Annotated in this window: 55 protein-coding genes, 1 tRNA gene and 1 riboswitch (1 of these 57 only partly in view); of the genes, 29 read left to right on the forward strand and 27 right to left on the reverse strand. The window is 71.6% G+C overall.

Annotated elements, in window-relative coordinates; all coding sequences use genetic code 11:
* Together ABT034_RS24685 and ABT034_RS24690 are read left to right on the forward strand one after the other, a co-directional pair.
* The coding region (locus ABT034_RS24685; protein ID WP_502973042.1) for a tetratricopeptide repeat protein at nucleotides 1-1176 on the forward strand (1176 nt) is incomplete at its 5' end.
* Nucleotides 1177-1246: 70 nt separating this feature from the next.
* Nucleotides 1247-1320 (forward strand) — tRNA-Met (locus ABT034_RS24690).
* Between the two features lie 107 nt (nucleotides 1321-1427).
* Here the strand turns inward: ABT034_RS24690 and ABT034_RS24695 are convergent.
* Nucleotides 1428-1847 (reverse strand): Fur family transcriptional regulator, encoded by a 420-nt coding sequence (locus ABT034_RS24695; protein ID WP_351218719.1) that lies wholly within the window; start codon nucleotides 1845-1847, stop codon nucleotides 1428-1430.
* Between the two features lie 165 nt (nucleotides 1848-2012).
* Between ABT034_RS24695 and ABT034_RS24700 the strand changes: the two genes are divergently transcribed.
* Complete coding sequence (locus ABT034_RS24700) at nucleotides 2013-3464, forward strand: catalase (protein WP_351218721.1); 1452 nt, start codon at nucleotides 2013-2015, stop codon at nucleotides 3462-3464.
* Between the two features lie 75 nt (nucleotides 3465-3539).
* Here the strand turns inward: ABT034_RS24700 and ABT034_RS24705 are convergent, their stop codons facing one another.
* Nucleotides 3540-3929 (reverse strand): CBS domain-containing protein, encoded by a 390-nt coding sequence (locus tag ABT034_RS24705; protein WP_351218723.1) that lies wholly within the window; start codon nucleotides 3927-3929, stop codon nucleotides 3540-3542.
* A gap of 139 nt (nucleotides 3930-4068) precedes the next feature.
* On the reverse strand, nucleotides 4069-4878 hold the full coding sequence (hisN, locus tag ABT034_RS24710; protein ID WP_351218725.1) for a histidinol-phosphatase: 810 nt from the start codon (nucleotides 4876-4878) through the stop codon (nucleotides 4069-4071).
* Nucleotides 4879-4994: 116 nt separating this feature from the next.
* Here hisN and ABT034_RS24715 point away from each other — a divergent pair, with 116 nt between their 5' ends.
* Nucleotides 4995-5648 (forward strand): TetR/AcrR family transcriptional regulator, encoded by a 654-nt coding sequence (locus ABT034_RS24715; RefSeq protein WP_351218727.1) that lies wholly within the window; start codon nucleotides 4995-4997, stop codon nucleotides 5646-5648.
* On the opposite strand, the gene ABT034_RS24720 is transcribed toward ABT034_RS24715, so the two are convergent.
* From ABT034_RS24720 to ABT034_RS24735, 4 genes are all read right to left on the reverse strand, one after another.
* Nucleotides 5540-5863, reverse strand: a complete 324-nt coding sequence (locus ABT034_RS24720; RefSeq protein ID WP_351218729.1) for a DMT family transporter — start codon at nucleotides 5861-5863, stop codon at nucleotides 5540-5542. The two genes, ABT034_RS24715 and ABT034_RS24720, sit on opposite strands and share 109 nt — an antisense overlap.
* Nucleotides 5864-5955: 92 nt before the next feature.
* Nucleotides 5956-6969, reverse strand: coding sequence for a ribosome small subunit-dependent GTPase A (rsgA, locus tag ABT034_RS24725; protein WP_351218731.1), 1014 nt, complete (start codon nucleotides 6967-6969; stop codon nucleotides 5956-5958).
* 3 nt (nucleotides 6970-6972) lie between these two features.
* Nucleotides 6973-8328, reverse strand: a complete 1356-nt coding sequence (gene aroA / locus ABT034_RS24730; protein WP_351218733.1) for a 3-phosphoshikimate 1-carboxyvinyltransferase — start codon at nucleotides 8326-8328, stop codon at nucleotides 6973-6975.
* 21 nt (nucleotides 8329-8349) lie between these two features.
* Nucleotides 8350-9033 (reverse strand): M50 family metallopeptidase, encoded by a 684-nt coding sequence (locus ABT034_RS24735; RefSeq protein ID WP_351218735.1) that lies wholly within the window; start codon nucleotides 9031-9033, stop codon nucleotides 8350-8352.
* A gap of 49 nt (nucleotides 9034-9082) precedes the next feature.
* Here ABT034_RS24735 and ABT034_RS24740 point away from each other — a divergent pair, with 49 nt between their 5' ends.
* From ABT034_RS24740 to def, 8 genes are all read left to right on the forward strand, one after another.
* The gene (locus tag ABT034_RS24740; RefSeq protein ID WP_351218737.1) at nucleotides 9083-9898 is read left to right on the forward strand and encodes an SOS response-associated peptidase; all 816 of its coding nucleotides are present in this window, start codon (nucleotides 9083-9085) and stop codon (nucleotides 9896-9898) included.
* 54 nt (nucleotides 9899-9952) lie between these two features.
* On the forward strand, nucleotides 9953-10600 hold the full coding sequence (locus ABT034_RS24745) for an alpha/beta hydrolase family protein (protein WP_502973046.1): 648 nt from the start codon (nucleotides 9953-9955) through the stop codon (nucleotides 10598-10600).
* Between the two features lie 237 nt (nucleotides 10601-10837).
* Nucleotides 10838-11494 (forward strand): sigma-70 family RNA polymerase sigma factor, encoded by a 657-nt coding sequence (locus tag ABT034_RS24750; RefSeq protein ID WP_030207302.1) that lies wholly within the window; start codon nucleotides 10838-10840, stop codon nucleotides 11492-11494.
* Nucleotides 11491-11808 carry a mycothiol system anti-sigma-R factor gene (gene rsrA, locus ABT034_RS24755; protein ID WP_351218741.1) on the forward strand — a complete coding sequence of 106 codons (318 nt, stop codon included), beginning with the start codon at nucleotides 11491-11493 and terminating at the stop codon, nucleotides 11806-11808. Before ABT034_RS24750 ends, rsrA begins: the two co-directional genes overlap by 4 nt.
* Before the next feature lie 148 nt (nucleotides 11809-11956).
* Entirely contained in the window at nucleotides 11957-13339 is a 1383-nt protein-coding gene (locus tag ABT034_RS24760; protein ID WP_351218909.1) for an HD-GYP domain-containing protein, read from the forward strand.
* On the forward strand, nucleotides 13336-14595 hold the full coding sequence (locus ABT034_RS24765; RefSeq protein WP_351218743.1) for an HD-GYP domain-containing protein: 1260 nt from the start codon (nucleotides 13336-13338) through the stop codon (nucleotides 14593-14595). The genes ABT034_RS24760 and ABT034_RS24765 overlap by 4 nt, the downstream gene beginning before the upstream one ends.
* Before the next feature lie 79 nt (nucleotides 14596-14674).
* On the forward strand, nucleotides 14675-15655 hold the full coding sequence (locus ABT034_RS24770; RefSeq protein WP_351218745.1) for a tetratricopeptide repeat protein: 981 nt from the start codon (nucleotides 14675-14677) through the stop codon (nucleotides 15653-15655).
* A 67-nt stretch (nucleotides 15656-15722) separates the two neighbouring features.
* Nucleotides 15723-16358: a peptide deformylase gene (gene def / locus ABT034_RS24775; RefSeq protein WP_351218747.1), complete on the forward strand. Its 636-nt coding sequence runs from the start codon at nucleotides 15723-15725 to the stop codon at nucleotides 16356-16358.
* A gap of 67 nt (nucleotides 16359-16425) precedes the next feature.
* Here def and ABT034_RS24780 read toward each other — a convergent pair whose 3' ends face one another.
* The 6 genes from ABT034_RS24780 to ABT034_RS24805 all read right to left on the reverse strand — a co-directional run bounded on the left by ABT034_RS24780 (nucleotide 16426) and on the right by ABT034_RS24805 (nucleotide 23812).
* Nucleotides 16426-17382, reverse strand: a complete 957-nt coding sequence (locus ABT034_RS24780; protein WP_502973047.1) for a ribonucleotide-diphosphate reductase subunit beta — start codon at nucleotides 17380-17382, stop codon at nucleotides 16426-16428.
* Between the two features lie 113 nt (nucleotides 17383-17495).
* Nucleotides 17496-19877, reverse strand: a complete 2382-nt coding sequence (locus ABT034_RS24785; protein ID WP_351218751.1) for a ribonucleoside-diphosphate reductase subunit alpha — start codon at nucleotides 19875-19877, stop codon at nucleotides 17496-17498.
* 133 nt (nucleotides 19878-20010) lie between these two features.
* A riboswitch (cobalamin riboswitch) is annotated at nucleotides 20011-20142 on the reverse strand.
* 55 nt (nucleotides 20143-20197) lie between these two features.
* A complete protein-coding gene (locus ABT034_RS24790) occupies nucleotides 20198-20698 on the reverse strand; it encodes a GNAT family N-acetyltransferase (protein ID WP_351218753.1) in 501 nt (166 codons plus the stop codon).
* Between the two features lie 114 nt (nucleotides 20699-20812).
* Nucleotides 20813-22444, reverse strand: coding sequence for a monocarboxylate uptake permease MctP (gene mctP, locus ABT034_RS24795; RefSeq protein ID WP_351218755.1), 1632 nt, complete (start codon nucleotides 22442-22444; stop codon nucleotides 20813-20815).
* Nucleotides 22441-22704 (reverse strand): DUF3311 domain-containing protein, encoded by a 264-nt coding sequence (locus ABT034_RS24800; RefSeq protein WP_351218911.1) that lies wholly within the window; start codon nucleotides 22702-22704, stop codon nucleotides 22441-22443. The genes mctP and ABT034_RS24800 overlap by 4 nt, the downstream gene beginning before the upstream one ends.
* Before the next feature lie 124 nt (nucleotides 22705-22828).
* Nucleotides 22829-23812 (reverse strand): LuxR C-terminal-related transcriptional regulator, encoded by a 984-nt coding sequence (locus tag ABT034_RS24805; RefSeq protein ID WP_351218757.1) that lies wholly within the window; start codon nucleotides 23810-23812, stop codon nucleotides 22829-22831.
* Nucleotides 23813-24036: 224 nt separating this feature from the next.
* On the opposite strand from ABT034_RS24805, the gene ABT034_RS24810 reads away from it, so the two are divergent.
* Nucleotides 24037-24969, forward strand: a complete 933-nt coding sequence (locus ABT034_RS24810; protein WP_351218759.1) for an aldo/keto reductase — start codon at nucleotides 24037-24039, stop codon at nucleotides 24967-24969.
* 88 nt (nucleotides 24970-25057) lie between these two features.
* Here ABT034_RS24810 and ABT034_RS24815 read toward each other — a convergent pair whose 3' ends face one another.
* Complete coding sequence (locus tag ABT034_RS24815; protein WP_351218761.1) at nucleotides 25058-26164, reverse strand: endonuclease/exonuclease/phosphatase family protein; 1107 nt, start codon at nucleotides 26162-26164, stop codon at nucleotides 25058-25060.
* A 123-nt stretch (nucleotides 26165-26287) separates the two neighbouring features.
* On the opposite strand from ABT034_RS24815, the gene ABT034_RS24820 reads away from it, so the two are divergent.
* The 7 genes from ABT034_RS24820 to ABT034_RS24850 are packed head-to-tail and all read left to right on the forward strand — an operon-like array spanning nucleotide 26288 to nucleotide 34143.
* The gene (locus ABT034_RS24820; RefSeq protein WP_351218763.1) at nucleotides 26288-27400 is read left to right on the forward strand and encodes a glycosyltransferase family 2 protein; all 1113 of its coding nucleotides are present in this window, start codon (nucleotides 26288-26290) and stop codon (nucleotides 27398-27400) included.
* The gene (locus tag ABT034_RS24825; protein WP_351218765.1) at nucleotides 27397-28521 is read left to right on the forward strand and encodes a lysylphosphatidylglycerol synthase domain-containing protein; all 1125 of its coding nucleotides are present in this window, start codon (nucleotides 27397-27399) and stop codon (nucleotides 28519-28521) included. The genes ABT034_RS24820 and ABT034_RS24825 overlap by 4 nt, the downstream gene beginning before the upstream one ends.
* Nucleotides 28508-29908, forward strand: coding sequence for an aspartate aminotransferase family protein (locus ABT034_RS24830; protein WP_351218767.1), 1401 nt, complete (start codon nucleotides 28508-28510; stop codon nucleotides 29906-29908). Before ABT034_RS24825 ends, ABT034_RS24830 begins: the two co-directional genes overlap by 14 nt.
* A complete protein-coding gene (locus ABT034_RS24835) occupies nucleotides 29902-30924 on the forward strand; it encodes an NAD-dependent epimerase/dehydratase family protein (protein ID WP_351218769.1) in 1023 nt (340 codons plus the stop codon). Before ABT034_RS24830 ends, ABT034_RS24835 begins: the two co-directional genes overlap by 7 nt.
* Nucleotides 30925-30935: 11 nt before the next feature.
* Nucleotides 30936-31832, forward strand: coding sequence for a UbiA prenyltransferase family protein (locus ABT034_RS24840; RefSeq protein ID WP_351218771.1), 897 nt, complete (start codon nucleotides 30936-30938; stop codon nucleotides 31830-31832).
* A gap of 32 nt (nucleotides 31833-31864) precedes the next feature.
* Nucleotides 31865-32872, forward strand: coding sequence for a glycosyltransferase (locus ABT034_RS24845; protein WP_351218773.1), 1008 nt, complete (start codon nucleotides 31865-31867; stop codon nucleotides 32870-32872).
* Nucleotides 32869-34143, forward strand: a complete 1275-nt coding sequence (locus ABT034_RS24850) for an endonuclease/exonuclease/phosphatase family protein (protein ID WP_351218775.1) — start codon at nucleotides 32869-32871, stop codon at nucleotides 34141-34143. The genes ABT034_RS24845 and ABT034_RS24850 overlap by 4 nt, the downstream gene beginning before the upstream one ends.
* Before the next feature lie 20 nt (nucleotides 34144-34163).
* Here ABT034_RS24850 and ABT034_RS24855 read toward each other — a convergent pair whose 3' ends face one another.
* From ABT034_RS24855 to ABT034_RS24870, 4 genes are all read right to left on the reverse strand, one after another.
* Nucleotides 34164-34913 carry an AfsR/SARP family transcriptional regulator gene (locus ABT034_RS24855; protein WP_351218777.1) on the reverse strand — a complete coding sequence of 250 codons (750 nt, stop codon included), beginning with the start codon at nucleotides 34911-34913 and terminating at the stop codon, nucleotides 34164-34166.
* A gap of 25 nt (nucleotides 34914-34938) precedes the next feature.
* Complete coding sequence (locus ABT034_RS24860) at nucleotides 34939-35199, reverse strand: hypothetical protein (RefSeq protein WP_351218779.1); 261 nt, start codon at nucleotides 35197-35199, stop codon at nucleotides 34939-34941.
* 73 nt (nucleotides 35200-35272) lie between these two features.
* The gene (locus ABT034_RS24865; RefSeq protein WP_351218781.1) at nucleotides 35273-35500 is read right to left on the reverse strand and encodes a hypothetical protein; all 228 of its coding nucleotides are present in this window, start codon (nucleotides 35498-35500) and stop codon (nucleotides 35273-35275) included.
* A 324-nt stretch (nucleotides 35501-35824) separates the two neighbouring features.
* Nucleotides 35825-36589, reverse strand: a complete 765-nt coding sequence (locus ABT034_RS24870) for a GntR family transcriptional regulator (protein ID WP_351218913.1) — start codon at nucleotides 36587-36589, stop codon at nucleotides 35825-35827.
* Between the two features lie 284 nt (nucleotides 36590-36873).
* On the opposite strand from ABT034_RS24870, the gene ABT034_RS24875 reads away from it, so the two are divergent.
* The 4 genes from ABT034_RS24875 to ABT034_RS24890 all read left to right on the forward strand — a co-directional run bounded on the left by ABT034_RS24875 (nucleotide 36874) and on the right by ABT034_RS24890 (nucleotide 41724).
* A complete protein-coding gene (locus ABT034_RS24875; protein ID WP_351218783.1) occupies nucleotides 36874-38169 on the forward strand; it encodes an extracellular solute-binding protein in 1296 nt (431 codons plus the stop codon).
* 138 nt (nucleotides 38170-38307) lie between these two features.
* On the forward strand, nucleotides 38308-39330 hold the full coding sequence (locus ABT034_RS24880) for a carbohydrate ABC transporter permease (protein WP_351218785.1): 1023 nt from the start codon (nucleotides 38308-38310) through the stop codon (nucleotides 39328-39330).
* Nucleotides 39327-40193: a carbohydrate ABC transporter permease gene (locus ABT034_RS24885; protein ID WP_502973043.1), complete on the forward strand. Its 867-nt coding sequence runs from the start codon at nucleotides 39327-39329 to the stop codon at nucleotides 40191-40193. Before ABT034_RS24880 ends, ABT034_RS24885 begins: the two co-directional genes overlap by 4 nt.
* Nucleotides 40194-40200: 7 nt before the next feature.
* Nucleotides 40201-41724 carry a glycoside hydrolase family 3 protein gene (locus tag ABT034_RS24890; protein ID WP_351218787.1) on the forward strand — a complete coding sequence of 508 codons (1524 nt, stop codon included), beginning with the start codon at nucleotides 40201-40203 and terminating at the stop codon, nucleotides 41722-41724.
* A gap of 115 nt (nucleotides 41725-41839) precedes the next feature.
* Here the strand turns inward: ABT034_RS24890 and nagB are convergent, their stop codons facing one another.
* The gene (nagB, locus tag ABT034_RS24895) at nucleotides 41840-42625 is read right to left on the reverse strand and encodes a glucosamine-6-phosphate deaminase (protein WP_351218789.1); all 786 of its coding nucleotides are present in this window, start codon (nucleotides 42623-42625) and stop codon (nucleotides 41840-41842) included.
* A gap of 229 nt (nucleotides 42626-42854) precedes the next feature.
* A complete protein-coding gene (locus ABT034_RS24900; RefSeq protein WP_351218791.1) occupies nucleotides 42855-43643 on the reverse strand; it encodes an SDR family oxidoreductase in 789 nt (262 codons plus the stop codon).
* A gap of 83 nt (nucleotides 43644-43726) precedes the next feature.
* Between ABT034_RS24900 and ABT034_RS24905 the strand changes: the two genes are divergently transcribed.
* The gene (locus ABT034_RS24905; RefSeq protein WP_351218793.1) at nucleotides 43727-44353 is read left to right on the forward strand and encodes a TetR/AcrR family transcriptional regulator; all 627 of its coding nucleotides are present in this window, start codon (nucleotides 43727-43729) and stop codon (nucleotides 44351-44353) included.
* A 367-nt stretch (nucleotides 44354-44720) separates the two neighbouring features.
* Nucleotides 44721-46187 (forward strand): sensor histidine kinase, encoded by a 1467-nt coding sequence (locus ABT034_RS24910; protein WP_351218795.1) that lies wholly within the window; start codon nucleotides 44721-44723, stop codon nucleotides 46185-46187.
* A gap of 204 nt (nucleotides 46188-46391) precedes the next feature.
* Here the strand turns inward: ABT034_RS24910 and ABT034_RS24915 are convergent, their stop codons facing one another.
* Nucleotides 46392-46649 (reverse strand): WhiB family transcriptional regulator, encoded by a 258-nt coding sequence (locus ABT034_RS24915; protein WP_003953983.1) that lies wholly within the window; start codon nucleotides 46647-46649, stop codon nucleotides 46392-46394.
* A 318-nt stretch (nucleotides 46650-46967) separates the two neighbouring features.
* Nucleotides 46968-47936 carry a diacylglycerol/lipid kinase family protein gene (locus tag ABT034_RS24920; protein WP_351218797.1) on the reverse strand — a complete coding sequence of 323 codons (969 nt, stop codon included), beginning with the start codon at nucleotides 47934-47936 and terminating at the stop codon, nucleotides 46968-46970.
* A gap of 234 nt (nucleotides 47937-48170) precedes the next feature.
* Between ABT034_RS24920 and ABT034_RS24925 the strand changes: the two genes are divergently transcribed.
* Nucleotides 48171-48587 carry a hypothetical protein gene (locus ABT034_RS24925; protein WP_351218799.1) on the forward strand — a complete coding sequence of 139 codons (417 nt, stop codon included), beginning with the start codon at nucleotides 48171-48173 and terminating at the stop codon, nucleotides 48585-48587.
* A gap of 4 nt (nucleotides 48588-48591) precedes the next feature.
* Here the strand turns inward: ABT034_RS24925 and ABT034_RS24930 are convergent, their stop codons facing one another.
* From ABT034_RS24930 to ABT034_RS24940, 3 genes are all read right to left on the reverse strand, one after another.
* Nucleotides 48592-49746: an RNA polymerase sigma factor SigF gene (locus ABT034_RS24930; RefSeq protein ID WP_351218801.1), complete on the reverse strand. Its 1155-nt coding sequence runs from the start codon at nucleotides 49744-49746 to the stop codon at nucleotides 48592-48594.
* A complete protein-coding gene (locus ABT034_RS24935) occupies nucleotides 49743-50156 on the reverse strand; it encodes an ATP-binding protein (protein WP_015036094.1) in 414 nt (137 codons plus the stop codon). Before ABT034_RS24935 ends, ABT034_RS24930 begins: the two co-directional genes overlap by 4 nt.
* Nucleotides 50157-50513: 357 nt before the next feature.
* Nucleotides 50514-50774, reverse strand: a complete 261-nt coding sequence (locus tag ABT034_RS24940) for a UBP-type zinc finger domain-containing protein (protein ID WP_351218803.1) — start codon at nucleotides 50772-50774, stop codon at nucleotides 50514-50516.
* 39 nt (nucleotides 50775-50813) lie between these two features.
* Between ABT034_RS24940 and ABT034_RS24945 the strand changes: the two genes are divergently transcribed.
* Nucleotides 50814-52412 (forward strand): Na+/H+ antiporter, encoded by a 1599-nt coding sequence (locus ABT034_RS24945; protein WP_351218805.1) that lies wholly within the window; start codon nucleotides 50814-50816, stop codon nucleotides 52410-52412.
* Here ABT034_RS24945 and ABT034_RS24950 read toward each other — a convergent pair.
* Both ABT034_RS24950 and ABT034_RS24955 read right to left on the reverse strand, forming a co-directional pair.
* Complete coding sequence (locus ABT034_RS24950; RefSeq protein ID WP_351218807.1) at nucleotides 52388-53332, reverse strand: 1-aminocyclopropane-1-carboxylate deaminase/D-cysteine desulfhydrase; 945 nt, start codon at nucleotides 53330-53332, stop codon at nucleotides 52388-52390. The two genes, ABT034_RS24945 and ABT034_RS24950, sit on opposite strands and share 25 nt — an antisense overlap.
* Nucleotides 53333-53361: 29 nt before the next feature.
* Complete coding sequence (locus ABT034_RS24955; RefSeq protein WP_351218809.1) at nucleotides 53362-53952, reverse strand: N-acetylmuramoyl-L-alanine amidase; 591 nt, start codon at nucleotides 53950-53952, stop codon at nucleotides 53362-53364.
* Between the two features lie 254 nt (nucleotides 53953-54206).
* On the opposite strand from ABT034_RS24955, the gene ABT034_RS24960 reads away from it, so the two are divergent.
* Nucleotides 54207-55443 carry the 5' portion of a family 2B encapsulin nanocompartment shell protein gene (locus ABT034_RS24960; RefSeq protein ID WP_351218811.1) on the forward strand. It continues 179 nt past the right edge of the window, so 1237 of the gene's 1416 nt are visible here — the first part of the coding sequence; the start codon lies at nucleotides 54207-54209; the stop codon falls past the right edge of the window.

Consider the following 55443-nt stretch of genomic DNA (forward strand, 5'->3'; position numbering starts at 1 on the left):
GACGTTCGACAGCGCCGACCGCATCACCGACGCGGGCTACGTCTACGACGCGTTCGGCCGCACCACCTCCCTGCCGGGCGGCGTGAGCGTCGGCTCTCCGCCAAGGAAGGCGAGGCCAAGGCCGCCTGCGCGCTCGGCTTCCTGCTCCGCGACGCGGGCGACGAGGAGAGCGCCGCCGTGTGGTGGCTGCGGGCCGCCCAGGACGGCGACGGCAACGCCGCCAACGCCCTCGGCGCGCTGCACGCGGCCCGGGGCGAGCAGCAGACCGCCGAGCGCTGGTACCGGGCCGCCATGGACGCGGGCGACGTGAACGGGGCGTACAACCTCGGGCTGCTCTGCGCCGCCCAGGACCGCATCCCGCAGGCCGAGCAGTGGTACCGGCGGGCCGCCTACGCGGGTCACCGCGAGGCCGCGAACGCGCTCGCCGTGCTGCTCCTCCAGGCCGGCGACGCCAACGGCGCGGAGCCCTGGTTCTCCAAGGCGGCCGAGGCGGGCAGCGTGGACGCCGCCTTTAACCTGGGCATCCTCCACGCGGGCCGTGACGACGACCGTACGGCCCTCGTCTGGTACGAGCGGGCCGCGGCCGCCGGGCACACCGAGGCGGCCCTCCAGGTCGGCATCGCGGCCCTCCGCGACGGTGACGAGCGGACCGCCGAGCGGCACCTGCGCTGTGCGGCCGGCGGCGGCAGCGCCGAGGCCGCCTTCCGGCTCGCCTCGGTACTCGACGCGCGTCGCCCCGACCCGGGCCCCGCCGTCCTCGGTGCGTCCCGGGAGGAGAAGACCGAGTGCGAGGAGTGGTACGAGCGGGCCGCCCAGCAGGGGCACCGGCGCGCCCAGGTCCGGGTCGGCATGCTCGCCGCCGGGCGGGGCGACCTGGCGGAGGCCGACCGCTGGTACCGCGAGGCGGCGGAGGCGGGCAGCCGCAACGGCGCCTTCAACCTCGGGCTGCTCCTCGCCCGCGAGGGAAGCGAGCGCGAGGCCGCCCTCTGGTGGACCCGGGCCGCCCGGGCAGGGCACGGCCGCGCCGCGCTCCGGCTCGCGCTGCTCGCGGCGCGGCGCGGGGAGCTCACGGAGGGGCGCCGCTGGTGCGCCCGCGCGGTGGAGCTGGGCCCTGCGGAGGTCGCCGAGAGGGCGGCCCGGCTGAGCGAGGCGCTGCACCAGGAGCTCACCGCGTGACGGCCGGCCGGCCACCGCGTTAACGGATTTGCGCTGGTCGGGGGCCGTCCCGTAGAGTCAGGTTTACCGACGCGGGGTGGAGCAGCTCGGTAGCTCGCTGGGCTCATAACCCAGAGGTCGCAGGTTCAAATCCTGTCCCCGCTACTCAGTAGCAACGAAGGCCCGGATCCGGTTTCGATCGGATCCGGGCCTTCGTCGTACACCGCGACAAAAGCCCCCGCCGGAGCGGGGGCTTTCTCTGTGCGGTCGTCTCAGGCCGTCGTCGCGCAGCTCGGGCAGATGCCCCGGTACGTGACCTCGACGTTCGAGATCGTGAAGCCGAAGCGCTCGGTGTCCGGCAGGTCCGCCATCGGGTCGCCGCCCGGGTGGACGTCGCGGATCGCGCCGCAGCGGCCGCAGACCAGGTGCTGGTGCGGCCGGTGGGCGTTGGGGTCGTAGCGCTTGGCTCGTCCGTCGGTCGCCACCTCGATGACCTCACCGAGGACGACCATCTCGCCCAGCGTGTTGTAGACGGTCGCGCGCGAGATCTCGGGGAGGCGCGTCACCGCGCGCGCGTGGACCTCGTCGGCGGTCAGGTGTACGTGATCTCCGTCGAGGACCTCGGCCACGACACGCCGCTGCGCGGTCATCCGCCAGCCGCGTCCGCGCAGTCGTTCCAACAGGTCACTCATGAGGGCCAGCCTAACAGTCACGGGACCGGATCCCGAACGGGTGTGACTTTGGAAGTTCACTTGACTTAGACAATGTCTATCGTAGGATCTGAACCGGCATCGGCCAAGGGGCTCACCCGGCCCGGCCGAAGGACAGGACTCGCAGTAATGACGCAGGAGGCGCACGTGACGCAGGGACCGCTCACCACGGAGGCCGGCGCGCCGGTCGCCGACAACCAGAACAGCGAAACGGCGGGCGTCGGCGGTCCGGTCCTCGTGCAGGACCAGCTCCTCCTGGAGAAGCTCGCCCACTTCAACCGCGAGCGCATCCCGGAGCGCGTCGTCCACGCGCGCGGTGCGGGTGCCTACGGCACCTTCACGCTCACCCGTGACGTCTCGCAGTGGACGCGTGCCGCGTTCCTCTCCGAGGTCGGCAAGGAGACCGAGACCTTCCTGCGCTTCTCCACCGTCGCGGGCAACCTCGGCGCGGCCGACGCGGTCCGCGACCCCCGCGGCTGGGCGCTGAAGTTCTACACCGAAGAGGGCAACTACGACCTCGTCGGCAACAACACCCCGGTGTTCTTCATCAAGGACGCCATCAAGTTCCCCGACTTCATCCACACCCAGAAGCGCGACCCGTACACGGGCTCGCAAGAGGCGGACAACGTCTGGGACTTCTGGGGCCTCTCCCCGGAGTCGACCCACCAGGTGACCTGGCTCTTCGGCGACCGGGGCATCCCCGCCTCGTACCGCCACATGGACGGCTTCGGCTCGCACACGTTCCAGTGGAACAACGAGGCCGGCGAGGTCTTCTGGGTCAAGTACCACTTCAAGACCGACCAGGGCATCAAGAACCTCACCCAGGACGAGGCCAACCGCCTCGCGGGCGAGGACCCCGACTCGCACCAGCGCGACCTGCGCGAGGCCATCGAGCGCGGTGACTTCCCGACCTGGACCGTGCAGGTCCAGATCATGCCGGCGGCCGAGGCGGCGAACTACCGCTTCAACCCGTTCGACCTCACCAAGGTGTGGCCGCACGCGGACTACCCGCCGATCGAGATCGGCAAGCTGGAGCTCAACCGCAACCCGGAGAACGTCTTCGCCGAGGTCGAGCAGTCCATCTTCAGCCCGGCGCACTTCGTGCCCGGCATCGGTCCGTCCCCGGACAAGATGCTCCAGGGCCGTCTCTTCGCCTACGGCGACGCCCACCGCTACCGCGTCGGCATCAACGCCGACCACCTGCCGGTGAACCGCCCGCACGCCACCGAGGCACGCACCCACTCCCGTGACGGCTTCCTCTACGACGGCCGCCACAAGGGCGCGAAGAACTACGAGCCGAACAGCTTCGGCGGCCCGCACCAGACCGACCGCCCGCTGTGGCAGCCGGTCCCGGTCAGCGGTGTCACCGGCGACCAGGCGGCGCCGATCCACTCCGAGGACAACGACTTCGTGCAGGCGGGCAACCTCTACCGCCTGATGTCGGAGGACGAGAAGAGCCGACTGATCGACAACCTGTCGGGCTTCATCGCCAAGGTCTCGCGCGACGACATCGCCGAGCGGGCCATCAACAACTTCCGCCAGGCGGACGGTGACTTCGGCAAGCGGCTGGAGGCCGCCGTCCAGGCCCTGCGCGGCTGAGGGCTCTTGTCGTAGGGAGAGCGGGCCGGATTCCCGTACGGGACCCGGCCCGCTCTCGCGTGTCCGGGGGGCGGTTCAGCCGGCGACGCTGTGCACCGGGATCCAGCAGCGGATGATGTCGCGTACGGAGACGATGCCGACGGGCCCCCGGTCGTCGAGGACGACGAGATGGCGGAAGCCGCCGCGGGTCATCGCCTCGGCCGCCTCCGACAGGGTCCAGGTGGGGGCGGCGAAGACGACGTCGCGGGTGGTGTGGGAACCCGCGGTCTCCACATCGGGATCCTGGTCGACGGCGAGGGAGTTGAGGATGTCGCGCTCGGTGAGGATGCCGAGCCCGCCGGCGTCGGTGTCGAGGACGACGGCCGCGCCGACGCGGCGCGCCGACATCAGCCGGGCCGCCTGTCGGAGGGTGTGGGCCGGGCCGATGGTGAGGACCACCGAACTCATGGCGTCGCGAACGAGCATGGACGGAGCCACCTCCTTGGTGAACCGCCCCATGGGAATCGGTTCACAAGTTCACAAGTGGGGGGATTGTGAGCGTGGCACCGGGCAGAGAGTCTGACAAGGGGGCGCGCGAGGCGCGCCCCGGTGGTGTCGGCGGCGCTCAGCCCTCCGCGTTCTCCTGGTTGAGGTAGCTCAGCAGCTCACCGTGGAGCAGCCCGTTCGACGCCGCCGCGTTGCCGCTGTGCGGCCCGTGCCGGCCGTCGAGGCCCGTGTACGTACCGCCCGCCTCCTGCACCACGACCGCCACCGCCGCCATGTCCCACAGCGACAGCTCCGGCTCCGCGCAGATGTCCACGGAACCCTCCGCGACCATCATGTACGGCCAGAAGTCGCCGTACGCCCGGGTCCGCCAGCACGCGCGCGTGAGGTCGAGGAAGCCGTCGAGCCGGCCGTGCTCCTCCCAGCCGCTCAGCGAGGAGTACGCGAAGGAGGCGTCCTCCAGGGTGGCGACCTTCGAGACCCCGATCCGGGTCGCCGAGGCCAGACTGCGCCCGGTGTACGCTCCCAGGCCCTTCGCCGCCCACCAGCGCCGGCCGAGTGCCGGGGCCGACACCACGCCGACCACCGGCTGGAAGCCGGTCTCCCCGGCCTCCATCAGCGCGATCAGGGTCGCCCAGACCGGCACCCCGCGCACGTAGTTCTTCGTCCCGTCGATCGGGTCGATCACCCAGCGGCGCGGGCCCGAGCCCTCCACGCCGTACTCCTCGCCCAGGATCGCGTCACGCGGCCTGGCCCGCTGGAGCTGACCCCGGATCAGCTCCTCGGCCGCTTTGTCGGCCTCGCTCACCGGAGTCATGTCCGGCTTCGTCTCGACCTTGAGGTCGAGCGCCTGGAATCGGTCCATGGTGGCGGCGTCGGCGGCATCCGCGAGGACATGGGCGAGACGCAGATCATCGTGGTAATCGGCCATGGTCGGCACTCTATCCCCGCGCGATCACCGAACGGAGAACCGTCCACGGGCGGCCTTGACAGGGCGTGAGCGGCTGCCGACGCTGGGCGGAGAACCGTTCCCTCCCGGAGGTGCCGATGGCGACCGCCCGCGAGGCCCTGCTCGACGCCGCGCTCGCCGCGCTCGCGCACCGGCCCTGGTCCGCCGTGCGCATGGCGGACCTCGCCGCGGCCGCCCGGGTCTCCCGGCAGACCCTCTACAACGAGTTCGGCAGCAAGGAGGGGCTCGCCCGCGCCCTGGTGCGGCGGGAGGCCGACGCCTATCTCCACGGCGTACGGCGGCTGCTCGCCGCCCCGGCCCCGCCCGAGCGGAACCTGACCGCCGTCGCCGAGTGGATCGTGGCCAGGGCCGCCGCCCGCCCCGTGCTCCGGGCCCTGCTCACCGGCGCCTGGGACGCCCGGCTGCCGGCGCCGAGGCCCGCCAGGTCCGGCGCCCGCCCCGCGGCGGTCCCCGCCCAGCGCCGCGCCGACGAGGGGCCGCCCGCGCCGGGCGAACTGGTCGCGGCGACCGTGGCCTGCGCGGACGAGCGGTGGGCGGCGGGCTGCGAACTCGCCGTCCGGCTCGCCCTCAGCCATGTCGTGGCGCCCGTCGTCCCCTACGCGCGCGTGGCGGGGCGGGACGGTCAGTGCGAGGAGCCGGAGAGCTGGAGTCCGATGACCCCGAGGATCACCAGCGTGATCGAGACGATCTTGAGCGTGGAGACCAGGTCGCCGAGGAAGACCATGCCGTAGATCGCCGTCCCGGCCGCGCCGATCCCGGTCCACACGGCGTACGCCGGACCCACGTCGAGCTTCCGCAGCGCGAGCGTGAGAAGACCGAAGCTGCCCAGGGCGAAGGTCGCGAAGGCGATCGTCGGCCAGAGCCGGGTGAATCCGTGCGAGAGCTTCAGACAGACCGCGAACCCGGTCTCCAGGACGCCTGCGACCACCACCAGCAGCCACGCCATCGAAAGTGCCTCCCACGCCGTCGGTGACTGCTTCGTCGCACTTGGTGCGATTATGCACATACCCGCCGTGGTCGGCCGTGAACGCGGGCGGCTCAGTCGCCCTCGCGGCGCTCCCGGGTCGCGAGCAGCCGCCGCAGCGAGACCAGGCGCGCCGGATCGGCGTGCCCGTCCGCCACCCACGCGTCGAGTGCGCAGTCCGGCTCGTCGTGGCTGCACGCGCGCGGGCAGCCCTCCGTACCCGGTACGAGGTCGGGGAAGGCGAGGATCACCCGGGACGGATCGACGTGGTGCAGGCCGAAGGAGCGCACGCCCGGGGTGTCGATGACCCAGCCGCCCTCCTTGTCGTCCAGCGGCAGCGCGAGCGCCGAGGTCGTGGTGTGCCGGCCGCGGCCCGTGACCGCGTTGACCACGCCCGTGGTCCGTCGCCTGTCCGGCGGGACCAGGGCGTTGACCAGGGTCGTCTTGCCGACGCCGGAGTGCCCCACGAACGCGGTGGTCCGCCCCTTGAGGTGCTCGTGGACCCGCTCGGCCGCGACGCCGTCCACGAACTCGTCGCGCGTGGTCACCACGTACGGCACACCCAGCGCCCCGTACATGTCGAGCAGCGTGTCCGGGGACGCCAGGTCCGACTTGGTGAGGACGAGCAGCGGGGTGAGACCGCCGTCGTACGCGGCGACCAGGCAGCGGTCGATCAGCCGGGGGCGCGGCTCGGGGTCGGCGAGCGCGGTGACGATCGCCAGCTGGTCGGCGTTGGCGACGACCACCCGCTCGTACGGGTCGTCGTCGTCGGCCGTTCGGCGCAGCACCGAGGTGCGCTCGCCGATCCGCACGATCCGGGCCAGCGTGTCCCGCTCGCCGGACAGGTCGCCGACGATCTGGACCCGGTCGCCGACCACGGCGGCCTTGCGGCCCAGCTCGCGCGCCTTCATCGCCGTCACGAACCGGTCGTCGACCAGACAGGTCAGCCGGCCCCGGTCGACGGTGAGGACCATGCCCTCGACGGCGTCCTCGTGCTTCGGGCGGATGGTCGTACGGGGACGGGTGCCCTTGCGGTTGGGCCGCTGGCGGATGTCGTCCTCGTCGGTGTGCTTGCCGTAACGCCGCATGGTTCAGGCCCCGAGCATTTCGGTCCACATCCTCGGGAAGTCCGGCAAGGTCTTCGCCGTCGTCGCCACGTCCTCGATCTCCACGCCCTCGACCGCGAGCCCGATGATCGCGCCCGCCGTCGCCATGCGGTGGTCGTGGTACGTGTGGAAGACACCGCCGTGCAGCGGGCGCGGCCGGATGTGCAGACCGTCCTCGGTCTCGGTCACATCGCCGCCCAGCTCGTTGATCTCCTTGGTGAGCGCCGCGAGCCGGTCCGTCTCGTGCAGGCGCAGATGGGCGACCCCGCGCAGGGTCGACGGGGAGTCCGCGAGGGCCGCGACCGCCGCGATGCCCGGCGTCAGCTCGCCGACCTCGCCGAGGTCCACGTCGATGCCGTGGATCCGGCCCGTGCCGGTGAACGTCAGACCCGCGTCGGTCAGCTCGCAGGAACCACCCATCCCGGTGAAGATCTCCCGCAGCGCGTCACCGGGCTGGGTGGTCCGCGCGGGCCAGTCCGGGACCGTCACCCGGCCGCCGGTCACCAGCGCGGCCGCCAGGAACGGCTGCGCGTTCGACAGGTCCGGCTCGACGACCAGGTCCCGGCCGCGCAGCGCGGACGGGGTCACCCGCCACACGTCGGGCGCGCCGCCGTGCTCCGGCTCGTCGACCTGGGCGCCGACCGCCCGCAGCATGTCGACCGTCATCCGGATGTGCGGCAGCGAGGGCAGCCGCGTGCCCACGTGCCGTACCTCGACGCCCTGGTTGAAACGGGCGCCGGACAGCAGCAGGGCGCTGACGAACTGCGACGACGAGGAGGCGTCGATCTCGACCGTCCCGCCGTCCAGGCCACCGGCGCCGTGCACGGTCAGGGGCAGCGCGCCCCGGCCGTCGTCGTCGATACGGGCGCCGAGCGCGCGCAGCGCGTCGATCACGCCGTGCAGCGGGCGCTCGTGGGAACGGGGGTCGCCGTCGAAGCGCACCGGGCCTTCGGCGAGCGCCGCGACCGGCGGCAGGAAGCGCATGACCGTACCGGCGTTGCCGACGTCGACGGTCGCGGGGCCGTGCAGCTGCGCCGGGATGATCCGCCAGGCCTCGCCCGAGCCGTCGGGCTCGCCCGCGGCGGAGGAGCTGGACGACACGGTCTCCTCGATCCGCACGCCGAGGGTACGGAGCGCCTCGGCCATCAGGAGGGTGTCCCGGGAGCGCAGCGGGCGCCGCAGCCAGCCGGGCTCGGAGGCGAGCGCGGCGAGGACGAGGGCCCGGTTGGTGACCGACTTCGAGCCGGGCACGGTGACGGTCGCGTCGACGGCGCCGCGCGCGTACGGAGCGGGCCAGAGGTCGGTGGACGGATCGGTGTGCGCGGAAGCAGCTGCGGTCATGGAACTCACTGTACGGGGGAGTCAGTAGCGCAGGAGCCAGCGCCCGCCGCCGATCAGGGCGCAGATCGAGACCGCGTGGAAGAAGAACAGCCACACCCCGGCGGGCACATGGGTGAGCCGCGCCAGCTGGTCCGCGTCCGAGTCGCCGGTGCCGCCCCGGCGCCGCTTCGCCTGGAGCTCGAAGGCCGGGCGCACACCGCCGAGGAGCAGGAACCAGACCACCGCGTAGGCGAAGGCCGACTGGACGTCGGGGCCGGTCAGCCAGGAGACGAGGAGGAAGGTGGCGCCCGTCAGGAGGACGGTGAGGATCCCGTACGCGTTGCGGACCATCACGAGCATCGCGAGGAGCAGGGCCGTCGCGACCCACAGCAGCAGGGTGACCCGGTGGGTGCCGAGCAGGGCGGCGCCGCCGAGGCCGAGCAGCGGGGCCGCGGGATAGCCGGCGGCCAGGGTGAGGACCACGCCGACACCGGTCGGGCGGCCCCGGCTCACCGTCAGTCCGCTGGTGTCCGAGTGCAGCCGGATCGCTTCGAGGCGCCGGCCGGTGGCGAGGGCGAGGAGGCCGTGGCCGCCCTCGTGGGCGATGGTGATCGCGTTGCGGGCCAGGAGCCAGACGCGGCGGGGCACGGTGACGGCGAGGGCGGCGACGCCGGTGGCGATCACCAGCCACTCGGCCGGCGCGTCCTGCGGGCTGAAGAGGTCCATGTCTCGGGCCGCTCCTCGGGGGGTCGGGGATCGTGGCAGTCTGGCACGTATGTGCGGACGGTATGCGGCGAGTCGGCGGCCCGAGGACCTGGTCGACGCCTTCGGTATTGAGAAGTGGGAGCCGGAGGAGACTCTGGCCCCCGACTGGAACGTGGCCCCCACCAAAGAGGTCTGGGCCGTTCTCGAGCGTCCTGTGAAAGACGCGGGATCCCCGCGTCCGGTTCGCCAGCTCCGCGCACTGAAGTGGGGCCTCGTGCCGTCCTGGGCGAAGTCGCCGGAGGGCGCCGCCCGGATGATCAACGCGCGCGCGGAGACCGTGGACGAGAAGCCCTCCTTCAAACGGGCCTTCGCGGCCCGCCGCTGCATCCTGCCCGCCGACGGCTACTACGAGTGGGTGACCGCGGCGGGGGAGCGCGACCTGGAGGTCGAGGGGAAGAAGAAGCGGCCCCGTAAGCAGCCGTACTTCGTGACCCCGGCGGACGGCTCGGTCTTCGCGATGGCGGGCCTGTACGAGTTCTGGCGCGACCGGACCCTGCCCGACGGCGACCCCTCGGCGTGGTGGGTGACCTGCTCGGTGATCACCACCGAGGCGGAGACCGGACCGCTCGGCGTGGCCCCCGCCGAGGGCCCGCACTCGCTCGCCGACATCCACCCCCGGATGCCCCTGATGCTCACCGAGGACCGCTGGGACGCCTGGCTCGACCCGGCGCGCACCGACCCGGAGGAACTGCGCGGCCTGCTCGCCCCGCCGCCCGGGGGACTCATGCGGGCCTACCCGGTGGCCACCGCCGTCAGCAACGTCCGCAACAACGGACCCGAACTCCTCACCGAGCTGGAGGGCCCGGAGGTCGGCACGCTGTTCTGACCGTCCGTCCAGGCCGGGGAGACGGCCGGGCGGCAAGATGAGCCCGTGACCGACGTGACACAGAACGAGACCGTTTCCACCGACGCCGGTGAGGCCCGCGTCACCTGGCACGAGGGGACGGAGCCGTGGGCCGTCCTCGCCCTCGGCCACGGCGCCGGCGGCGGCATCGAGGCCCGCGACCTCCAGGCCCTGGCCGCCGCGCTCCCCGCGAAGGGCGTGACCGTCGCCCTCGTCGAGCAGCCCTGGCGGGTCGCCGGCAAGAAGGTCGCCCCCGCCCCCAAGACCCTGGACACCGGCTGGCGCGGCCTCTGGCCCGCCCTCGCCCGGCCCGGCCTCCCGGTGATCGCCGGCGGCCGCAGCGCCGGCGCCCGGGTCGCCTGCCGCACCGGCCGGGACCTCGGCGCGCTCGCCGTCCTCGCGCTGAGCTTCCCGCTCCACCCCCCGGGCAGGCCCGAGAAGTCCCGCGCCGACGAGCTCCTCGGCACCGGCCTGCCCACCCTCGTCGTCCAGGGCGGCAACGACCCCTTCGGACGGCCGGAGGAGTACCCGGAAGGCCCGTACGAGCTCGTCGAGGTCCCGTACGGCGACCACGGCTTCGCCCTGCCCAAGCGCGCGCCCCTCGGCCAGGACGAGGCCGTGGAGCTGCTCGCGGACGCGGTCGCCGAGTGGATCACCGGCCTGCGCCGAACACCCCGCCCGTAGCGGGAATGTGGAACGGGGGGCCGCTGTTGTCGAGAGCGTCGGTGTGAGAGCAAAGGAAGAGGTGTCCGTCGTATGGGTTCGACCATGTGCCCGGAGCGTGCGCAGGCCGCTGACCTCGACTGGACAGTGCTGCCCGCCCCCAAGGGCGCCCAGATTCGGGCGGCGGGCGGAGCGGTTCCTCGTCTATCCTCCGAAACGAGCGGGTCCGCCCTCGGGCTCGCCGCCGCGCTGGAGGAGGTGGGTCCGGTCACTGGGACCGACACAGGGACCGACGACGGCCCCGAGGAGACGACCGAGGAGCGCAACGCGCGCTTCGAGCGGGACGCCCTCGGCTACCTCGACCAGATGTACTCGGCCGCGCTGCGCATGACGCGCAACCCCGCGGACGCGGAGGACCTGGTGCAGGAGACGTACGCCAAGGCGTACGGATCCTTCCACCAGTTCCGCGAGGGCACGAACCTCAAGGCGTGGCTGTACCGCATCCTCACGAACACCTTCATCAACTCGTACCGCAAGAAGCAGCGTGAGCCCCAGCGCAGCGCCGCCGAGGAGATCGAGGACTGGCAGCTCGCCCGCGCCGAGTCGCACATGTCGACCGGGCTGCGCTCCGCCGAGTCGCAGGCGCTCGACCACCTCCCGGACTCCGACGTGAAGGAAGCGCTCCAGGCGATTCCCGAGGAGTTCCGCATCGCCGTCTATCTCGCGGATGTCGAGGGCTTTGCGTACAAGGAGATCGCGGACATCATGGGGACACCCATCGGTACGGTGATGTCCCGACTGCACCGGGGCCGCCGCCAGCTGCGCGGCATGCTCGAGGACTACGCCCGCGACCGCGGGCTGGTACCCGCGGGCGCCGGAGAGTCGTCGAACGATCTGAAAGGCTCGGGCTCATGAGCTGCGGAGAGCCGCACGAGACGGATTGCTCAGAGGTCCTGGATCATCTCTACGAGTTCCTCGACAAAGAGATGCCCGACAGCGACTGCACCAAGTTCGAGGTGCACTTCGAGGAGTGCTCCCCGTGCCTGGAGAAGTACGGCCTCGAACAGGCGGTGAAGAAGCTCGTCAAGCGCTGCTGCGGCAGTGACGACGTCCCCACCGACCTGCGGTCCAAGGTCATGGGCCGGATCGACCTCATCCGCTCCGGGCACCCTGTGCCCGAGCAGGAGATCACGGCGATCCTCCCGACGACGCCGGCACCGCAGGAGTAGTACCCCTCCGGCAGAGGGAACGGAGGCCGCCGCGGCACGAACGCGGCGGCCTCCGCCGTAAGTCAGCTTGTATCACCCGATGGTGCGAATCACCGCCGGAGTGCCGCCCCCCGCCGCCCCGCTCGCTAGCGTGGCACGCGTGATGGGCGTGAAGGTCATTCCACGGGCGGCCCGCGGGTACATCGGCTGCGCCCTGCTCGGCGCCGGGGCCTGCGCCCTGCCCGCGCTGCACCCCGGCGCGTCCACCCCCTGGAGCACGGTCGCGCTCCTCGCCGCCCTGTACGCCCTCTGCGAGCTGCCCGCCCGCTGCCCGCACCTCAGCCGCGCACTCGGCGGCTCCGTCCCCATGGGCACCGGCTCCTTCTTCCCCGTCCTCCTCGCCGCCGCCCTCCTCCTGCCACCCGCCGCCGCCGCACTCGCCGCCCTGCCCGGAAGCCTCCTCACCCGCGTCGACGAACCCCCGGCCGCGCCCCGCCGCGCCTGGCGCGCCGCCGCCACGGCCCTCGCCGTCTGGGCCGCCGCACGAACCGCGGGAGCCCTCGGCGGCACCGACGCCCTCGGCCACGGACCCGACACCCCCGACTTCCCGTACGCGCTGCTCCCCGCCGGCGCCGCCGCACTCACCTTCTGCCTCGTCCTCACCGCCCTCGACGGCGGCATCCGCGCCACCGCCGAAGGGCTGCCCCTACGGGCCGCCTGGCGCGGCCTCCTCGGCCGGGCACTCGCCCCGCACGCCGTGCACGGCCTCGCCGGACTGATGATGGCCGTCCTCTGGCGCAGCACCTACGGGCCCGTCTCGGCGCTCTTCGTACTCCTCCCCATGTACATCTCCTGCTGGGTCTTCGCCCAGTACCACCGCGAACGCGCCGCCCACCAGGCCACCATCCGCGCCCTCGTCCAGGCCGTCGACATCAAGGACCGCTACACCCGCGGCCACAGCGAACGCGTCGGCCACGCCTCCGTCCTGATCGCCCGTGAACTCGGCATGGCCGAGGACCGGCTCGACGTCGTACGGTTCGCCGGCATCCTCCACGACGTCGGCAAACTCGGCGTCCCCACCCGGGTCCTCCGCAAGGACGGCCCGCTCACCCCCGAAGAACGCCGGGTCATCGAACTGCACCCGGAGTACGGACACGAGATGGTCCGGGGCATCGGCTTCCTCGGCGAGGCGCGCGGCGCGATCCTCCACCACCACGAACGCATGGACGGCACCGGCTACCCCTACGGGCTGCGCGGCGAGGAGATCCCCGAGTTCGCCCGGGTGGTCGCCGTCGCCGACGCCTTCGACGCCATGACCTCCACCCGCTCCTACAGCCGGGCCCGCCCCGTCCCCACCGCCGTCGCCGAACTCCAGCGGTGCGCCGGCAGCCACTTCGACCCCCGGATGGTCACCGCGCTCGTCCGCGCCCTGGACCGGCACGGCTGGCAGTCCGCCACCACCGCCGACGAGACACCCCCGCGGCCCGACCAGCTGCCGCCGCCCCGCGCGGCGGACGCCCCAAGGCCCGCCTGGTCGAAGGAGCGCGCGTGAGGCCCGGAGCCGCCACCGCCGGCGCCGTCCACGGCGCCGCCCTGCTGCTGAGCCTCGCCGGCTTCGCCTCCACCCTCTGGTACGGAGTCGCCGAACCCGGCAACGCCCTCGCCTTCGGCACCCTCGTCGCCCTCGGCGAGCTCACCCGCTGGGGCGCCGCCCCCGGCGAACGCGAACCGGCACCGCTCGCCGCCGCCGGAGCCCTCGCGTACGCCCTCCTCGGGGCGAGCGCCGGCACCGCCACCACCCACGGCGTCCTCCAGATCGTCGCCGTCGTCGTCGCCGCGGGACTCGCCGGGATCGTCCCCCACCTCGCCCGGGGCCGGGGCCCCGGCCCCGACCACCTCGCCCGCCGCGTCCTCACCGTCGCCTTCGCCGCGCTCTGCTTCCAGCCCCTCTACAACTCCGGGGTCGTCGTCGAGCACCTCGGCCAGGGCCCGCCGTACGCCCTCTTCCTGCTCCTCCTGCTCGTCCTCACCGCCCTCTGCGACGCCGTCCTCGCCGCGCTCCTGCTCCGCGCCCGCACCGGATTCCCGTACGGCCCCCTCCTCCGCGACGAACTCCGCGCCCTCCTCGGCATCGGCTCCGCCGTCTGCGCCACCGGCGCCGTCATGGCCCTCGGCGTGGCCGCCGCCGGGCTCTGGGCGCTGCCCGTGCTCGCCGTACCGCTGCTCCTCACCCAGGTCTCCTTCCGGCGGTACGCGGCCGTCCGCACCGTCAACCGGCAGACCATCGCCTCCCTCGCCCGCGCCACCGAGATCGCCGGCTGCACCCCGCCCGGCCACACCCGCCGGGTCGCCGCCCTCAGCACGGCCGTCGGCCGGGAGCTCGGCCTCTCCGGGGCCGAGCTGACCGTCCTGGAGCAGGCGGCGCTCATGCACGACATCGGGCAGCTCTCCCTCGTCGACCCCGTCGACGGCGGCGCCACCGCACTCCTCCCGGCCGAGGAGCAGCGCCGGATCGCCCTCCTGGGCGGCGAGGTCGTCCGCAGGACCGGCGTCCCGGCGGCCGTCGCCGTGATCGTGGAACGGCAGGCCGACCCGTACCGCGAGCAGCCGCTGGCCGCCCGGATCGTCCGCGCCGTGAACGCCTACGACGACCTCGCGGGCGGCGAGAGCGCGGGCGCCGCCCTCGACGCCCTGGAGCGGCTCAGGCTCGGTACCGCCCGCGACTACCACCCGGACGTCGTCGAATGCCTGGCCAGGGTCCTTGCCCGGGGCGGACCCGCGGGGGTGACCTCCGTCGTCACGGGGTAACCCATGGGTAATGAGCGCGCGTCCGACCGGGCATGGTTGGATGCGAACAAGAGGGTGAAGCGACCGGCAGGCGGGAATCGTGAAGATCTTCGGGAAGGTACGGCATCGGCCCTCCGCCTCGTGGCGGCAGGCCACCGACCGCGCGTTCACGCTGATCGGCGACGGACGGTACGAGGACGCGGGCGCGCTGCTCACGCGGGCGGCGGATCTGGAACCCTGGCTCTCCGAGTCCTGGTTCAACCTGGCACTGCTGCACAAGTTCCGGCACGACTGGGAGCAGGCGCGGGCCGCCGGGCTCCGCGCGGTCGCGCTGCTCGACAAGGAGAGCGGCGCCCCCGACTGGTGGAACGTGGGGATCGCCGCCACCGCGCTCCAGGACTGGCCGCTGGCCCGCCGCGCCTGGCAGGCGTACGGCCTCAAGGTCCCCGGCGCCGCCTCCGGCACCGGCGAGCCCGCCGGGATGGAGCTGGGCAGCGCCGCCGTCCGCCTCTCGCCCGAGGGCGAGGCCGAGGTCGTCTGGGGCCGCCGGCTCGACCCGGCCCGGATCGAGGTCCTCTCCATCCCGCTGCCGTCCTCGGGCCGCCGCTGGGGCGAGGTCGTCCTCCACGACGGCGTGCCGAACGGCGAGCGGACCACCACCGCCGGACCCTCCTACCCGGTATTCGACGAGATCGAGCTGTGGGCCCCCTCACCCGTCCCCACCTGGGTGGTCCTCCTGGAGGCGGCCACCGAGGCCGACCGGGACGCCCTGGAACAGCTCGCCGCGGAGGCCGGATTCGCCGCCGAGGACTGGTCGTCCTCCGTGCGGCTGCTCTGCCGCGCCTGCTCCGAGTCGACCATGCCGAGCGCCGAGGGCGAGGGCGAGCACTCCGACCCGCACGACCACAGCGAGCCGGGGCATCCCGGGCCGCTCGGCCACCGCTCGCCCGGCGAGCTGTGGGTCCCGGAGCGGGAGTGCGGCCTCGCGGCGCCGGCCGGTCTGGTGCGCGGGCTCCTGGACGGCTGGGTGGCGGACAGCCCGGACAGCCGCGAGTGGCGTGATCTCGAAGAGGTCTGCTGAGTCTTCCCTCCTGGGCCCGTAGGCTGTCCTCCGACGGAATCGGGTTTTCAGAAGGGCGCGGCCGGACATGGCGCAGCAGGAGACGGACGAGCAGACGCAGACCAACGACGGTTTCGTCGTGGACACGGAGGACTGCGAGGCGCGCGAGCTCGCCCACCGCGAGCGCGGCACCGCCCGCCCGATCACGGTGGTCGGCAACCCGGTGCTCCACAAGGAGTGCAAGGACGTCACCGAGTTCGACGACGAGCTCGCGGCGCTCATCGACGACATGTTCGCCAGCCAGAAGGCCGCCGAGGGCGTGGGCCTGGCCGCCAACCAGATCGGTGTGGACCTCAAGGTCTTCGTCTACGACTGCCCCGACGACGAGGGCGTCCGCCACACGGGCGTCGTGGTCAACCCGGTCCTGACGGAGCTGCCGGCCGACCAGCGCGTCCTGGACGAGTCCAACGAGGGCTGCCTGTCCGTCCCCACCGCCTACGCCGAACTGGCCCGCCCCGACTACGCGGAGGTCCACGGCCAGGACGCCCAGGGCAACCCGATCAAGGTACGCGGCACCGGCTACTTCGCCCGCTGCCTCCAGCACGAGACGGACCACCTGTACGGCTACCTGTACATCGACCGCCTCTCCAAGCGCGACCGCAAGGACGCCCTCCGCCAGATGGAAGAGGGCACCCCGCGCTACGAGACGGTGCCGAACGCCTGATCACGCCGGTACGAGGAAGGGCCCCGCACTCCGACGAGTGCGGGGCCCTTCCTCGTATCCGTACGGACTAGAAGTCCTCGTCCAGGTCCACCGAGCCCTCGACCGCCACCTGGTAGGCGGACGGGCGGCGCTCGAAGAAGTTGGTCAGTTCCTGGACGCCCTGGAGCTCCATGAACGCGAACGGGTTCTCCGAGCCGTACACCGGGGCGAAGCCGAGGCGCTGGAGGCGCTGGTCGGCGACGCACTGGAGGTACTCGCGCATCGACTCGGTGTTCATGCCGGGCAGGCCGTCGCCGCACAGGTCGCGGCCGAACTGCAGCTCCGCCTCGACGGCTTCCCTCAGCATGTCGGTGACCTGCTGCTGGAGCGCGTCGTCGAAGAGCTCCGGCTCCTCCTTGCGGACGGTGTCCACGACCTCGAAGGCGAAGTTCATGTGCATCGTCTCGTCCCGGAACACCCAGTTGGTGCCCGTCGCCAGGCCGTGGAGCAGGCCGCGGGAGCGGAACCAGTAGACGTAGGCGAAGGCGCCGTAGAAGAACAGGCCCTCGATGCACGCGGCGAAGCAGATCAGGTTCAGGAGGAAGCGGCGGCGGTCGGCCTGGGTCTCCAAGCGGTCGATCTTCTCTACCGAGTCCATCCAGCGGAAGCAGAACTGCGCCTTCTCGCGGATCGAGGGGATCTCCTCGACCGCGTCGAACGCGGCCGCGCGGTCGTCCGGGTCGGGCAGGTAGGTGTCGAGCAGCGTCAGATAGAACTGGACGTGCACGGCCTCCTCGAACAGCTGGCGCGACAGGTACAGGCGCGCCTCCGGGGAGTTGATGTGCTTGTAGAGCGTGAGGACCAGGTTGTTCGAGACGATCGAGTCGCCCGTCGCGAAGAACGCGACCAGGCGGCCGATCATGTGCTGCTCGCCCGGGGTGAGCTTGGCGAGGTCGGCGACGTCCGAGTGGAGGTCGACCTCCTCGACGGTCCAGGTGTTCTTGATGGCGTCGCGGTAGCGCTCGTAGAAGTCCGGGTAGCGCATCGGACGGAGGGTCAGTTCGAAGCCCGGGTCGAGGAGGTTCTTGTCGGAAGAAGAGGTGCCGGCGCGCAGCGCCGTCGTTGAGGGGTGGCGGTCGGGCGACGGGTGGGCACTCATTACTGGCAGGCCTCGCAGGACTCGGGGTTTTCGAGGGAGCAGGCGAGGGCGTCCGCGTCGGGGGCCGCCTGCTGGACGGGGATGGGGGCGGCGGTCGTCGACGCCTGGGCGGCGCGGGCGATCCGGGTCGCCGGGCGGGAGCGCAGGTAGTACGTCGTCTTCAGGCCCTGCTTCCAGGCGTACGCGTACATCGACGACAGCTTGCCGATGGTCGGGGTTTCGAGGAAGAGGTTCAGGGACTGCGACTGGTCCAGGAACGGGGTCCTCGCCGCGGCCATGTCGATCAGGCCGCGCTGCGGGATCTCCCACGCCGTGCGGTACAGCTCGCGGACCTCGGCCGGAACCCAGGTGAAGCCGGCGACGGAGCCGTTGGCGTCGCGCAGGGCCTCGCGGGTCTGCGCGTCCCACACGCCGAGCTTCTTCAGCTCGTCGACCAGGTAGGAGTTGACCTGGAGGAACTCGCCGGAGAGCGTCTCGCGCTTGAAGAGGTTGGAGACCTGCGGCTCGATGCACTCGTAGACGCCGGCGATCGAGGCGATGGTCGCCGTCGGCGCGATGGCGAGGAGGAGGGAGTTGCGCATGCCGGTCGACGCGATGCGGGCGCGCAGCGCCGTCCAGCGCTCCGGCCAGTTCAGCTCGACGTCGTAGTGGTCGGGGTGCAGGACACCGCGGGCCGTACGGGTCTTCTCCCAGGCCGGCAGCGGGCCGTTGCGCTCGGCGAGGTCGGCGGAGGCCTCGTACGCGGCGAGCATGATCCGCTCGGAGATCTTCGTCGAGAGCGCGCGGGCCTCGGCGGAGTCGAACGGCAGCTTCAGCTGGAAGAAGACGTCCTGGAGGCCCATCGCGCCCAGGCCCACCGGCCGCCAGCGGGCGTTGGAGCGGCCCGCCTGCTCGGTCGGGTAGAAGTTGATGTCGACGACCCGGTCGAGGAACGTGACGGCGGTGCGGACGGTCGCGTCCAGGCGCTCCCAGTCGATGTCCTGGGACGAGGCGTCCACGAACGCGCCCAGGTTGACCGAGCCCAGGTTGCAGACGGCCGTCTCGCCGTCGTTCGTGACCTCGATGATCTCGGTGCACAGGTTGGAGGAGTGGACGACCGTGCCGGGCTCGGCGGTCTGGTTGGCCGTACGGTTCGAGGCGTCCTTGAAGGTCATCCAGCCGTTGCCGGTCTGGGCCAGCGTCCGCATCATCCGGCCGTACAGGTCGCGGGCCGGCATCGTCTTGCGGGCCAGGCCCTTGGCCTCGGCGGCGCGGTAGGCGGCGTCGAACTCCTCGCCCCACAGGTCGACCAGCTCGGGCACGTCCGCCGGGGAGAACAGCGACCAGTCGGCGTCGGCGTTGACGCGGCGCATGAACTCGTCCGGGATCCAGTGCGCCAGGTTCAGGTTGTGCGTACGGCGCTGGTCCTCGCCGGTGTTGTCGCGGAGCTCCAGGAACTCCTCGATGTCCGCGTGCCAGGTCTCCAGGTAGACGGCGGCGGCGCCCTTGCGGCGGCCGCCCTGGTTCACGGCGGCGACGGAGGCGTCGAGGGTCTTCAGGAACGGCACGATGCCGTTGGAGTGCCCGTTGGTGCCGCGGATCAGCGAACCGCGGGCCCGGATGCGGGAGTACGAGAGGCCGATGCCGCCCGCGTGCTTCGAGAGGCGCGCCACCTGGTGGTAGCGGTCGTAGATGGAGTCCAGCTCGTCCTGCGGGGAGTCCAGGAGGTAGCAGGAGGACATCTGCGGGTGGCGGGTGCCGGAGTTGAAGAGCGTGGGGGAGGAGGGGAGGTAGTCCAGGCGGCTCATCAGGCCGTACAGCGCCGTGACCTCGTCGAGCGCGCGCGTGCTGTCGTCCTCGGCGAGGCCGCAGGCGACGCGGAGCATGAAGTGCTGCGGGGTCTCGATGACCTTGCGGGTGATCGGGTGGCGCAGCAGGTAGCGCGAGTAGAGGGTGCGCAGGCCGAAGTAGCCGAAGCGGTCGTCGCCGGCCCGGTCGATGGTCGCGTCGAGGCGGGCCGCGTGCAGGGCGGCGAACTCGGCGGTGCGGTCGGCGATCAGGCCCTCGCGGTGGCCGACGGCGACGGAGGCGGAGAAGGAGTACGCGCCCTGGCCGGCCGCCTCGTCGGCGATGGTGACCGTCAGGAGCCGGGCGGCGAGCCGGGAGTACGCCGGGTCCTCCGCGATCAGACCCGCGGCCGCCTCGGTGGCCAGCTCGCGCAGTTCCGCCTCGTCCGACGCGGCGCTGCGGCCGCGGAGCGCGGCGGCGGCGACCTTGCCGGGGTCGGTGTCGGGGAGATCGGCGGTGAGGTCGGTCAGGGTCCGCAGCAGCACGGTCCCGGGGCCGTCGCTCTCGACCGCGGAAGCCTCGGCGGAAGCCGGATCGGCGGGCGCGATGGTCACGTGGGGGCTCTCCCTCGCTCGGCTCGGGGCCGCGGCGGGGGAAGGCGGGCATGCGGGCATCCGTAACGCCGGACGCGACGCTTCCACCGGCCCACTCCGCGAGGCCCGGACGTCAGTGGCACCCGGAACGGACGGACCGGGCGCGCTGTCGGCAGGTTGTCGGACTCACCTCGTACGAATGGGTCGTATCCGTAGGAAGCACACCGTTGCGGGACAGTTCCGGATTCGCGCCGGATTCCCCTGCGTCGACAGCGAGCACGAGCATACATGTGGGGGGCGCCGCTCATGGCACCCCCCACATGTTGTGTCGCCGCCCGGTGTCAGAACTCCAGGGCGTAGGTGCGCAGCAGAAGGCCCGGGGTCGGTTCCCAGTCGCGGTGCGGGGTGCGGACGAAGCCCAGGCGGTCGTAGATCCGGTGCGCCGAGACCATCTTCGCGTCCGTGGAGAGCACGAGGCGCTCGCACCCCGGGAGGGCCCTCGCGCGCTCGATACAGGCCCGTACGAGGGCTTCTCCGACGCCTCGGCCGCGGGCCTCCCGGCTGACGGCGAGCATGCGGAACTCGGCCTCGCCGGCGACCGCGATGTCCGCCCAGGTGGTGTTGCCGGTGGCGAAGGTCACTCCGCCGAGGAGCCGCCCCTCGGCGTCCTCGGCGACGAGCACCTCGCTCTCGCGCGCCCGCCGCGCGGTGTCCCGCAGCACGTCCAGATAGAAGTCCTGCGCCCCGTACTTCAGCAGTCCGTCGTCCAGGTAGGTGCCCGCGGTGAGTTCCCCGAGCGTCTCGTACTCCTCGGGCCGTACCGCCCTGATCGTGAAGTCCATGAGGGAAGTGTGCCTCCACGGGGACGCGAAGGGGCCCGGGATCCCATGGCGGGGATCCCGGGCCCTTCGGGTGCGGCTGTGTGCCGGGTCAGCGCGTCGCGGCCGTGGGGCCGGTCAGTGCGTGTCGGCGCCGAGCTTCGGCATCTTGGTCTGCACGCCGGCGTCTCCGGCGTCCGCCGTGTAGTCGGACGGGGAGGTCTCGTCGATGCCCTCCGGGGCCTTGACGGCCTTGAGGACGAAGGTGAGGACGACCGTGACGACGAGGTTGAGGACGAAGGCGGTGAGACCGATGTAGCCGATCTCGCCGATGCCCGGGATCTCGGCCGAGGAGCCGCCGAAGTGCTTCTGGGTGGGGCTGGCGACCCCGTACGCGGCGACCGTGCCGTAGAGCATGCCGACGGCCCAGCCGGCGAGCAGCGCCCAGCGGTGGAACCAGCGGGTGAAGAGGCCGCCGACGAGGGCGGGGAAGGTCTGCAGGATCCAGATGCCGCCGAGCAGTTGGAAGTTGATGGCGACGGTCTTGTCCATGGTGAGGACGAAGGCGAGCGCGCCGACCTTCACCAGAAGCGAGACGATCTTGGAGACCTTGGTCTCCTGCGCCGGGGTCGCGTCCTTCTTGATGAAGTCCTTGTAGATGTTGCGGGTGAAGAGGTTGGCCGCGGCGATCGACATGATCGCGGCCGGGACGAGCGCGCCGATGCCGATCGCGGCGAACGCGACGCCCGCGAACCAGTCCGGGAACATCGTCTCGAACAGCTGCGGGATGGCGAGCTGCCCGTTCTTCACCTGGATCCCGGCGGCGATCGCCATGAAGCCGAGCAGCGCGAGCAGGCCCAGCATCAGCGAGTACAGCGGCAGGATCGTGGTGTTGCGGCGGATGACCTCACGGCTCCGGGACGACAGGGTCGCCGTGATGGAGTGCGGGTACATGAAGAGCGCGAGCGCCGAGCCGAGCGCGAGCGTCGCGTACGTCCACTGGCCGGCCTCGCCGGGGACGAGCGAGCCGCGCGGCTTGCCGGTCGCCTCGTTGGTCTGCGCGTACGTCTCGCCCGCCTTGGCGAAGATCTCGTCGAAGCCGCCGAGCTTGATCGGGATGTAGATGATCGCCACCGCGATGACGATGTAGATCAGGGTGTCCTTGACGAAGGCGATGAGCGCGGGGGCGCGCAGACCCGAGGAGTACGTGTACGCCGCGAGGACACCGAAGGCGATGAGCAGCGGCAGGTCCTTGATGAACCAGTGGGTGGTCTCGCCGCCGCCGACGCCCATCACGTCCAGGACGGCCTGGATGCCGACGAGCTGGAGCGCGATGTACGGCATGGTGGCGAGGATGCCGGTGACCGCCACCGCGAGCGAGAGGCCCTTGGAGCCGAAGCGGCCGCGCACGAAGTCCGAGGTGGTGACGTATCCGTGCTTGTGCGAGACCGACCACAGGCGCGGCAGGAAGGTGAAGATCAGCGGGTAGACCAGGATCGTGTACGGCACGGCGAAGAAGCCGGCCGCGCCCGCCGCGTAGATGGCCGCCGGGACGGCGACGAAGGTGTACGCGGTGTAGAGGTCGCCGCCGAGCAGGAACCAGGTCACCCAGGTGCCGAACGAGCGGCCGCCCAGGCCCCACTCGTCGAGGCTGTTCTCGTTCTCGGCCCTGCGCCAGCGCGAGGCGAGGAATCCCATGACCGTGACGGCCAGGAAGAAGAAGATGAAGACGGCGAGCGCGACGCCGTTCACGCCTGTGACGTCCTTCATCGTGCGTCACCTCCCTTGCGGGCGCGCTGGTCGATCTGCCACAGCTTGTAGGCAACCATGGTGAGCGCGGTGGAGATCAGCACCCAGAGCATCTGGTACCAGTAGAAGAACGGGATGCCGGCGAAGAGCGGTTCGGTCTTCGCGTAGGAACTCACCCAGAGCATCGCCACGAACGGGGCGAACAGACAGAGTCCGATCACCACCCGCATGGGTGTGATGGCGGGTTGTTTCCCTTGTGCCGTATCTGGCGCGTCTGACATGCCGGTTGCCGTCCCCTCGCTGATCACCTGGGTAATGCTGGGGAAATCTAGGCGACTGCTCAGCTCCATGGAACCCCTGTCCGCATAACGGAAGTGATTCGTCGGTATCCCCTCGGGCCCGAGGTCAGAGCCAGCCCTCCTTGGTGGCCCGTACCCCCGCCTCGAAACGGCTGCGGGCGCCGAGCCGGTTCATCAGCTCCGAGCTCATCCGGCGCACGGTCCGCAGGGAGACGCCGAGTCGGCGGGCGGCGATGTCGTCCGTGCAGCCGATGCCGAGCAGCATGAGCAACTCCCGCTCCTGCGGGGAGAGGTCGTGCTCGTCGCGGCGCGGGGCCTCGCCGAACGGGGTTCCCGTGTCCCACAGGCGGTCGAAGAGCACCATGAGCGCGTGGACGAGGCCGGGGCTGCGGACTTCGAGCGCGCCCGCGCGTCCGTCCTCCGGGTCGACCGGTACGAGCGCGGCCTCGCGGTCGACGATCACCATGAGCATGGGGACGACGGGCACGGTCCGCGCCTCGCCGCCGAGTTCGCAGTACCAGCGGACGTACTCGACGGTCGGCGGGTCGTTGCGGAAGCTCTCCTGGTAGATCGACCGGATCTTCACGCCGCGTTCCAGGGCGAGTTGGTCGAGCGGCTGGCTCGCGTCCATCGTGTCGGGGAGCTGGGCGCCGCCCGGGAGGAGCGAGAGGCACTCGGTGCGGACGTTCGCGGCCAGGTCCTCGAGCCGTTCGCGGACGTTGTCGAGGCCCACGACCCGGTGCACCACGTCGTGCCGGGCCGCGCCGTCGTCCCGGTCGGTGTACGTGGCGAGGATGTCGGCCACGGCCCGCTCGGCGCGCTCGACCTGGCGCCGCCGCCGGCTCAGTTCGGCCTCGGCCCGGGAGAGGAGGAAGGAGAAGCCGACCTCGGGGTCGAACGGGAGGACCTCCCCCGATCCGTCGTCCATGGCGACGAGCCGTGCCTCCGTGAGCCTGCCCAGTGCCTCGCGGACCTGCTGCTCAGGCCAGTCGAGCCGGCGGGCCATGTCCGCCACGCCGTAGTCGGGCCGTTCGAGCATGAGCCGGTACACGGTCTCCGCGGACTGCTCTATCCCCAGCGCCTCAAGCAAGGCGTCTTCCCCCCGAATGGTCCCGTCGTGCCCGTTCACTTCGCGTGCCTGACCGTGAGGCCTCTGTGATGGTAGGGCCGCGGTCGGTTCCAGGACTAGACCAATCGAACAGCCTTGAAAGGACCGGGAGTTCGGCCGGTTCTTGTTCGGTCGTTTCCCCTGCACGGCGGAAGTTCTTGATCCAAGATGGTCTAGTCCAACCGTCTTCGAGAAGGACTGTATCCATGGCGATCCCCCAGCGCACCCTTGCCCTCGGCGCCCTGCCGTTCGGTACGTCGGTCGACGAGGCCACCTCGTTCGCCGTGCTCGACCGCTTCACCGAACTCGGCGGCACCGTGATCGACACCGCCAACAACTACGCGTACTGGGTCGAGGGCGGCACCGGCGACGAGAGCGAGGAGACCCTCGGCCGCTGGCTCGCCGCGCGCGGCAACCGCGACGGCCTCGTCCTCTCCACCAAATGCGGTGCCCGGCCCGCCACCCCCGGGGCCGCCGAAATCGAAGGGCTCTCCGAGAAGGCGATCAGGAGCGCCCTCGACGACAGCCTCCGCCGGCTCGGCGTGGACCGGATCGACGTCTTCTGGGCCCACGTGGAGGACCGCGCGGTGCCGCTCGCCGAGACCGTCACGGCCCTCGCCGACCTCGTCGACGAGGGCAAGGCGGGCGAGCTCGGCGTCAGCAACCACGCCGTCTGGCGGGTCGAGCGCGCCCGCGCCCTCGCCGGCGACCGCCCGCGCTACACCCACCTCCAGTACCGCCACTCCTACCTCCAGCCCCGCTTCGACAAGGCCCTTCCCTCCACGGCGCACGTCCACGTCACCCGGGAGCTCCTCGACTACACGCGCAGCGAAGGCGATCTGACGATCTGGGCCTACAGCGCGCTGCTCTCCGGCGGCTACACCCGCCCCGAGGTCGGACTCCCCGAGGCGTACGACCACCCCGGCACCGCTCCCCGGCTCGCCGCCCTGCGCGAGGTCGCCGGAGAACTCGGCGCGACCGTCAACCAGGTGGTCCTCGCCTGGCTCCTCGACGGCGAACCGTCCGTGCTGCCCGTCGTCGGGGCGAGCCGGGTCGAACAGGTGGAGGAGGCCATGGGCGCGCTCGCCCTGACCCTCGACCCCGACCAGCGGCGACGGCTGGACGAGGCGGGCGCCTGACGGAGCCGGGGGCGGGGGCCGGGGGCTCGGCAGGGGGTCGGGTCCGGGCCGGGGCGGGACTGTTCCCGGCCCGGCCCGGCCCCGCGCCTCAGTCCGCCGGGGACACCACCAGCTCCTGGCCCTTGTGGTCGGAGAGGCCCGCGGCGGAGGCCAGCGCGTAACGGTGCACGCGCAGGTCCTCGTCCGTGAACGTCCAGTCCAGCCGCCACAGCGGGAGGCCGCCGACGCCCCAGGTGCCCGGCAGGAAGGACGACGAGGCCGGCAGCGTGTCGCGGAACGCCTCCCGCAGCCCCTTCAGGTCACCCATGGCCGGGGTCGTGTTGAAGTCCCCCGAGATGAGGAGCGGGTGGGGGTTCGCGCGGGCGTCGCTCAGCAGCGCCGCGAAGTGCTCCTTGCGTACGGGATCGGTGTCGCGGACCACGCCGTAGAAGGCGGGGCTGAACCAGCTGCGCTCGATGTCCAGCTGCACCGGGACGTGCACGTTGTAGAACGACACCACCGTGCCGGCCACGTCCACATCGGTGCGCAGCACCTTGTTCCACTCGAACCGCTCGCGCCAGGACGCGGAGCCCTCCGGCGCCCGGCCCGGGCCGACCGGGGGAGCGGCCACCACCGGATGGCGCGAGAGCGTGACCAGCTCCCCCCGCGCCACGAGGTGGTAGCCGGGGAACTCCGCCCGCAGCCGGGCGAGCCGGTCGATCTCCTTGTGCTTGCCGTCCTCCCAGGCCAGATGCTCCTGGAGCAGGTAGACGTCGGCGTCCTTGGACCGCAGATGGCGGTGGAACGCGTCCGGGTCGTCGGTCGTGTCCCAGTACAGCGTGTTCCACGAGAAGACCTTGAGCGCGTGCGCGGGGGCCGGGCCGGGCCCGCCGCCTGGGAGCAGCGCGCCCCAGTGGAGCCCCGCCCTCCCGGCCCCCGCCACCAGGAGCACCGAGAGGGCCGGGAGCAGCCACCGCCGGGTGCGCCCGCGGGTCACGGCGCACGCCAGGGCGGACAGCACGAGGGGTACCGCGACGAAGGCCGGCGGCGGCATCAGATCCGGCAGCAGCCACAGCCACCACCGGCCGCTCAGCAGCTGCCCGAGGGCGACGAGAAGCGCCCAGGCGACCGCCGCCCCGATCACGAGCCGGGTGGCGCGGGGTCTCTCGCGTGACGGCCGGTTCGGGGCGCGTACGGGCTTCAGGGGAACGTTCACGACCGGGGACGCTAGCAGCGCCCAACTCCCTTTTCGCTCGGCGCCGTTGGCCGTCTCGGACTGCGAGAAGCCGCGATACGTGATCGATATCCGATCCATACGCGGACCCGGTGTGCTCTTCCCATGACGCAAACCGTGTCGGTCGTCATACCGGCCTACAACTCCGCACGCACCCTCGACGCCTGTCTGAGATCCGTCCTCGCCCAGACCCACCCCGTCCACGAGGTCATCGTCGTCGACGACGGCAGCACCGACCGGACCGCCGAGATCGCCCGGACCCATCCGTGCGTCCTGATCGGCGGCGACGGCAACCGCGGTGTCTCCGCCGCCCGGAACGCGGGAATCGCCGCCGCCACCGGCGACGTCCTCTTCTTCCTCGACTCCGACGAGGCGCTCACCCCGGACTCGGTGGCCAACGCGCTGGAGATCCTGCGCGAGGACCCCGCCTGCGGCTGTGTGCACGGTGTCATCGCGCCCGAACCGCTCTTCGACGACGGGCCCGTCGAGTGGTACAAGACGCTGCACGCGTACTGGTGGCGCGCCCGGGGCGCCGGAGTGGTGGAGACCGCGTTCTTCGCCCAGGCGGCCGTGCCGCGCGAGGTCTTCGACCGGCTCGGCGGTTTCGACGAGCGGCTGCGCGACTCGGAGGACCTGGAGTTCAGCGACCGGCTCGCCCCGCACTACCGGATCATCCTCACGGAGCGGGTGATGGCACGCCACGACGAGGAGCACCGGCTCGTCCCGCTGCTCTCGGAGACGTACCGCCGGGCCCTCCTGCTCGTGCCCGCGCTGCTCTCCGCCCGCGCCGGCGGGCGGAGCAACCTGACGGCCAACAGCCCCGCGTCCGTCCTCGCCGCGGCCCTCTGCCTCGGCTCCGTACCGCTGCCGATCCTCGCGCTCCTCCTCTCCGCCCCGCCCCCGGCCGCTCCCCTCCTCGCGGCCCTGCCGGTGGCCGGGCTGCTCGCCTTCTGCCTGGCCAACCTCGGTCTGTTCGGCTTCGCGGCCCGCCGTAGGGGCGCCTCCTTCGTCCCCTTCTTCGCCGGAGTCCACCTGGCCAACCACGCGGCGCTCCTCGTCGGCGCCGCGCGGGGCGCACTTCGCGCACTCACGCCCGCCCGGCGACGTACCTCCGGGCGCCGCAACGATGACGGGCCCCGCACCTCCGCCCGGCCCCGCGCCTCCGCCCGGCCCCGCACCGACGACCGGCGCTCCACCGAGCGGGCGGTGGCGCGGTGACGGTGTGGCTGCGCAGACTCCTCACCCCGGTCGTCGTGGCCGCCGCCCTGATCGGGGTCTACCTCCTCCTGCGGGGCGAAGGCCCCAAGGTCGTGGAGGCGTTCGCCCACGCCGACGCCGTCCCCCTGATCGCCGCCTCGGTCGTCGCCAACGTCGCAGGCCTGGTCCTCGCCGTGCACGCCTGGCGGGTGCTCATCCCCGGCGACCACTCCATCCGCGGCCTGCGCGCGGCGAAGATCTACTTCCTCGGCCAGCTCAGCAAGTACGTGCCCGGCCGGGTCTGGGGCGTCATCACCCATGTGGCGCACGGGCGGGAGGCCGGTGTCCCCGGTGCCCAGATGACCTCCGCCTATGTGCTGAGCCTCGCCCTGACCCTGCTCACCGGCGCCGCCGTCGGCCTGGTCGCGGCCCCCGCCGCGCTGCCGGGCCACTGGATGTGGCTGTGCCCGCCCGCGCTCCTCTTCCTGGCCGGAGTCGTCCGGCCCGCGCTGATCACCCGGCCGGTCACGGCCCTCGCACGCCTTGTGAAGCGGCCGGTCGTCCCCCCGCCTGACCGTGCGGTCCGCAGGGCCGTCCTGCTCGCCATCGCCTCCTGGACGGCCTCGGGCCTCCACCTGTGGTTCCTGCTCCTGGCCGTCGGAGCACCGCCCTTGGCGGGGCTCGGCGCGGCGGTCGGCGGCTTCGCCCTGGCCACCGCGATCAGCAGCCTCGCGCTGGTCGTCCCCGACGGCTGGGGCGTGCGCGAGCTGACCCTCACCGCCGCCCTGTCCACCGTCCTGCCCGGCGGCCTGGCCGCCGCGGCCGCGATCGCCAGCCGGCTTGTGTGCGTCGTCGCGGAACTCGCCAGTTCGGCGGTCGTCCTGGCCTGGTCGCGGACCAGGTCGGCCGGTGAGGCCAGGGCCTCCCGGGAGGCCCTGGAGGGCAGGGCGGCCGGTGAGGCCGGAAAGGCCCGGGAGGCGCGTACTCCCGCGACAGCGAGTACAGCCCCCGCTCCCCGCCGCGCCGCCCCCGCCCCCGACCCCCTCTCCTTCCCCGCCCTCCTCGTCGCCCCGATCACCCGCCCCACCCCGATCACCCACACCACCGCCCCGATGGGAGACCACGCCCGTGTACACCCTTGACGACGCCGAGAAGTTGCAGGTCGACGAGGTCCACGACCTCTACCGCCGTTACGTGAACAAGAGCCAGGTCTCCCTCATGACCTCGTTCGGCTTCGGCCGCGAGCTCGTCCGCAGCGCCGAGGGCGCCTACCTCACCCTCGACGACGGCAGGCGGATCCTCGACCTGACCGGAGGCGTCGGCGTCCTCAACCACGGCCACAACCACCCCCGCATCCTCGCCGCCCGCGAGCGCTTCGCCCGCGACCGGCGCATGGAGGTGCACAAGACCTACTTCTCGCCCTACCTCGCCGCCCTCGGCCACAACCTGGCCGAAATCCTCCCCGGCGACCTCAGCATGGCGTTCCTGCCGAACTCGGGCGCCGAGGCCGTCGAGGGCGCGGTCAAGCTTGCGTACAAGTTCCACAACGGCAAGCGGAGCACCGTGCTGCGCGCGGACTGCGCCTTCCACGGCAAGCTCCTCGGCTCGGGCGGTCTGACCGGCCAGGCCCAGTTCGCCTTCCCCACCATCCCCGGTGTGGACACCTTCCGTTACGGGGACCTCGACTCCGTCCGCAGGGTCGTCGCCGCCCACCGGGGCGACGTCTACGCCCTCCTCATAGAGCCCTTCAGCGCCTCCACGATCCAGTGGTGCTCGGAGGAGTTCCTGCGCGGCCTGCGCGAGATCTGCGACCGCGAGAAGATCGTGCTGATCTTCGACGAGATCTACACCGGCTGGGGCAAGACCGGCAGCCTCTTCCACTTCATGCGTTACCCGGGCCTCATCCCCGACGTGCTCACCACCTCCAAGTCGTTCGGTGGCGGGAAGTCGTCCATCTCCGCCTTCGTCGCCCGCGAGCCCGTCTTCCGCAAGGCGTACGACAACCTCGGTGACTCCCTGATGAACTCCACCTCCACCACCTACTACGGCTTCGGCGAGGAGTGCGCCACCGCCCTCGAAGCCGTCAACATCGCGGTGGAGGACGACTACCCGGCGCGGGCCCGCGCCCTCGGAGCCGTACTCGAACCCGGTCTCGAACGGCTCGCCAAGCAGTACCCCGACGAGATCGGCCGCGTCGCGGGCGCCGGCGCCCTGTGGGGCGTCTTCATCGAGGGCGGCCCCCGCATCCTCGACCTGGTCGCGAAGCTCGCGCCCGGCGGGATGGCCCGCGACCCCCGGTTCAAGACCAAGCTCGTGACCTGCGCCGTGATCAACGCGCTCTACGAGGACCACGGCATCTTCACGTACTACACGCTCAACGGCGACAACCCCCTGATCATCGGCCCCTCCCTGGTCACCGGACCCGAGGAGGCCGAGCGCGCGATCGACGCCCTCGACGACGTCCTCGGCCGGGGACTTACCGGTCTCGTGGCCCGTTTCATCAAGCAGAAGGTGAGCTCCCAGTGGTGATCACGATCACCGGCGCGGCCGGCATGCTCGGCTCCCGCCTGGCCGAACGGCTCCTCGCCGAGGGCCACGACGTGCGCGGCGTCGACCTCAGGCCCGGCCCCGGCGTCCTGCTGACCGGCGACATCCGCGACCGCGAGCTCATGGACCGGGCCCTCGACGGCGCCGACGTCCTCGTCCACGCGGCGGCCGCCCTGCCCAGCTACCCCGACGAGCAGATCCGCTCCATCATCATCGGCGGTACGAAGAACGTCTTCGCGGCCGCGGCGGCCGCCGGCACCCCCCGCGTCGTGCACATCTCCTCGACCGCCGTCTACGGTCTGCCGACGATCGTGCCCACGCCCGAGGAGTACCCGCGCGAGCCGGTCGACTGCTACAGCCGCGCCAAGGCGTCGGCCGAGGAGATCGCCGAGCGGTACCGCGCCGAAGGCATGTGCGTCCCCATCCTCCGGCCCAAGACCTTCGTCGGCCCCGGCCGCATGGGCCTGTTCTCGATGCTCTTCGAATGGGCAGAGGAAGGACGCAACTTCCCCGTCCTCGGCAAGGGGAACGTCAAGATCCAGATGTTCGCCGTCGACGACCTCGTCGACGCTGTCGTCACCGTCCTCACCGCGCCCGACGACGTCGCCAACGACACCTACAACCTCGCGGCGGCCGAGTTCGGCACCATCCGGGAGGACTTCCAGGCGGTCCTCGACGCCGCAGGCCACGGCAAGCGGGTCATCGGACTGCCCGCCCGCCCCGCCCTGGCCCTGCTCAACGTCCTCCAGCGGGCCAAGCTCTCGCCGGTCTACGGCCGGCTGCTGCACAAGCTGATGGACGACTCCTACGTCAGCATCGACAAGGCGAAGGCACAACTCGGCTTCACCCCGCGCCTGTCGAACGCCGACGCCGTCCTGCGCACCTACGAGTGGTGGCGCACCGCCCGCCACACCGCCCCGAAGGCGGGGGCCACCGGCCGCACGAGCCGTGACCCGTGGAGCCAGGGCCTCCTGTCCACCGCGAAGATCTTCTTCTGAGAGGCCGTGCCATGACCCAGCTCACCGGACACACCCGTGCCCCGGCGGCGGTACGGCCAGGAAGGCTGCCCGCGCCGATCGCCCTGCTCAGACCCGGCCAGTGGCCCAAGAACCTGCTCGTGGTGCCCCTCGCGCTGCTCGGCGGCGGCGTCGACACCACGACCCTGGTCCGCGTCGCCCTCGCCCTGGGCGCCTTCATCCTCGCCTCGTCGCTCGTCTACGTCCTGAACGACATCGCCGACGTGGAACGCGACAAGCGGCACCCCGTCAAGCGCCACCGCCCCCTCGCCTCGGGGCGCATGAGCACGGCCTCCGCCGCGACCACGGCCCTCGTGCTCGGCGCCCTGCTCGTCCCCGCCCTGCTCACCCTGGGAACCGGGTCGGCCCTGGTCGTCCTGCTGTACCTGGCCGTGAACGGCGCGTACAGCTGGAAGCTCAAGCACCTTCCGCTCCTGGACGTCTTCGTCGTCGCCACCGGCTTCGTACTCCGCCTCCTCGGCGGTTACGAGGCCGCCCACCGCCCGGTCGAGATGTGGCTGGTGCTCACCGTGCTCGCGTCCTGCCTGGTCCTGATCCTCGGCAAGCGGCGGCACGAGCTGAGCGTCGCCGGCACCGGGCACCGGCCGGCGCTCGTCGGCTACTCGGCCCACTTCCTCGACCTGGTCCTGGTGCTCTGCTCGGCCCTGACCCTGTTCGGATATCTGCTCTACCTACGCACCGAATCGGGCTTCGGGCAGTACGCCCTGCTCACCGTGGTCTGCGCGCTCTTCGCCCTCTTCCGCTACCTCCAGATCGTGATCGTCGACGGTGGCGGGGGAGAGCCCGTCAAGACCCTGTTGCGCGACCGGGTGATGGTCGTCAACTCCGCCGTCTGGGGCGCGCTCCTCGTCCCCCACCTCGCCACCTGACCGCTCCCCCCTCAACCTCACCGAGGATTCCCATGTCCGAACCCCTCGTGTCGGTCGTCGTCCCGATGTATAACGACCGGCCCACCATCGACCTCTGCCTGCGGTCCGTACGCGAGCAGACGTACCCGCACATCGAGGTGATCGTCGTCGACGACGCCAGCACCGACGGCTGCGCGGAGATCGCCGCCACCCACCCCGTCCAGCTCGTCCGCGTCCCCGAGAACGGCGGCCCCGGCTCCTCCCGCAACGAGGGCGTCCGCCGCTCCAAGGGCGAGATCGTCTTCTTCCTCGACGCCGACCTGACCATGCACCCGGAGGCGGTCGCCCAGGCCGTCGCGCTCTTCGACGAGAACCCGACGTACGGCGCGGTGTTCGGCATACCCGACAAGGAGCCGCTGTTCGAGGAGCCCCTCGTCGGCCAGTACCGCATCCTCCAGTACCACTACTGGCGCAAGAGCGCCGAAGGCCTGGTCAGCGGAGGTTTCTACGCGCTTGGCGCGGTCCGCAGGTCCGCCTTCATGGAAGCCGGCTGGTTCAACACGGCACTGCGGCAGACCGAGGAGATCGACCACGCGGAGCGGCTCGCCGCCCGGTGGCCCATGCTGCTCACGTCCCGCATCAGGGGCCGGCTATCCGACGAGAACCGGATGCGGCCCCTGCTGCGCAAGGCGTTCGTCCGCAGCCGCTTGCGAGTGCCGTTCTACTTCGACCGGGGCCGGGCCATGCAGGGCATGGAGACCGGGGGCCGGGCCGTCGCCTCGGCGCTCGGCGGCCTCGCCGTCGCGGCCCTGCCGCTCGGCCTGCTGCACCCGGCCGGATGCGCGGTCACGCCGGCCGCGCTCGCCGGGTCGGTCCTCGCGGATCTGGGCCAGTACCGCTTCGTGCTCCGGGAGCGGGGGCCGCTGTTCACGGCCTTCTTCACCGGAGCCCAGGCGCTCGTGAACACCGCCGTCATGGCCGGTCTCGCGACCGGGCTCGCGCAGTACGCGGCGAGCGCGCGCTTCCGACGGATGTACGAGCCGCGGGGGAGCCTCGCATGACCACCGCGGAGGCTCCGGACACGGCGGAAGCCCGGGATACCGCGGAAGCCCAGGGCACCGCGGAAGCCCGGGACACCGAGCGGGCTTCGACGGTGATCGGGGGCGGTGCGCCGTCCCCGGCCGGTGAGGGGCCGCCCGGACGCGGCCGCCGTGCCGCCCGCCGGCTCCGCCTCTGGTACGGCCGGACCGTCCTCGGTCTCGCCGTCCTCTGGCTGCTGTTCGCCGTGGTCCGGTGGCTGGTGAGCGGCCGGTGGCACTGGTCCCTCATCCTGGACGTCGCACCGCCCCTCTTCCTCACCGGCATCCCGCTGACCCTCCTGGTGGCAGGCGCCGCCGCCTGCGGCCGCCGCCGACGGCTCGCCGCCGGCGTCTCGGGAACGGCCCTCGCGCTCGCCCTCACCACCGGCTCCGGCTTCAACTGGCCCGCGCTCTGGCGCGATCCGGGCCCCGTGCCCCCGGACGCCCTGCGGGTGGTCTCGCTCAACACCCAGTACTGGGCCATGGCGACCGACACCGACCGGCTGTTCGCCCTCCTCCACGCCCGCGACGCCGACGTCTACCTCCTCCAGGAACACGTGGGCTGGACCCCCGGCCTCGGCGAGGACGGCTACTGGCGGCTCGACGACGACGCCGAGCTGCGCCGCGAGTTCCCCGGCTACCACATCGCCCGCCGCAGCGAGCTGCTCACGATCTCCCGCTACCCGATCCTGTCCCAGACGCCCGTGGGCCCCGGGCCCCGGCTCACGTACGGCAGGAAGCCGGCATTCGGGCAGGAGTTCGCGCGGGAGAAGGTGCTCCGCACCGACCTCGCGGTGCGCGGCCGGGTGCTGAGCGCGTACAACGTGCACATCACCGTGCCGCTGGCGCTCGACAACCTGAACCTCTTCTCGGACTTCGACCACGACCCGTACCTGCGCCGCAAGCACACCTGGCGCCAGGAGGAGTTGCGCGGCCTGGAACGCGACGTGGCCACCAACCCCCACCCCGTACTGATCGCCGGTGACTTCAACGCCACCGACTCCATGCGCTCCCTCGACGGGGTGCGTGCGGTGGCCGAGGACGCCACCCCCGCCCACCCGGACTTCCTGCCGCTGAGCTGGAAGTTCGCGGCCCTGGGGGAGTTCGGGGACAACGTCTTCAACCAGGACCTGCCGTTCTTCCGGATGGACTGGGCCTTCACCAAGGGCGCCACCCGCGTGCACCGCTACGAGTTCCTGCCGACCGACGGGGTGTCCGAGCACCGGCTCCAGGAGCTGCGGATCACCGTATGAACGGCGGCGCGGCGACCGGTTCAGGCGGTGAGGTACTCGCCGAGCAGGATCGACCGCTCCAGGGCGCCGAGCTTCGGGCCTGGTTCGATCCCCAGCTCCTCGACGAGGGTCAGCCGCACGCGCCGGTACGCGGCCAGCGCCTCGGCCGTCCGCCCGGCGCGGTGCAGGGCCAGCATCAGCTGGGCGTGCAACTGCTCCCGGAAGGGGTACGTCGCGGTCAGGGCCAGCAGCTCGCCGATGACGTCCTCGTGGCGGCCGAGGTCCAGTTCGAGGGCCAGCCGCTCCTCGATGGCCCGGATCCGCAGTTCCTCCAGGCGCCGGATGCCGGGGTCCAGGGCCCGGCTCGTCTGCCCGGCCAGCACGGGGCCGTTCCACAGGGCGAGGGCGTTGCGCAGTTCCAGTACGGCCTCGGCGCGGCGGCCGCCCCCGGCGAGCACGCGGGCGCGCTCCACGCGGGTCTCGAACACCGCGGCGTCCAGGTCGTGCGGGCCGAGGCGCAGCCGGTAGCCGTACGAATGGGTCTCGATGAGTTCGGGGGCGCCGGCTGCGGCGAAGGCGCGGCGCAGCGTGGAGACGCAGATGCGGATCTGGGTGCGGGCGCTGGCCGGGGGGTGGGGGCCCCAGACGGTTTCGACGAGGCCTTCGACGGAGACGGCCCAGTCGACCTCCAGCGCGAGGGCGGCCAGGACGGTCTGGGTCCGTCGGCCGCCGAGGGGCACGGGGCGGTCGTCGACGGTGGCGCGGAGGGGGCCCAGGATATGGACGAACACGGCTGAATTCCCCGTTCAGGAGGGTTCACAGGAGTCTGCAGTCGGCGATGCCGTAGCCGTCGAGCTCGGGGGAGCGCCCCAGCATGCGCAGGCAGATGCCCAGCGCGCGTCCGACCGCCTCGAGTTCGTCGGGGCAGTCGAGGCACAGCGCGATCCGGACGGAGCGGTCCGCGACCAGCGCACGAGCGGTCTCGACGGGGTCCGTCGGCTCGACGGACCGGTACAGCGCCGCGAGGACGCCGCTGGGGGTGGGGTGCTCGGTGACGGTCGGGGCGGACGCGGACATCGAGATGCCGATGAGGAAGATGGCGGGTCCTGCGGGAGAAGGGGCGGTCTCGTGGAGGCGGCGGGCGGGGTGCTCAGCCCCACGAGAAGCCGTCGGTGGAGGCGGTGGCGGCGGTGGGTGCCCCCGTCGTTTCGGTGGCCGGTTCGGTGGCCGGTTCGGTGGCCGGTTCGGTGACCGCGTCGGCGGCGAGGACCCGGGCCGGCGGCGTCGTACCGGCGGACGGTCCCGCGGTGGCGAGGATCGCGCCGAGGACGGCGAGCGGGGCGGCGGCGAGGACGAGACGGCGGGCGGAAGAGCGCATGACGGAGACACCTCTGGCGAGTTCGGGATTCGGTGGGATGGTGTCGATGACCCCTTGGCGGGGCCCTTTCGACACGTTCAAGAATCCTCGTACGAGGGGGTGCTGTCAGCGCTCGGCCACTGGCAGCAACCGCCCGGTCGTTAGGCGCCACCGGGGGAGCCGCCCCCGGGGGCCGGGCCCACCAGCGGGTTCGCGGGGGGTGTCACGTTCCTGCCGTGCACAAGGTGCCGAGGCGCGCGGACTCCGAAACACGGAACGAGGGGGGCCGCCGATTCCTCGGCGGCCCCCCTCGTCCCACTGCGGCCCGGCGCGCGGGCCGTCCGTTCAGCCGTTGGGGCGCTTGAGGCGCGCCACGAACTTGTACCGGTCGCCGCGGTAGACGGACCGTACCCACTCCACCGGCTCGCCGTCGGCGTCGAGCGAGTGGCGGGAGAGCATCAGCATCGGCAGGCCCACGTCCGTACCGAGCAGCCCGGCCTCGCGCGGGGTGGCGAGGGAGGTCTCGATGGTCTCCTCGGCCTCGGCGAGGTGCACGTCGTAGACCTCGGCGAGCGCGGTGTACAGCGAGGTGTACTTCACGAGGGAGCGGCGCAGGGCGGGGAAGCGCTTCGCCGACAGGTGGGTGGTCTCGATCGCCATCGGCTCGCCGCTCGCGAGCCGCAGGCGCTCGATGCGCAGCACCCGGCCGCCGGCCGAGATGTCGAGCAGCCCGGCGAGGGTGTCGTCGGCGGTGACGTATCCGATGTCGAGGAGCTGCGAGGTGGGTTCGAGGCCCTGGGCGCGCATGTCCTCCGTGTAGGAGGTGAGCTGCAGGGCCTGCGAGACCTTGGGCTTGGCCACGAACGTGCCCTTGCCCTGGATGCGCTCCAGGCGGCCCTCGACGACCAGCTCCTGGAGGGCCTGGCGGACGGTGGTCCGCGAGGTGTCGAACTCGGCGGCGAGTGTGCGCTCGGGCGGGACCGGCGTGCCGGGCGGCAGGGTCTCCGTCATGTCGAGCAAATGCCGCTTGAGTCGGTAGTACTTGGGCACGCGCGCGGTGCGGGTGGGGGCCCCACCCTCCGTCTCCGTGCTGCCCGCGTCCGTGGCCATGGCCTGCCTTCCCGACTCCTGTGCTGCTGCCGTCACCGGCTCCTCCGTCTGTAGCGGCTCACATGGTGGCACGGACCGGTCACGGGTCGTCGCCCTACCTCAGGTGTCGGTCCGATAACGGACGCGACTGCCCTTCTTATACACCCTTGACACCCCTAAAGGTCTAGGCCAAGCTCCGGGTACTGGTCTAAACCATTAAAGACCAGGTCCCAGCCCCACGAGCACTACCCGACGTATGTCTTCGCGCGGTGGGCAGGGGTTGCAGCATCCCTGAGGAGGGTGGCGTGAAGCGCAAGCTCATCGCGGCGATCGGCGTCGCGGGCATGATGGTCTCTATCGCGGCGTGTGGTTCCGACAGCGACAAGGGCAAGGACGGCGCCAAGGCGTCGGCCGGGGGCGACAAGACGCTGACGGTCTGGGTCATGGACGGTTCCGCTCCGGACCCGTGGATGGCCGAGGTGAACAAGGCGTTCGAGGCCAAGCACCCGGGCGTCAAGGTCAAGGTCGAGAAGCAGATCTGGAACGGCATCCAGGAGAAGGTCACCACCGCCCTCTCCGAGGACACCCCGCCGGACGTCCTGGAGCTCGGCAACACCCAGACCGCGGGCTACGCGGTCACCGGCGGTCTCGCCGACCTCTCGGGTGACAAGGCCACGCTCGGCTACGACGCCTGGAACAAGGGCATGGTCGCCTCCAGCGAGCTGGACGGCAAGCTGTACTCCGCCCCGTGGTACGCCGCCAACCGCGTCGTCGTCTACGACAAGGCCGCCTTCAAGAAGGCCGGGGTCACCCCGCCGAAGACCCGCGCCGAGTGGATCGACGGCCTGAAGAAGCTCAAGGCCTCGGACCCCAAGTCGCAGGCGATCTACCTGCCGGGCCAGTCCTGGTACGTCCTCGCCGGCCTCATCTGGGACGAGGGCAGCGACCTCGCCGTCAAGGACGGCGAGCAGTGGAAGGGCAACCTGTCCTCCCCCGAGGCCGCCACCGCCATGAACTTCTACAAGGAGCTGGCGTCCTACTCCACCGCTCCGAAGGACAAGGACGAGGCGACCCCGCAGCAGTCCACCGACATCATCCCCAAGGGTGGCGTCGCGTCCTGGATCGGTCTCGGCTGGGAGGCCGGCGGCGCGATCGACGCCATGAAGAAGGCCGGCAAGACCGCCGACTTCGGCTACTTCCCGATCCCGGGCAAGACGGCCGACAAGCCGGGCTCCGTCTTCCTCGGCGGCTCCAACCTCGCCATCGCCGAGCGCTCCAAGAACAAGGACCTCGCGAAGGAGTGGCTGGCCCTCGCCGCCGGCAAGGAGTTCATGACGAAGTACGCCGCCGCCACCGAGGGCGCGCTGCTTCCGAACACCGACTCCGCGCAGTTCAAGCCGGCCGCGGGCTCCTTCGCCGAGGCCATGGCCCTCTCGTCCGCCTCCGGCAAGGTCACCCCGGTGACCCCGGGCTGGGCGAACGTCGAGACCGCCCCGAACCCGATCAAGGACTACATGACCAAGGTCCTGAAGGGCGCGGACGCCAAGTCCGCCGGTGAAGCGGCCGACAAGGTCATCAACGAGCGCATCAACCAGCAGTAATCCGTAGCCCGGTGGTGCGGCCGGTAGCGCACCGGCCGCACCACCGGCGCTTTTGCAGCGATGCAGTGATCAGCGGCCCGCTCCCCCGGGCCGTGCCCCGGTGGGCGCGGGAGCCCCAGAACCGCGAGGAATAAGACCATGACCGTGGACTCCCAGGGGACGGCGACCGCCGGTCCCCAGGACGCGCCCGGGAGGGCGGCAGAGAAGTCCCAGACTCCGCCACCCCCTTCGGGCCCGAAGGAAGTCCTTCAGCCTCCGCGCGGCAGACGCTCCCTGCCCAGCGGGCTGCTGCCGTACCTGCTCGTCGCGCCGGCCCTGCTCTCCATGGCGGTGCTGCTGCTCTACCCGCTGGTCCGCAATGTGCTCCTCTCCTTCCAGCAGCTCAACCGGAAGGAGTTCATCACCCGCGAGACGGTCTGGATCGGCTTCCAGAACTACACCGACCTCCTCGGCGACTCGCACTTCTGGTCCGTCGCCGTCCGAAGCGTCGTCTTCACGGCCGTCAACGTCGCCCTCATCATGGCGATCGGCACCGGCATCGGGCTGCTGCTCAACCGCCTCGGCAAGAAGATGCGGCTGGTCCTCTCGCTGTCCCTGATGTTCGCCTGGGCCATGCCGATCATCGCGTCCGTCACCGTCTTCCGCTGGCTCTTCGACGAGCAGTTCGGTGTCGCGAACTGGGTGATGCGCACCCTCGGCTTCTCCGGCTACGAGCAGCACAACTGGTTCGAGACCGGCTTCTCCACCCTGGTCATCATCCTGCTCCTGCTCGTCTGGGGCTCCGTCCCCTTCGTCGCCCTCAACATGTACGCGGGCCTGACCACCATCGGGTCCGAGCTGTACGAGGCCGCCAGGATGGACGGCGCCAGCGGCTGGCGGACCTTCTGGGCCGTGGTCTTCCCCAACCTGAAGTCCTTCTTCATGATCACCACGTTCCTGGAGATCATCTGGATCTTCAAGGCGTTCGCCCAGGTCTACGCGATGAACCAGGGCGGCCCCGACCGCGGCTCCGAGACCCTCCCGGTCTACGCCTACATCGAGGGCGTCGGCCAGTTCCACTACGGTGTCGCCGCCGCCATCTCCATCCTGACGATCGTGATGCTCATCGCGGTCATGTCCTTCTACTTCCGCCTGATCCTGAAGCAGGAGGAGGAGCTGTGAGCACCACCACCCAGACTCCGCAGAAGCTGCGCACCAGGAAGCCGCTCACGGTCGGCACGGTCGCCAAGAACGTCAGCGCCCTCGTGATCGCGGTGGTGTTCGTCTTCCCCGTCTACTGGATGTTCTCGTCCTCGCTGAAGCCGCAGCACGAGATCATGACGAAGGACCCCGTCTTCGTCTTCACGCCGACGTTCGAGAACTACACGACGGCGACCGGCGTCGACCTCTTCTGGACGTACGTCACCAACAGCCTCATGGTCACCATCGGCGCGGTGCTGCTCGCCCTCGTCGTCGCCCTGGCCGCGAGCTTCGCGATCGCCCGCCTGAGGTTCAAGGGACGCAAGGGCATCGTCCTCATCGTGATGATGGCGCAGATGGCCCCCTGGGAGGTCATGGTCATCGCGATGTACATGATCTCCCGTGAGAACGACATGCTGAACAGCATCCCGATGCTCACGCTCATCTACTTCGTCATGGTCCTCCCCTTCACGATCTGGACCCTCCGCGGCTTCATCGCCGCCGTCCCGGTCGAACTGGAGGAGGCCGCGCAGATCGACGGCTGCACCCGCGCCCAGGCGTTCCGCAAGGTGATCTTCCCGCTGCTCGCCCCGGGCCTGATGTCGACCTCGCTCTTCGGCTTCATCACCGCGTGGAACGAGTTCGCCATGATCCTCATGCTGAACAAGGACAGCGAGTCCGCGACCCTGACGCTCTGGCTCACCAAGTTCCAGACCGCGTTCGGCAGCGACTGGGGCGCCACCATGGCCGCCTCCACGCTCTTCGCACTCCCCGTGCTCCTCGTCTTCCTCTTCCTCCAGCGCAAGGCCGTCGGCGGCATGACCGCCGGCGCGGTGAAGGGATAAGGGCTCCATGACCACACTCGTACACGGCACGGACACCCTGACCCGTGACGCGCTCACCGTGCTCCAGCCCGGCTTCGTCGGCACCACCGCGCCCGACTGGCTGCTCCGGCGCATCGGCGAGGGTCTGTCGTCGGTCGGCCTGTTCGGCCGGAACATCGTCAGCCCCGAGCAGCTCACCGCGCTCACCGCGCAGCTGAGGGCCGAGCGGGACGACGTCCTCGTCGCCATCGACGAGGAGGGCGGGGACGTCACCCGCCTCGAGGTCAAGCAGGGTTCGTCCTTCCCCGGCAACTACGCCCTCGGCAGCGTCGACGATGTCGAGCTCACCCGGGCCGTGGCCCGCGAGCTCGGCCGCCGGCTCGCCGCGTGCGGTGTCGACCTCAACTGGGCGCCCTCCGCCGACGTCAACTCCAACGCCGAGAACCCGGTCATCGGCGTCCGCTCCTTCGGGCCGGACCCGGACCTGGTCGCCCGGCACACCGTGGCGTACGTCGACGGCCTCCAGGGCGTCGGGGTCGCGGCCTGCACCAAGCACTTCCCCGGACACGGCGACACGAACGTGGACTCCCACGACGCCCTGCCCCGGATCGATGTGGACCTCGCCACACTGCACACCCGTGAGCTGGTGCCTTTCCGCGCCGCCGTCGCCGCGGGTACCAAGGCGGTCATGAGCGCGCATATCCTGCTCTCCGCGCTCGACCCGCACCGCCCGGCCACTCTGAGCCCGCAGATCCTCACCGGTCTGCTCCGCCAGGAACTGGGCTTCGAGGGGCTGATCGTCACCGACGGCATGGAGATGCAGGCCGTCGCGGCGACGTACGGCATCGAGCGCGGTTCCGTCCTCGCCATCGCCGCGGGCGCCGACGCCATCTGCGTCGGCGGCGGGCTGTGCGACGAGGACACCGTGCTGCAGCTGCGCGACGCGCTCGTCAGCGCGGTACGGACCGGTGAACTGCCCGAGGAGCGGCTGGCCGACGCCGCGGCGCGCGTGCGCGCCCTGGCGGCCTGGACCCAGGCGCACCGGGCCAGGGGGGCTGGGTCGGGGCCGGGCGCGGCAGTGCAGGAGGGGACCGCGCCCGGCGCCGACATCGGACTCGTGGCGGCCCGCAGGGCCCTGAAGGTGACCCGGGGGGAGCGGCCCCACGCACCGATGACCAGCGCTCCCTACGTGGCCTCCTTCACCCCGATCGCGAACTTCGCGGTCGGCGACGAGACGCCTTGGGGCATCGCGGCGGAGCTGGGGCGGCTCCTCCCCGGCACGGAGACCGGCTCGTACGACCAGCCCTCCGTGGACGCCGTCCTGTCCGCCGCGGGGGAGCGGCGGATCGTGGCGGTCGTACGCGACGCCCACCGGCACCCGTGGATGACCGAGGCCCTGGACGGCCTGGTCGCGGCCCGCCCCGACACCGTCGTGGTCGAGATGGGCCTCAACGAGGCGGAGCCCCGCGGGGCCCTGCACATCGCCACCCACGGCGCGGCCCGGGTCTGCGGCCGCGCGGCCGCGGAGGCCGTCGTCGGAACCGGCGCCTGACCGACGCCAGACCGACGCCTCCGACTCCCGTCGTACGCGAAGGGGCCCGGCACCTGAACAGGTGCCGGGCCCCTTCACTGTCCCCAGGGGAATCCGGGCGGTTCAGGCACCCTGCTCAGATGCCCTGCCAGGCGGGCTTGTTGGCGTAGGTGTGGCGGAAGTAGTCGGCGAGCTTGAGCTTGGAGGCGGCGGCCTCGTCGACGACGACGGTGGCGTGGGGGTGGAGCTGGAGTGCGGAGGCCGGCACGAGTGCGGCGATGGGGCCTTCGACGGTCTGGGCGACGGCTTCGGCCTTGCCTTCGCCGGTGGCGAGCAGGACGAGGTGGCGGGCTTCGAGGATGGTGCCGATGCCCTGGGTGATGACGTGGTGCGGGACTTGTTCGATGTCGTTGTCGAAGAACCGCGCGTTGTCGACGCGGGTCTGCTCGGTCAGCGTCTTGATCCGGGTGCGGGAGGCGAGCGAGGAGCAGGGCTCGTTGAAGCCGATGTGTCCGTCGGTGCCGATGCCGAGGATCTGGAGGTCGACGCCGCCGGCTTGGGTGAGGGCCTTGTCGTAGGCCTCGCAGGCGGCCTGGACGTCGTCGGCGGAGCCGTCGGGGCCCATGAAGGCGTCGGGGGAGAGGCCGAGGGGTTCGACGACCTGGCGCAGGACGGTGGAGCGGTAGGACTCGGGGTGGCCGGCGGGCAGGCCGACGTATTCGTCGAGCTGGGCGATCCGGGCCCGGGAGGCGTCCACGGATCCGGCCCGGACCTGGGCGGTCAGGGCGTCGTAGATGGGGATCGGGGTGGATCCGGTGGCCACGCCGAGCAGCGCGTCGGGCTTGCGGCGCAGGAGGTCGGCGATGCCGTCCGCGATGAGCTCGCCGCCTGCCTTGGCGTCCTTGACGATGACAACTTCCACGCTGTGCCTGCCGATCTGATGAGGGGCTGCTGAAGGACCGTGGTATAGACCAATCTAAGGTCAAATCTAGCAGAGGAGGGGCCTGCCCCTCATGCCGTTCCGCTCCCCGGGACGCCCCCGCCGCCTCCATCGTCGGCCGCCCCCGTCCCCCCAGCCACTCGAACCGCGAAGGCCCCGCCTACCCCGCCTTCGACAGCGCCGAACCGCCCCTCTCGCCGCCGCCGAGACCTCAGGCCAGAGAGCCTCCCGTCGCGTCGATCCAGTGGCCCGTCACCCAGCGGGCGTCGTCCGAGGCGAGGAACGCCACCACGTCCGCTATCTCCGCCGGGGTGCCGACCCCGCCGAGCGCCGAGAGTGCCGCGGCCCCCGCCCAGGCCTCGTCGTCGCCCCGCAGCCAGGCCGCGTTGATATCGGTGTCCACGATCCCCGGCGCCACCGCGTTGACCGTGATCCGGCGCGGCCCGAGGACCTTCGAGAGATAGCTGGTGAACACGTCGAGCGCGCCCTTCGACATCGCGTACGCGATCGTCTCCGGCATGACGGCCGCCTTGCTCAGGCCCGTCGACACGTTGATGATCCGTCCGCCGTCCCGGAGCCGCTCCGCGCCCTGCTGGGCCAGGAAGAACGGGGCCTTCGTGTTGACCGCGAAGATCCGGTCGTACTCCTCCTCCTCGATCGTCGCGAACGCGTTCCTCGCCGCGATCCCGGCGTTGTTCACGAGGATGTCCAGGCCGTCCGCGACCTCGTCGAAGGCCGCCCAGAGCGCCGCCGCGTCCCCCGGCGTCCCCAGCTCCCGCCCGATCGCGAAGGCCTCGCCCCCCGCCGCCTCGATCGCCGTGACCGTCTCCTTGGCCGCCGTCTCGTTGCTCCCGTAGTGCACCGCGACCCGCGCCCCCTCGCGACCGAGCCGCTCGGCGATCCCCCGCCCGATGCCGCGGCTGCCACCCGTCACGAGTGCCGTCTTCCCCGCCAGCTTCCCGGCCGTCTGTCCCGTGGTTCGTCCTGCGAGCACGCCCATGACGACGCCCCCCTCATTTCTGTAGCGGTCGTTATGTAAAGACCGTACCCCACTTCCGTATCGGACGCTATAGAATTCACTCCATGGTGAGGACACAGCGCGGCCGCCCCCGCTCCTTCGACCGGCTCACGGCCCTGGAGCAGGCCACGATGGCCTTCTGGGAGCACGGCTACGAGACGACCTCCGTCTCCGACCTCACCCGCGCCATGGGCATCAGCGCCCCCAGCCTCTACGCGGCCTTCGGCGACAAGAAGACGCTGTTCGAAGAGGTCGTCGAGGCCTATGCCGGCTCGTACGGCTCGTACGGCGGCCGGGCCTTCGCGGAGGAGTCCACCGCCCGCGGCGCCATCGGCCGGATGCTCGACGAGGCGGCCGGACTCTTCACGGAGCCCGGCCACCCCCGCGGCTGCCTGATGATCTCCGCCGCGACCAACTGCTCGACCCCGGAGGTCGAGGAGTCCCTGAGGGCGCGCAGAAACGCCAACCTGGCGTCCTTCGAGGCCCGCATCCGCCGTGACGTCGAGACGGCCGAACTGCCCGCGGACACCGACGCCCGCGCGCTCGCCCGCTTCAGCGGCGCCGTCCTCCAGGGCATGTCCCAGCAGGCCCGCGACGGGGCGACGGCGGAGGAACTGGCGGCCGTGGCCGAGACGGCGATGCGGGCGTGGCCGGCGGCCCCTGTGCGCGCACCGGCGGAAGCAGGCCCGTAAGCAGCCCGCGTACGCAGGCCCGTAAGCGGCCCCCGTGCACAGCCCCGTAAACACCCGCGGGCCGCGGCGCCTGGCGGGACCCTCAGCCCGCCCGGCACCGCAGCCCGGAGTTGCTCCGGCCGGGGGTGTGCGGTCCCTCGGCCGTTGTGGGAGGTCTCGACGCAGTCAGGGCAGAGAGCGTCGGGTACCTCGTTCCATCCTCCTGTGCGGGGAGGATGGAGGTCTGTAGCGTCATTGTGGACTAGACCATTCTTGTCTGTCCATCCACACGTACGCGGTCGTTCATGGCCCATCCTCCAGCACGAAGGCCCGGAGATCCAGGTTCACCGCCTCTTTATTCCGCAGGTACGCTCGCACAGTGCCCTCCATGAACGACCTCGTCCGCCAGCACACCGCCCTGAGCGACTCCGACCTCGAGTGGCTCCACCTGCTGGTGTCGGAGTGGCAGCTGCTCTCCGACCTCTCCTTCGCCGACCTCGTGCTCTGGGTTCCGACCCTCGACGGCACGCGGTACGTCTCCGTCGCCCAGATGCGGCCCAACACCGGCCCCACCTCCTACCAGGACGACATGGTCGGCCACCTCGTCCCGCGCGGCCGCCGCCCGCTGCTCGACGCCGCACTCGACGAGGGCAGGATCGTCCGGGAGGGCGATCCGGAGTGGCGCGAGGAGGTGCCGGTACGGGTCGAGTCCATCCCCGTCCGCCGTGAGGGCCGGGTCCTCGGCGTCATCGCCCGCAACACCAACCTGCTGACCGTCCGTACCCCCTCGCGGCTCGAACTCACGTACCTCCAGTCGGCCTCCGACCTCGCCCAGATGATCGCGGCCGGCACCTTCCCGTTCCCCGGCGAGCAGGTCGACATGGACTCCTCGCCCCGCGCCGGCGACGGCCTCGTCCGCCTGGACGCCGAGGGCGTCGTCCAGTACGCCTCGCCCAACGCCCTCTCGGCGTACCACCGGCTCGGTCTCGCCGCCGACCTCGTCGGCCAGCACCTCGGCCAGATCACCACCGAACTCGCCCCCTCCCGCGGCCCCGTGGACGAGGCCCTGGTCACGCTCGCCTCCGGCTACGCGCCGCGCGAGTTCGAGGTCGAGGGCAACGGCGGAGTGATCCAGCTGCGGGCGATCCCGCTCAAGCCCAAGGGCACCCGCATCGGTTCGCTCGTCCTGCTCCGGGACGTCACCGAACTGCGTCGCCGCGAGCGCGAGTTGATCACCAAGGACGCCACCATCCGGGAGATCCACCACCGGGTGAAGAACAACCTGCAGACGGTGGCCGCCCTGTTGCGCCTCCAGGCCCGCCGGATGGACTCCGACCAGGGCCGCGAGGCCCTCAACGAGGCCGTACGGCGCGTCGGTTCGATCGCCATCGTCCATGAGACGCTGTCCCAGAACCTGGACGAGCGGGTGGAGTTCGACGAGATCGCCGACCGGGTGATCGCGATGGTGGCCGAGATCTCACCGGGCAGGGTCACCTGCCGGCGCAACGGCCGCTTCGGCATTCTCGACGCCGAAGTCGCGACCCCGCTCTCCATGGTCCTCACCGAGGTCCTGCAGAACGCCCTGGAGCACGCGTTCGCCCCGGGCGACGAGGGCGCCGTCGAGGTCACCGCCGTCCGTGGCGAGTCCAGGCCCGAGGCCCGGCTCCTGATCACGGTGCAGGACGACGGCCGGGGTCTGCCCGAGGGCTTCGACCCGCAGCGCGCCGGAAACCTCGGCCTCCAGATCGTACGGACCCTGGTGGAAGGGGAGTTGGGCGGATCCTTCGACATGGTGCCGGGCGCGGGGCGCGGCACGAAGGTGGTCCTCGACATTCCCGTACAGCCGCAGAAGTAGGACGCGACGGCACAAGTAGGGGCCCGGCGGCGGAAGCAGGACACCGCGGCGGGGTAGGGCACTGCGGCGGACAGCAGCGAGCCCCGGACCGAAGGAGATCGGTCCGGGGCTCGAATGCTGTGGGTTACTGCTGCGCGCTGCGACTCAAGGGCGGTGATTGCACACGCGATGTGTGCGCCGCTGGCCTCAGGCTGTCGGTGGGCGTCAGGCGCTGGCGTTACGCGCCCGGTTGCGAGCGGCACGGCGCTTCATCGCGCGGCGCTCGTCCTCGCTGAGGCCACCCCAGACGCCGGAGTCCTGGCCGGACTCGAGCGCCCACTGCAGGCACTGCTCCATGACGGGGCAGCGGCGGCAGACGGCCTTGGCTTCCTCGATCTGCAGCAGCGCAGGACCGGTGTTGCCGATGGGGAAGAACAGCTCGGGGTCTTCCTCACGACAAACGGCGTTGTGACGCCAGTCCATGGCTGCTACCTCTCTAGGGTGTTACAAGCTGGTTGCTTGTGAATGTGAACGCTTTCACGAATCCCCCCGCAAGGGAAGGGCCGACTGCCAGATGAACTGGTGTGGTCCTAAGACTGAGGAGGGGTTCTGGCTCTCAGTGGAGGCCGGTGTTGCGGGCCGTCCCGATCGCCAAGAAGAGACTCCCAAACCCCAGCAACGGATACAACCCCTTCCGGAAAGTTTTTTTTGATTCCTCGGTGTCGGCTAGGTCACAGCCGTACTTCTAAGGGGTGGATGCGCGCCTAAACGTTCGAGTGAAAGGACTTTGGGCCCTTCCGCTCACACAATCACACGCAGTGCACGGCGTACGCCTGTGAACGTCACGCTCGTACGCAGTCCGAGGTGGTCTCCGTCCATCTGGAGGGGGAGGGGAACCTTCGAATGCAAGGTGAAGTCGGTCAGGTCGTGCAGAGATACGGCGTGCTTGCCACGCGGGCCCCGCTCCGGGGTCGAGGTGAGCAGCTGGGTGGCGTAACGGGCCACCGCGGGGGTGGAGAGACGGCGCAGTCCGAGCACGTCGAGCGCGGTCTCGAAGGAGGCCTCCGGGGACGCGTACACCGGACGATTGCCCAGGTAGGTCCAGGGGGAGGTGTTGCAGATTATGGAGAGGACCAGGTTCTCGACCGGCTCGGCGCCGGGGCGCTCCAGGGTGATCGTGCCGTGCCGGCGGTTCGGGTCCTCGAGGAACTGGCGGGCCACCTGGCGCAGATAGAGGGCGTGCGTGGATCTCTTTCCGCGCTCCCTCTGCTGTTCGACCCGGCCGATGACGCTGGCGTCGAAACCGAGCCCGGCGCAGAAGGTGAACCAGCGGGACGGGACGGACTCGTCCTCCGTGCCCGGCGTCCCCGAGGCGAGACCGAGGCTCACCGTGCGTGCCCGCCGCTCACGCAAAGCGTCGAGCAGGGCGCCGGTCGCCTCCACGGCGTCGTTCGGAAGGCCGAGGGCGCGGGCGAACACGTTGGTCGAACCGCCCGGGACCACCGCGAGTCCCGGCAGCCGGTCGGGATCGGGCCCGCCGTGCAGCAGGCCGTTGACGACCTCGTTCACCGTGCCGTCGCCGCCGAGGGCCACGACGAGATCGATGTTGCCGGCGTCGGCGGCATGCCGACCGAGGTCCCGCGCGTGCCCGCGGTACTCGGTGGTGACGGCCTCCAGCTTCATCTCGCTCGCGAGCGCGTGGATGAGCACGTCACGGGTGCGGGCACTGGTGGTGGTGGCTGCCGGGTTGACCACGAGAAGTGCGCGCATGAGCTTCAGCGTACCTACCCGGCGGTACCGGGCCCACTCCCGGCCATCCCGTGGACATCCGGCCCCGGGGCCCCGGCCGCCGGGCCCCGGGCCACCTAGGCCCACCGGCCCCACCGGTCGCCCGGCCCCACCGGCCCCACCGGCCGCCCGGCCCCACCGGCCGCCGGCCCCACCGGTCGCCGGCCCCACCGGCCGCCCGAGCCCGGCGGTCGGGCCCCCGCTACCCTGCCCTGTATGAGCAGTACGGAGCAGACCCCCCGCCCCGCCCGTCTCGCCGCCGCGGCGGCCGTGGCCGGTATCGAGGCCCTCGGACTCGTCGCCGGGGGTGTGTACATGCTGGTGGACGCCCTGACCAGGACCTCGGGTGACCTCACCGGCGCCCTCACGGGTGCCGTGACGCTCGTCGCACTCGGTCTGATCCCGCTCGCCGCCGCCCGCGGCCTGTGGCTGCGCCGCTCCTGGAGCCGCGGCCCGGCCGTGATCACCCAGATCCTGGCCCTGCCGGTCGCCTGGCAGATGCTCCAGGCGAACAGCGCGATGATCCCGGCCGGCATCGCCCTCGGCGTCCTGGCCGTCGCAGGGCTCGTCCTCCTGGTGAACCCGGCCACGACCGAGGCGCTCGGCATCCGGCGCCCCGGTCAGGAAGCCTGACGAACTACTCCTCCACGAGAAGCTTCTCCCGAAGCGACGCCAGGGTCCGGGCCAGCAGTCGAGAAACGTGCATCTGCGAGATGCCCACTTCCTGCGCGATCTGCGACTGGGTCATGTTCCCGAAGAACCGGAGCAGCAGAATCCGCTTCTCCCGGGGCGGCAGGTCCTCCAGGAGCGGCTTGAGCGACTCGCGGTACTCGACCCCCTCAAGGGCCTCGTCCTCCGCGCCCAGCGTGTCCGCAACCGCCGGGGACTCGTCGTCCGTGTCGGGGACGTCGAGGGAGAGCGTCGAGTAGGCGTTCGCCGACTCCAGACCCTCCAGGACCTCCTCCTCCGAGATCCCGAGCCGCTCGGCCAGCTCGTGCACCGTCGGGGAGCGGCCGTGCTGCTGGGAGAGCTCCGCCGTCGCCGTGGTCAGCGAGAGCCGCAGCTCCTGGAGTCGGCGCGGCACCCGGACCGCCCAGCCCTTGTCGCGGAAGTGCCGCTTGATCTCGCCGACGACCGTGGGTGTCGCGTACGTCGAGAACTCGACCCCGCGCTCCGGGTCGAACCGGTCCACCGACTTGATCAGGCCGATCGTCGCCACCTGGGTCAGGTCGTCCAGCGGCTCGCCGCGGTTGCGGAAGCGCCGGGCCAGGTGCTCCACCAGCGGCAGGTGCATCCGTACCAGCCGGTTGCGCAGCTCCGCCTTCTCGGGGGAGCCCTCGGGCAGCTCACGCAGCGTGACGAAGAGGGCGCGGGCGCCGCTCCGGTCGTGCGGGTCCGGGGCGGCGGGGACGGCGTCCGGGGCGTCGTCGGCCTCGGCCCCGGCTTCCGCCTCGGCCCCGGCTCCCGCCTCGGTTCCGACTTCAGCCTCAGCCCCGGCGCCGTCCCCGGCGTCGTCCCCGGTTTCGTCGGCGTCCGAGGCCGAGACCTCCGCCGCCTCCTCCGACTTTTCGGCAGCCCCTGCGGTCCCGGAGGTCCCCGAGGTCTCGGGGGAGCCGTCCACACGCGCGGGGCCCCGGGGGGCCTCGGAGACGCCTGGTGTCTCGGCAACCTCGTGGTGCTGCTCGTGCTCGCTCATCTGGCCCGCCTGCTCCGTAGCGACCTCATGCATAGCGACCTCATGCGGCCGCGCCTGCTGCTCAGGGATGCCGGCCGTCGCGTCCCCGCTCCTCACGCCGGGCCTGGCCCCGCGCCGCGCTGTTTGTACAGGCTGATCGAGACCGTACGGTCCTCGGCCACCGACGACTCCACCTTCCCGGCCAGTGCCGAAAGCACCGTCCAGGCGAAGGTGTCCCGCTCGGGCGCCCGGCCGTCGGTCGTCGGGGCGGAGACGGTCACGTCGAGGGAGTCGTCGACCAGCCGGAAGACACAGCTGAGGACGGATCCCGGCACGGCCTGCTGGAGCAGGATGGCGCAGGCCTCGTCGACCGCGATCCGCAAGTCCTCGATCTCGTCGAGGGTGAAGTCCAAGCGCGCCGCGAGGCCGGCCGTGGCCGTACGCAGCACGGACAGATAGGCACCCGCAGCGGGCAGCCGGACTTCCACGAAGTCCTGGGTCCCGGGCTCGCCTGCGATCTGGGACACCCTCACCTCCAAGGTGGCACAAGCTCATTCGGGGTTCGGGGGGAGAGGCCCCCGAACCGGGCGGTACGCAGGGGGCTGCGCGGTCCGCCGTGACGCTATCGCGATCCGTCCCGCCGTGTCGCCGCGAACTTCCCACCCCCGCCGCCCCCCGGCCGCCGGTCATCACCCGTGGTAGGGCCATGGATGCGGACGGTGGGCAAGGGTTCGCGGGGGCCGGAAACGAGCGACCGGCGGAGGGGTGACGTACCCACCCGGGGAGCGGGCGAATCGCCGGACGGCCGAATCGCCGGACGGCCGTACGGCCGCGGGATCGAACCGCCCAGGCAAACAGGGGCAAGAAGGGGCATCGCTACCCGCTCAGACGATCGCGCCGTCCACGAAACACCACCGCCAGGCCTCGCCCCGTTCGAACGTCCGCATCAGCGGGTGCCCGGTCGAGGTGAAGTGCCCTGTCGCGTGCCGCCCCGCCGAGGAGTCGCAGCAGCCCACGTGCCCGCAGCTCAGACAGAGCCGCAGCTGGACCGGGTGCGTGCCGTCCGCCAGGCACTCGGGGCAGGTGTCGGCCAGCGGCACCGGCTCGGGGCGCGGCATTTCTGCAACATGGGGGCACTCGCTCATGATGGCCAGGTTACGTTGCGGCTCACGACGGGGACGGGCATGAACGCACTGCAGCTGGTGGCGCTGGTGGCGGCGAGCGCCGCGATCGCGGGGGCCGCCCGCAGGACCCCGGTGCCCGCTCCGCTGCTCCTGGTCGCCGCGGGGCTGGTCGCCTCGTACGTCCCCGGGATGCCCGACTACACGCTCGACCCGCATATCGTGCTGCCGCTGATCCTGCCCCCGCTCCTCTACACGGCCGCCGTCGACTCCTCGTACCTCGACCTGCGGGCCAACATCCGGCCCGTCGCCCTGCTCTCCGTCGGATACGTCCTCTTCGCCACCGTGGCCGTGGGCTGGCTCGCGTACGTCCTCGTCCCCGACCTGCCGCTCACCGCCGCCCTCGTGCTCGGCGCGGTGGTCGCCCCGCCGGACGCGGTCGCCGCCACCGCCATCGCCCGCAAGCTCGGTCTCCCGAACCGGATCACCACGATCCTCCAGGGCGAGTCCCTCGTGAACGACGCCACCGCCATCACCGCCTTCAAGGTCGCCCTCGCGGCGGCCGTCGGCGAGGGCGTGAGCTGGGCCGGCGGCCTCGGCGACTTCGCGCTCGCCGCCGTCGGCGGGATCGGCGTCGGCCTTATCCTCATGGTCCCCATCCACTGGCTCCGCCTCCGGCTCGGCGACTCGCTGCTCCAGAACACCCTCTCCCTCCTCATCCCGTTCATCGCCTACGCGGCGGCCGAGGAGGTCCACGCCTCCGGGGTCCTCGCCGTCGTCGTGGTCGGCCTCTTCCTGGGACACCGCGCCTGGCAGGTCGACTTCGCCACCCGGCTCCAGGAGGAGGCGGTCTGGAAGATGGTCGCCTTCGTCCTGGAGTCCGCCGTCTTCGCCCTGATCGGCCTCCAGCTGCCGTACGTCGTCCAGGGGCTCGGGCAGTACGGGATCGGCGAGGCGGCCTGGTACGCGGGCGGCGTCTTCGCCGCCGTGGTCGTCGTCCGGTTCGTCTGGGTGTATCCCGCGACCTTCCTGCCCCGGTGGTTCTCCGCCGGGGTCAGGGAACGGGAACCAGGCGTGGACTGGAGGGCGCCGCTCGTCGTCGGCTGGGCCGGTATGCGGGGCGTGGTCTCCCTGGCCATCGCCTTCTCCATCCCCGTCGTCGCCGACGGGGAGGAGTTCCCGGCCCGGAACCTCGTCCTCTTCCTCACCTTCACCACCGTCATCGGCACCCTCGTGGTGCAGGGCCTCACCCTGCCGCCCCTCATCCGGCTCCTGAAGCTCCCCGGGCGGGACAGGTACGCCGAGACCCTGGCCGAGGCGCAGGCGCAGAGCGAGGCCTCGCGGGCCGCGGAGGAACGCCTCGACGCGCTCCTCGCCGACGAGCGCAACGCCCTGCCGACGCCCCTCGCCGACCGGCTCCGCATCGTCCTGGAGCGGCGCCGCAACGCGGTCTGGGAGCGGCTCGGGGCCGTCAACGAGGTCACGGGGGAGACCGCGGACGACACCTACCGGCGTATCTCGCGCGAGATGATCGACGCCGAACGCGAGGTCTTCGTACGGCTGCGCGACGCACGGCGGATCGACGACGAGATGATGCGGACCCTGCTCCGCCGCCTCGACCTCGAGGAGGCCGCCGCCTACCGCGAGGAGGCGGACGGCTGAGGTCCGCCCCCCGGGGGCGGCTGAGGCGCGTCCGGGGCGCCCGTCACCACTGCCGCGAGCCGGGTGCCCGCAGGGAACGCGCCCTCCTCCGCCAGGACCGTGAGGCCGTGGAGCATCTTGGCCACATACAGTCGCTCGATGGCGAGTTCGTGCCGCGCCTCGAAGTCGCGTGCGAACGCCTCCAGAACGGGGGACGTGCGCGCGTACCCCCCGCAGTGGAAACGCTCGTCCAGCGTCCACGCGCCGCGTGGCCCGCCGAACGCCGCCTCTTGGAGGGCGCGTACCTCCCCGCCCAGGAAACCGCCCTTGAGGACCGGGAAGCCAAGCGCCCGCTGCCCGGGAGAGAGACCGGCCGCGAGGCCCGCGAGGGTGCCGCCCGTGCCGCAGGCGACGGCCACCGTGTCGGCCGCGCCGGCGAGCTCGCGGCCCAGCTCCACGCAGCCCCGGACGGCGAGCGCGTTGCTGCCGCCCTCCGGGACGACGTACGCGCCCGCGGGGGCCCGTTCCAGGAGCGCCGCGAGGACCCCCGGGTCGTTCTTCGCGCGGTACGTGGCCCGGTCCACGAACTCCAGCCGCATCCCGTCCGCCGCGCACCGCGCGAGGGACGGGTTGAGCGGGCGCCGGGCCAGCTCGTCGCCCCGGACGACGCCCACCGTGGGGAAACCCAGCAGCCGGCCGGCGGCCGCCGTCGCCCGCAGGTGGTTGGAGTACGCCCCGCCGAAGGTGAGCACCGGACGCCCGCCCGCCGCGCCCAGGTTGAGGGCGAGCTTGCGCCACTTGTTCCCCGGCAGGTCGGGGTGGATGAGGTCCTCCCGCTTGAGCAGCAGCGTCAGCCCGCGCCGGGCGAAGCGCTCGTCCTCCACCGGCTCCAGGGGCGAGGGGAGCCGGGGCCGCAGACGGGAGAGGTCGAACGCGTTCACCCGGCCATTGTCCGTGCCGGCCGGCACGGTCAGCGCAGGAGGTCGGCGATCCGCTCCCGCATCGAGCCCATCGTGAAGCCGCGGGGGTCGACCTTCCCCGGCTGCCACTCCAGGTGCCCGATGACCGAGCGGTGCGTCCAGCCGTGCACCCGGCACAGGGCGGCCGCCGCCTTGGCGATGGCGTCCAGCTGGACCTTCGGCCACGGGTCCTCGCCGTCCCCGAGGTTCTCGCACTCGAAGCCGTAGAAGTGGCGGTTGCCGTCAGTGGTGGCCTCGTCGTCCCGTGGCAGGCTCCGCTCGGCGATGACCGCCCTGAGCACCTCGTCGTCGCCGAGCCCCGCGTGGTTCGCGCGCCCGTAGCCGACGAGGTGGACCGTGCCGTCCTTGGCGATCACGCCGTGGCAGAGCGGCCCCGGCAGGGCGTCGTGGCCGTCCCGGCAGATCCGGACGGTGCTCTCGGTGCCGCGGGTCACGGTGTGGTGGATCATCACGCCGTGCACCGGGCCCCAGGGGCCCTTGTGGTTGCGGTTGTGGGTGGACCAGTCGCCGACCTGGACGATCGCGAGGCCCTCGTCGCGCAGCGCGTCGAGGAACCTGCTCGCGGACATGGGGGTGGACATGACCGACTCCCTTCGGAGGACGGGATGGGCTTCCGGAGTACCGGAGTCCGCCACTCCACTGCCATCCGTTCGGGCCGTGTGCGAGCCGATCCGGACACCGCTCCCCGTGACGGGTGGGGCTCCGCTGTTCGGATGGAAATCACGTGACATGCCCCGAAGATCGTCGAACAGTCCCACTCGAATGTGTAATGGCGCCGACACGCTCCGTGCTGAAAGGCTTCGTCTCGCAACTCAGTCATACGAGAGGGAGTTCCATGTCCGTTGGTTCGGTTGGCGACGACGTACGCGCGGAGCAGCAGGCCCCGCAGCAGAGTCTCGGCACCGCCGCCGCGCGGAACCTCGCCACGACCACCAAGTCGGCGCCGCAGATGCAGGAGATCACCTCACGGTGGCTGCTGCGGGCGCTGCCGTGGGTCCAGGTGCAGGGCGGTACGTACCGGGTGAACCGGAGGCTCAGCTACTCCGTGGGTGACGGCAAGGTCACCTTCGTCCAGACCGGAGAGCGCGTCGCGGTCATCCCCGCCGAACTCGGCGAACTCTCCGTCCTGCGCGGCTACGAGGACGAGGAGGCCCTGGCCGAGCTGGCGTCCCGCTGCCGCCAGCGGGAGTACGCGGCCGGCGAGGTGATCGCCGTCGCGGGCGAGCCGACCGACCGGGTCCACCTCCTCGCGCACGGCAGGATCGAGCAGGTCGGTGAGGGACCGTACGGCGACGAGGCCGTCATCGGCGTCCTCGCCGACGGCGCCCACTTCGGTGATGTCGCCCTCGTCGACCCGGAGGCCACCTGGGAGTGGTCCGCCCGCGCCGCCACCGCCTGTACGGTCCTGGAGCTCACCCGGGACGACGTGCGGAACCTCGCGGAGCGGGCCGGTTCGCTCGCCGCCCACCTCGCGAGCGTGGCCGCTCTGCCCCACCAGCGCACCAACAAGTACGGCGAGGCCGAGATCGACCTCTCCGCCGGCCATGTCGGCGAGGCCGTCGTCCCGCACACGTACGTCGACTACGACGCCTCGCCCCGCGAGTACGAGCTGAGCGTCGCCCAGACCGTGCTGAAGGTCCACAGCCGCGTCGCCGACCTCTACAACCAGCCGATGAACCAGACCGAGCAGCAGCTGCGGCTCACGGTCGAGGCGCTCCGCGAGCGCCAGGAGTACGAGCTCGTCAACAACAAGGAGTTCGGCCTCCTCTCCAACTGCGACTACGAGCAGCGGCTCCAGCCCCACGACGGCGCTCCCAGCCCCGACGACATGGACGAGCTGCTCTCCCGGCGCCGGGGCTCCAAGCTGTTCCTCGCCCACCCGCGCGCCATCGCCGCCTTCGGCCGCGAGCTCAACAAGCGCGGTCTGGTGCCCGAGACGATCGACATCAACGGCAACCGCATCCCGACCTGGCGCGGTGTGCCGATCTACCCGTGCAACAAGATCCCGGTGTCGGACGCCCGGACCACCTCGATCATCTGCATGCGTACCGGCGAGGCCGACCAGGGTGTGA

This window comes from Streptomyces sp. NPDC002773 (assembly GCF_040295605.1).
Classification (GTDB): Bacteria; Actinomycetota; Actinomycetes; order Streptomycetales; family Streptomycetaceae; genus Streptomyces.

Bases quoted from the DNA above. Each gene is read 5' to 3' on its own strand.
- ABT034_RS24695 (WP_351218719.1), bottom strand. From the start codon at position 1,847: ATGAGTGACCTGTTGGAACGACTGCGCGGACGCGGCTGGCGGATGACC.
- ABT034_RS24705 (WP_351218723.1), bottom strand. From the start codon at position 3,929: ATGCTCGTTCGCGACGCCATGAGTTCGGTGGTCCTCACCATCGGCCCG.
- hisN (WP_351218725.1), bottom strand. From the start codon at position 4,878: ATGGCCGATTACCACGATGATCTGCGTCTCGCCCATGTCCTCGCGGAT.
- ABT034_RS24715 (WP_351218727.1), top strand. From the start codon at position 4,995: ATGGCGACCGCCCGCGAGGCCCTGCTCGACGCCGCGCTCGCCGCGCTC.
- ABT034_RS24720 (WP_351218729.1), bottom strand. From the start codon at position 5,863: ATGGCGTGGCTGCTGGTGGTGGTCGCAGGCGTCCTGGAGACCGGGTTC.
- rsgA (WP_351218731.1), bottom strand. From the start codon at position 6,969: ATGCGGCGTTACGGCAAGCACACCGACGAGGACGACATCCGCCAGCGG.
- aroA (WP_351218733.1), bottom strand. From the start codon at position 8,328: ATGACCGCAGCTGCTTCCGCGCACACCGATCCGTCCACCGACCTCTGG.
- ABT034_RS24735 (WP_351218735.1), bottom strand. From the start codon at position 9,033: ATGGACCTCTTCAGCCCGCAGGACGCGCCGGCCGAGTGGCTGGTGATC.
- ABT034_RS24740 (WP_351218737.1), top strand. From the start codon at position 9,083: ATGTGCGGACGGTATGCGGCGAGTCGGCGGCCCGAGGACCTGGTCGAC.
- rsrA (WP_351218741.1), top strand. From the start codon at position 11,491: ATGAGCTGCGGAGAGCCGCACGAGACGGATTGCTCAGAGGTCCTGGAT.
- def (WP_351218747.1), top strand. From the start codon at position 15,723: ATGGCGCAGCAGGAGACGGACGAGCAGACGCAGACCAACGACGGTTTC.
- ABT034_RS24780 (WP_502973047.1), bottom strand. From the start codon at position 17,382: ATGCGCTACCCGGACTTCTACGAGCGCTACCGCGACGCCATCAAGAAC.
- ABT034_RS24790 (WP_351218753.1), bottom strand. From the start codon at position 20,698: ATGGACTTCACGATCAGGGCGGTACGGCCCGAGGAGTACGAGACGCTC.
- mctP (WP_351218755.1), bottom strand. From the start codon at position 22,444: ATGAAGGACGTCACAGGCGTGAACGGCGTCGCGCTCGCCGTCTTCATC.
- ABT034_RS24800 (WP_351218911.1), bottom strand. From the start codon at position 22,704: ATGTCAGACGCGCCAGATACGGCACAAGGGAAACAACCCGCCATCACA.
- ABT034_RS24810 (WP_351218759.1), top strand. From the start codon at position 24,037: ATGGCGATCCCCCAGCGCACCCTTGCCCTCGGCGCCCTGCCGTTCGGT.
- ABT034_RS24820 (WP_351218763.1), top strand. From the start codon at position 26,288: ATGACGCAAACCGTGTCGGTCGTCATACCGGCCTACAACTCCGCACGC.
- ABT034_RS24840 (WP_351218771.1), top strand. From the start codon at position 30,936: ATGACCCAGCTCACCGGACACACCCGTGCCCCGGCGGCGGTACGGCCA.
- ABT034_RS24845 (WP_351218773.1), top strand. From the start codon at position 31,865: ATGTCCGAACCCCTCGTGTCGGTCGTCGTCCCGATGTATAACGACCGG.
- ABT034_RS24850 (WP_351218775.1), top strand. From the start codon at position 32,869: ATGACCACCGCGGAGGCTCCGGACACGGCGGAAGCCCGGGATACCGCG.
- ABT034_RS24860 (WP_351218779.1), bottom strand. From the start codon at position 35,199: ATGTCCGCGTCCGCCCCGACCGTCACCGAGCACCCCACCCCCAGCGGC.
- ABT034_RS24865 (WP_351218781.1), bottom strand. From the start codon at position 35,500: ATGCGCTCTTCCGCCCGCCGTCTCGTCCTCGCCGCCGCCCCGCTCGCC.
- ABT034_RS24870 (WP_351218913.1), bottom strand. From the start codon at position 36,589: ATGGCCACGGACGCGGGCAGCACGGAGACGGAGGGTGGGGCCCCCACC.
- ABT034_RS24880 (WP_351218785.1), top strand. From the start codon at position 38,308: ATGACCGTGGACTCCCAGGGGACGGCGACCGCCGGTCCCCAGGACGCG.
- ABT034_RS24890 (WP_351218787.1), top strand. From the start codon at position 40,201: ATGACCACACTCGTACACGGCACGGACACCCTGACCCGTGACGCGCTC.
- ABT034_RS24900 (WP_351218791.1), bottom strand. From the start codon at position 43,643: ATGGGCGTGCTCGCAGGACGAACCACGGGACAGACGGCCGGGAAGCTG.
- ABT034_RS24905 (WP_351218793.1), top strand. From the start codon at position 43,727: ATGGTGAGGACACAGCGCGGCCGCCCCCGCTCCTTCGACCGGCTCACG.
- ABT034_RS24910 (WP_351218795.1), top strand. From the start codon at position 44,721: ATGAACGACCTCGTCCGCCAGCACACCGCCCTGAGCGACTCCGACCTC.
- ABT034_RS24915 (WP_003953983.1), bottom strand. From the start codon at position 46,649: ATGGACTGGCGTCACAACGCCGTTTGTCGTGAGGAAGACCCCGAGCTG.
- ABT034_RS24920 (WP_351218797.1), bottom strand. From the start codon at position 47,936: ATGCGCGCACTTCTCGTGGTCAACCCGGCAGCCACCACCACCAGTGCC.
- ABT034_RS24925 (WP_351218799.1), top strand. From the start codon at position 48,171: ATGAGCAGTACGGAGCAGACCCCCCGCCCCGCCCGTCTCGCCGCCGCG.
- ABT034_RS24940 (WP_351218803.1), bottom strand. From the start codon at position 50,774: ATGAGCGAGTGCCCCCATGTTGCAGAAATGCCGCGCCCCGAGCCGGTG.
- ABT034_RS24945 (WP_351218805.1), top strand. From the start codon at position 50,814: ATGAACGCACTGCAGCTGGTGGCGCTGGTGGCGGCGAGCGCCGCGATC.
- ABT034_RS24955 (WP_351218809.1), bottom strand. From the start codon at position 53,952: ATGTCCACCCCCATGTCCGCGAGCAGGTTCCTCGACGCGCTGCGCGAC.